Source organism: Methylobacterium thuringiense (assembly GCF_022179645.1).
GTDB lineage: Bacteria > Pseudomonadota > Alphaproteobacteria > Rhizobiales > Beijerinckiaceae > Methylobacterium > Methylobacterium thuringiense.
The window spans coordinates 1-56,611 of sequence record NZ_BPRA01000010.1 but is presented as its reverse complement, the minus strand read 5'-3'; the positions used below and the strand labels follow the sequence as shown (position 1 = coordinate 56,611).

Here is a 56,611-nt window from a genome sequence, read left to right as displayed (position 1 = left end):
CACGGATCGGCATTTCAGCCTCACCGTGCGGCCTCTCGGCCGGCGGGGCGTCCCGCACCCGCCTCGTAGTGGGCGGGTGGATCGAAGGCTCTCGGTGTGCCGCGAGGGTCCCGGGTCCGGCGATCAAAGTCGCGTACCCGTCCCACAGCACCTTGCGTCACAGGCTCTGCCCGAGGCGGTGGGGCATCCGGACCACCGACGCAGGCACCGTCTCGCATCCCCGCAGCGCTTCGGCCCGGTCCGCCGAAGCGCCTCCCTCCGTGGGGGCGAGCCAGGGGAAAGAACCATAGAATAGGAATTTTGTCAAGAACAAACCGCAAACAAATCGTCCGCACCCTCATGAATGGATCGGCGCGTCGTGCTTATGGAAGGCCTTGAGCCGGCGGTAGACCGGGGTGTCGTAGTTCGCCGGCGTCTCGGCCTCGCCGGTGATCCAACCGAGGAGGTCGCGGTCGGGCGCCTCGATCAGGGCCTCGAAGACCGTGAGTTCGTCGTCCGTGAGCGTACCGATCTCGGCGTCGGCGAAACGGCCCATGATCAGGTCCATCTCGCGCATGCCCCGGTGCCAGGCGCGAAACAGCGTGCGGCGGCGGCGCGGGTCGAGGTCGGCGCTGGTGCGGGTGGTGCCGGACATGACGGGACTCGGGGCTGAAGAGGCCGCTCGACGCGGCGTCGGGCCGGCCATCGGTGGATGGAGTCTAGCCCACCGCCGTGCGTTGCGCGAAGGGCCTCACATCAAACCCGCAAACGTCTCGTTCGACCACGCGGAGGACAAGACCGGATGGGCCGGTGCGGCCTGCCGCACGCCGCGGGACGGCTTGGCGGTGCGCTGGCCCTTCGTCGCCCGCGGCCCGCGCTCGGGCTTGGCGGGACCGCCGACGGCGTCGAACTCGAACAGGACGCGGCCACCCTGCGCATCGCAGATCCAGCCGTCCGCGAACCAGCCGATGAACGCGCCCGAATAGGCGAAGACGCCGTCCTCGTGGATGAAGGCGGCGGGCCGGCCGTCCCAGAGGAACAGCGAGCGCCCATCGTCGCAGAAGGCCACGGCCCGGCCCTCGCGGTCGAAGAATTCGATCATGGCAGCCCGTCCGTGTGTCCGCAGAAGGCGCAGCCTAGCACGGAACGGAATGAGGCGGATCAGGGGATCCTCGGATCTCGTGATCCTGCGATCCCCTGATCGGGGGACGCCGCGCCTGCCGCCGCGACGCGGCGGCGCTCACGCGATAGAAAGCCTGATCGTGGCAGAGAACGCAGCCCGCTCCCAAAAAGTCCCATGACCGACGCCCCCCGCCTGCGCCCGAGCCTCCTCGACGCCCTGTTCGCCCCGGCGCGCGGGCTGCCCGGCGTCGGGCCGAAGATGGCGCCGCTCATCGAGAAGCTGCTCGGCACCGAGGAGCGGCCGGCGCGCATCGTCGACCTGCTGTTCCACCTGCCCCAGCGCGGCATCGCGCGGCCGCTCTGCGGCGCGATTGCGGAGGCGCCGATCGGCGAGGCGGTGACGCTCGGCGTCACGGTGTCCGAGCATCGCCCGCCGACGGGGGGGCGCCGCGCCCACCGGGTGCTGGTCGAGGATGCCAGCGGCGACGTCAGCCTCGTGTTCTTCGGCATGCCCAAGGCGCGGGTGGAGAAGATGCTGCCGCTGGGCTCGCATCGCTACGTCTCGGGTCGGATCGAGCTGTGGGAGGGCTATCGGCAGATGGTGCATCCCTCCCGCGTCATCGACGAGGCCGGGTTTTCGGACCTGCCGGCCGTCGAGCCGGTCTACGGCGCCACCGAGGGGCTGACCTCGCGCGCCATCAGCCGGCTGGCGCACGCCGCCCTCGACAAGCTGCCGGTGCTGCCGGAATGGCAGGATCCAGCCTGGCTCAAGGCCAACGGGCTGATGCCCTTCGCGGACGCCCTGCGGGCCGAGCACCACCCGGAGGACGCGCCACCGCCCGTGGCCGAGGGCCAGGCTCCGCCACAGACCCCGGCCCGCCGCCGCCTCGCCTACGACGAGCTCTTGGCCTCGCAACTGGCGCTGGCGCTCATGAGGGCGCGGGCGCGAAAAAAGCCCGGGCGTGCCAATGCCGGCGACGGACACCTCAAGGAACGGATCGAGGCCGCCCTGCCCTTCGCGCTCACCGGGGCGCAGGCGCGGGCGGTGGAGGAGATCCGGGCCGACATGGCCTCGGACAAGCGCATGCTGCGCCTGCTCCAGGGCGATGTCGGCTCGGGCAAGACCGCCGTGGCGCTGCTCGCCATGGCCTCGGCCGTCGAGGTCGGGCGGCAGGCCGCGCTGATGGCGCCGACCGAGATTCTGGCGCGGCAGCATTTCGAGCGGCTGGGGCCGCTGATCGGAGCGCTGCGCATCCGGCTGCTGACCGGCCGCGACCGGGTGGCCGAGCGCCGGGCGACGCTCTCCGATCTCGCCGAGGGCAACATCGACATCGTGGTGGGCACCCATGCGCTGTTCCAGGACAGCGTGGTGTTTCGCGATCTCGGCGTCGCCGTGGTCGACGAGCAGCACCGCTTCGGCGTGCACCAACGCCTCGCCCTCGGCGCCAAAGGCGAGGCGGTGGACATTCTGGTGATGACCGCGACGCCGATCCCTCGCACCCTGGCGCTGACCTTCTTCGGCGACATGGACGTCTCGGTGCTCGACGAGAAGCCGGCCGGGCGCCAGCCGATCAAGACCATCACCATCCCCGTCGAACGCATGGAGGAGGTGGTGGCCGGCCTCCACCGGGCGCTGCACGCGGGCGACCGCGTCTACTGGATCTGCCCGCTGGTGGCCGAATCCGAGTTCATCGACCTCGCCGCCGCAGCCGAGCGTTTCGATGATCTCACCAAGGAATTCGGCACCACCGTCGGCCTGATCCACGGCAAGATGCCGGGGCCGGAGAAGGACGCGGCGATGGAGCGCTTCGCCTCGGGCGAGACCCGGGTGCTGGTCTCGACCACGGTGGTCGAGGTCGGCGTCGACGTGCCGGAGGCCACCATCATGGTGATCGAGCATGCCGAGCGCTTCGGCCTCGCCCAGCTCCACCAGCTGCGCGGGCGTGTCGGCCGCGGCGCCAAGCCGTCGTCCTGCCTGCTGCTCTATCGCGGGCCGCTCGGGCAGGTCGCCAAGGCGCGGCTCGAGATGATGCGCGAGACCGACGACGGCTTCCGGATCGCGGAGGAGGACCTGCGCCTGCGCGGCGAGGGCGAGGTGCTCGGCACCCGCCAATCCGGCCTCGCCGCCTTCCGCCTCGCCCGCCTGGAGAGCGATGGCGATCTTCTGGAGGTCGCCCGCGACGACGCGCGGCTGATCGTCGAACGGGATCCGGGTCTCAGGAGCGAGCGCGGCGAGGCCCTGCGGGTGCTGCTCTACCTGTTCGAGCGGGACGCGGCGATCCGGCTGCTCGGGGCGGGGTGAGCCGGCCGGCAGCCTGCAGAACGTTCAGATTCGCGGCGCCTTGCCCGTTCAGAAAGCACGAACCTGAACGGGCCTTTCCCCGATGCAGACTGCGCGTCCGCGCCGCACGCGACCGCTTCCGCAAGGCCCTCTTCGAGCGGATTTAGGCGTTCTGTATCAATGGTTTGAGAGGAATCATTGAAGCTTTGCGAGAGCTCCGTCGGATGCCCCAAGACGCTCGGAATAGCTGTCATGAACTTGAAATGAACGTATTCCCCGCTTAACTGGAGATGAACGAAAGGCCCGCCACACTGGGCTGCCACAGACGAATCGGGAGACCGACCATGTCGAACGGACTGTTCCAGAACCTGCCGGGTGCCCATGAAATGGGCTCCGCGAGCGCTCTGCCGAACGAGCCGTGGCTGCTTCCGATCAGCGACACGATCGCCGCCGCCCCCTCTTCGGACGACCTTATGGCCGGCGTGCGCCAGTCGGCCCGTCCTTTCCGGATCGCCGCGAACGCGCTCTGCGCCGTGCTGGCGCTGCTGCTGACGGCGCAGATGACCACGGGCTGGGTCGGTTCGCCCTCGCATCCCTCCACGGGCCAGATCGCCGACGCGACCCCGCCGACCATCGCCGTCGAGAAGGCCGCGCTGACCGTCAGTCACTGACGGGCCGGTCGCCCCCTCACCCTTCGCTGACTTACGCATTCTGGCGCGCCGGCTCCCGGCGCGCCTTTTCGTTGTCCGGCGCATCGACCTGACCCGGGCGCAGCGAGGCCGCCATGGCCTGGAGGCGGCCCTGCGGGTCCTCCGGCTGGATCACGCCGGCCGACATCACGAGCTTGGCCGCGTCGTCGACGCTGATGGGGAGTTCGATGATCTCGGAGCGCGGCAGGTAGAAGAAGAAGCCCGTGGTCGGGTTCGGGGCGCAGGGCAGGAACACGCCGACATAGTCGTGGCCGCCGGTGCCTTCCGCCGTGACCTCACCCTTCGGCAGCGCCGCCTGCACCTCGACGCCGGCTGGAGCCGACAAAAAAACCACCGACCACGTGCCCTTCACCGGAAACTCGACGAGCCCGACGGTGCGGAACGAGGTGCCGTTCGCCGAAAACAGCGTCTCGAAGATCTGGCGCAGGCCCCGGTAGAGGCCGGAGATCACCGGGGTTCGGGCGAGCAGCACCTCGCCGAACTCCACCACCGAGCGGCCGACGAGGTTGGCCGTCAGGAAGCCCAGCAGCGTCACCGCGACGAAGGCGATGACGAGGCCGAGGCCGGGAATCGAGAAGGGCAGGTAGTGGTCGGGCAGGTAGCTCGCCGGCACCAGCGGCTTCACCCAGCCGTCGATCAGCGCGATGATCCACCAGGTGATGTAGATCGTGATCGCCAGCGGGCCGGCGACGATGATGCCGGTGAGGAAATAGGTCCGCAGACGGCCCCGCGCACTCACCCGCTTCTTGGGCGAGAGGGGTTCGGGATCCGGGATCGGCGAGATGGTTGGCGCCACGGATGTACTCTGGACCACGGGGCTGTCGGACATGCGCCGTCAGGTCCCCCCTCCAGAGGTAGCCGGTCGCTCCCCGCGCCTCAAGAGCGCGGCCGTGCCCAATCCGCCGGAAGCCCTGTGCCGCCGGCCTTCGCCGTCGACGGCGAAGGCCGGCGCAGGACACGGCGGCGCAGCACGTAGAGCGTGAGGCCGGTGGCCGCGAAGAGCGGCATCGCCAGGGCGGCGAGGGCGAAGGCCAGGGCGAAGACGTCTCCGAAGAAGCGGCCGCGATGCACCTCCAGCATGTTGTCGGCGAGCCTCTGGCCGAGCGGCTTGTCGTCGTAGCGCTTGGATCCGAGCACCGCGCCCGTCGCCGGATCGAAGGTGGCCTCGTTGCGCGCCTTCGGGTGGTCGGCGTCCTTGGCCAGCCAGCGGATGCGGATCGCGGTGGCGTCCGGCCCCGGCAGGGTCAGGATGGCGAGCGCCGCCTGCCCGCCCTCGCCCTTTTGAAAGGTGCTCCAGGCTGCGTCGAGCGCCAGCGGCCCGTCCGGCCCCTTGCGGCCGAGCACGCGCCCGGCCTTCGCTTCCGGCGCCTTGCCGGTGAGCACCCAGGTCGCGCCGGTGCGGTACCAGTCGTAGGACCACCACAGCCCCGACAGGGCGATTACGAGGTAGACCGGCAGCAGCCAGGTGCCGGCGATGCTGTGCAGCGACCACCAGCGCGCCCGGCCCGGCCGTGCCAGGTTCGGCTTCAGCCAGATCCGCCAGCGATGGATTTTCGGCCAGCGCAGGTACAGCCCGGTGGCGAGGAACACGAGGAGCGCCAGCGCGCAGGCCCCGGTGATCTGCCGGCCCCAGCCCTTGCCTTCGCCGGGAATCAGCAGCCAGCGGTGCAGCTCGCGGATCGTCGCGAAGGTCGTCTCCCCGCGGGTCTCGCCGAGCAGCATGCCGTCATAGGGGTCGAGATAGACGGAGGGCGGCCGGGCGCCGGTCCTGGCGTCGTAGACGAAGCGGGCGCGGACCGCCCGTCCCGGCTCGCCGGAGAACGTCAGCGCGTTCACCTTCAGCGGCGGGCACGACGCCTCGAGCCCCGCCACCAGTGCCTGGGGCCCGAGGAGCGGGCGCTCGCTCACCGCGACCACGGCCCGGTCGGTGTTGAGGAGGTCGATGATCGCCTCCTCGTAGCTCATCAGCGCCCCGGTCACGCCCATCAGCGCGAGCACCAGCCCGGCGGTGAGGCCGAGCGCCCAGTGCAGGCGGAAGAGGATCTTTCGCAGAGTTAGCCCCATCCCCTCACCAGAAGACGCGGGCCGAGGCGATGGCCTGGAAGGGCTCGCCGACCTGGACGCCGAGATTCGTGCCGATGGAGGAGGTGTAATAGGTCGTGTCCGTCAGGTTGCGCAGGTTGAGCTGCAGCGTGGTCGGCTGGCCGTGCACCGTGGTGTCGTAGGCGATGAAGGCGTCGGCGACCGCGTAGTCCGGCATCCGGAAGGTGTTCGCGGCGCTGCCCGGCCGTGCGCCGACGTAGCGCCCGCCGATGCCCGCTCGCAAGCGCCCGTCGCCCAGCGCACCGAAATCGTGGGTCAGGAACACCGAGGCGGTGTGGGGCGCGACGTTGAGCAGTTCGTTGCCCTTCAGCGTCGGGTCGGCGGTCACCACCGCGTCGGTGTAGGCGTAGGTGGCGATGACGCTCCAGTCCGGCGCGATCTGGCCGGCGACGTCGAGCTCGAAGCCGCGCGAGTTCACCTTGCCGGCGGTACGGCTGAAGGAGATACCGCCGATCACCTCGGTGTAGAGCACGTTCGATTTGTCGATGTCGTAGAGCGCGGCGGTGGCGGTGATGCCGTCGAAGATCTCCGCCTTCAGGCCGACCTCGTAGGCCTCCCCCTCCTCCGGCGGCAGCGCGCCGATGGCGCTGGCGATGGACGAGTTCGGCCGGAAGGTCTGGCTGTAGGAGGAGTAGACCGACAGGCTCGGCGTCAGCAGGTAGACGAGGCCGAGGCGGGGCACCACGCGCCCGCCCGACACGTCGGTGTTGGTGCTGAACGGGCGGCCCTTGCCGGCGATCTGCGAGAAGTCCTGGTAACGCAGGCCGCCGACGAGCAGCAGCTGTTCGGTCAGCGCGATCGTGTCCTGCGCGTAGACCGAGGCCGTGGAGATGCGTTCGCGCTGGTCGCTGTCGACGGCCGAGATGGCGAAGCTCTGCGGCAGCAGCCCGTAGACCGGATTGAAGATGTTGAAGCGGGTGTTGTTCGGCCCCCGGATCAGGCGCGTGCGCAGCACGTCCGAGTAGTCGTAGGACGCGCCGACCAGCAGATCGTGCTCGAAGCCGAGGACGCTCTCCTTGCCGGTGAAGTCGAGCCGGCCCGAATGCACGGAAAAGTTCGAATCCTGGGTGGCGTCGGCCCGGCGCACCAGGGCGTTGGTGGCCGGGTTGTAGGAGACCACCCGGGCCTGGTTGTCCTGGTAGAAGTTGTTGCTGAAGGCGTAGTTCAGGTTCGCCTTCCAGGTCGAACCGAAATCGTGCTCGATGTTGAGGCCGGCGACGTGGTTCTCGCCTGCGGTGATGTTGTAGCGCTCGTCGAAGCGGCGATCGCGCGGCACGTTCACCGGCTTGCCGCTTCGCAGATCGAAGATCGTGCCGCGGTCGAACGGAAACTTGTAGTGCGACCACTCGTAGGAGACGGTCACGCGGGTGTCGTCGCCCTGCCAGGTCAGCGAGGGGGCGATCACCTGCTGGTTCTGGGAGCCGAAATTGCGCCAGTACTCGGCGTTGCGGTGCTGCGCGATGAAGCGGTAGGCGAGGTTGGTGCCCTCGATCGGCCCGGTGAAATCCGCCTCGACGCCGCCGCCGTTGAAGCTCGTGCCGAACACCTCGAGATAGCCGGCCTGAACGAAGCGTGGCTTCTTGGTGACGATGTTGATGAGGCCGCCCGGATCGAGGATGCCGTAGAGGGCCGAGGCCGGACCTTTCAGCACCTCGACGCGCTGCGTCGTCGGCATGAACGAACGCGGCAGCGCGGTCCTGAGGCCATCGCGAAGAATCGAGCCGTCGCGGTTGTCGCCGAAGCCGCGGCGGATGAAGGCGTCCTGCGTGCCGCCGAGCGTGTTGGTCTGTGTGATGCCCGAGACGTTGTAGAGCGCCTCGTCGAGGGTCCGCACCGCCTGGTCCTGGAGCGCCTGCTCGGTGACGACCGCCACCGCCTGCGGGATCCTGAGGATCGGCGTCTCGGTGCCGAGCGCGATCGAGGAGCGCACCGGCTGGTAGCCGCGCGAGACCGCCTTGCCGTCGCCGCTGACCGAGAGCTCGTCCAGCGCGATCACCGGATCGCTCGGCCCCTCCGCTCGGGCCGGCAGGGCCGGCATCAGGGCGGCGGCCAAAATCCCGGCGGCGATCGTCCTCGACATGGTGTGGTGTCCGTCCGGCGGATGCGTCGCGCGCCGGGCCGATCCCGATGCCGCCTGGACGCCTCCGTCGCCCTCTGCGGTAGGTCACGCCTTCTTGAGGGGTCAAATACATTTATAGTTGTGTTAACAGCTCGCCGGGATATTTATAATTATTCCAATGACAAAATCGAAGTCGTACTTGCAGTATTCGTGAGTTATTTACCGATTCGAACCGAACAGGCGTCGCATCGAACGGACGTTGCTTGCGTGTGCCCTCGATCCGGTGTCCAACCCGGCCGCCGGATTGCGTGACGGCTGTGGCCGCCGGGACACGGGGGGCGTCGTGAGACGTCCGCGGGCGTTTCTCCGTCGCAGCACGACGGCCGGACCGAGTCACCGCCGTATTCGTCGTGCAACCGCACCCGGCTCACGGTGCCGTGCGCGTCGCGGTTCTTTCGCTCGCCCCAGGAAGATCGGGCGTGGTGGAAGGCACGTCGCCCTCCTTGTCGCTCGCCGCGGGCTCCGCCTTCCCTGCAAGGACGCGCGCGGTCTCGGAATCCCGGTAGGGGCCGTGGGAATCTCAGAGACGAATCGGAATCAGCGTCCGCAGCCGCGCATCGCGCAGATAGAGGCCACCCCAGAGGAGTAGGCCGAGATAGAACCCGAACAGCAGGTGGCTGAACACCGGGCTGCCGACGCGCAGATGCGTGGCCATCGCCCCGCCGAAATAGCCGGTGAGCAGGATCGCCCCGAGCACCGCGGTGCGCGGCGTCGCGTAGAGCAGCGTGCAGACGAGCGTCAGCACACCGAGCCCGCGCGCCATCTCGATGCTTGCCGGCCAGCCGAGCGCCGTCAGTGTCTCGGTGACGGGGGCGATCGGCACGAGCTTGATGCCGGCGTCGAACAGCAGAAAGACGATGACGAGGCCGCTCATGCCGCGACCGGCGAGCGTCATGGCCCGCGTGTTTGTCTCGGGCTGCAGCATTGCCGACATGGTGGTGTCCCTCGGGCTCGGTGGCGGGATGATACCCGGAGGACGATCGAAGCGTTGCCGTTCCGACATCCGGTCTCGACAAGGCCTTCGGATTTCACCCGGCCACGCGTGCCCCGCCCTCCCCCAGCCCGTCGAGCTGCATCCGGATGAAAGCCGCCTCCGCCGCGGTGCCGGCGAGCGCGATCGCCCTGTCGAAGCTGACCCGCGCCTCCTCCCGCCGGCCGAGCTCGTTCAGGAACGCGCCGCGGGCGCCGTGGAAGTAGAAGTAGCCGGCGAGGTCCTTTTCCAGCGGCGCGATCAGCGCCAGGGCGTCGGCCGGCCCGCGCGCCTTGAACACGGCGACCGCGCGGTTGAGCGTCACCACGGGCGAGGGCTGCATCCGCTCGAGGCTGGCATAGAGGTGGTCGATCTGCGGCCAGTCGGTTTCGGCGGCCGTCGCGGCGCGGGCGTGGAGGGCGGCGACGGCTGCCTGGATCTGGTAGGGGCCGGGCCGGTTGTGGCGCATCGCCTTGTCGAGGAGCGCGAGCCCCTCCCCGATCATGCCGCGATCCCAGGCCGCGCGGTCCTGGTCCTCCAGCAGCACCACGGCGCCGTGCGCGTCGAAGCGGGCGGCGGTGCGCGCATGCTGCAGCAGCATCAGCGCGGCGAGACCCATGATCTCGGGCTCACCGGGAAAGATCTTCTGGAGCAGTCGGACGAGGCGGATGGCCTCGTCGCAGAGAGGCGCGCGGGCTGCGGTCTGGTCGTAGCCGGCGGAATAGCCCTCGTTGAAGACGAGGTAGAGCATCGCCGCCACCGCCGCGAGGCGCTCCGTGCGCTCAGCGGGACCCGGCGCCTCGAACGGCACCGCGGCCTTCGCCACCCGCCCCTTGGCGCGGGTGATGCGCTGCTCCATCGCGCTCTCGCCGACGAGAAACGCGTGGGCGATGCGCGCCACCGGCAGGCCGGACACGATGCGCAAGGCCAGCGCGATCTGCTGCGTCCGCGGCAGGTCGGGATGGCAGCAGATGAACAGCAGCCGCAGGATGTCGTCGCGATACTGAGATCCGTCGAGGCGCTCGGCGAGCGCGCTCTCGGCATCCTCCAGATCCGAGAGCCTTTCTTCGTCCGGCAGCGCCTCGAGGCGGCTGCGCTTGCGCGCGGCGTCGACCCCGGCGTTGCGCCCGACCAGGATCAGCCAGGCGGCGGTGTCGCGCGGCGGACCGTTCTTCGGCCAGGACGCCAGCGCCCGCAGGCAGGCTTCCTGAAACGCCTCCTCCGCCGTGTCGAGATTGCGAAAATAGCGCAGCAGGGCGGCGACCGCGACGGGCCGCGCCCCGGTCAGCGCCTGCTCGATCCAGTCGAGATCGCTCATGGTGCGGCGGCTTTCGCATCGAAGAAATTGGCGACGGGGCGCAGTTCGTAGCTTCCGCCGGGATTGGCCGCGCCGAGTTCCTTCGCGATGGCGAGCGCCTCCTCCAGCCCCGCGACCTCGACGAGGTAGAAGCCGAGCAGCTGCTCCTTGGTCTCGGCGAAGGGGCCGTCGACGACGAGCGGCGGCTCGCGGTCCTTGCGCAAAGTCGTGGCGGCGGTGGTCGGCATCAGCCGGGCGACCGGCCCGAGCCGGCCCTCCCGCGCCAGCCGCTCCTGAACGACCGCGAGCTTTTGCATCACCGCGTCGTCCTGCTCCCGGCTCCAGGCGCAGACGGCATGTTCGTCGTGATAGCAGAGGATGGCATAGAGCATCGGTCGGTCCCGCTTCGTCTCCGAGGACGGGCGAGATTAGCCGTTGCCGACAGGGTGGCGCAAAAACTTCGCCGTGCGTTCGACGACAAACTACGTGGGCAACTTTCCCACGAAATGCTGTAACAATCGGCCCTCAAACACGGTCCCTACCTGCAGGAGACCGATCGATACCCTCTCCCCGGCGGAGCGGCCTCCGCGTCCACGAATTCCTGACTCTTGCCTTCGGACTGGTCTGCGCCGGGGTGATCGTGGCGACCGAGGATGCGCCGCGGATCACGCCGCTGGTGGTGTCCTACGGCGCCTTCGGGGCTGCGAGCGAAGCCCCGGGCGGCCTCACCTCCGGTTGCCTCGGGATCGTGGGGCTGCTGCGGTGCCGATAGCGGCACGGCGCGTGATCCGGACTGGATGCCCGCCCCTGCTCACAGCCGCGGCCGCGTGGTAGGCGACGCGCGGGATCGGCCCTGACGGCATCGGCGTGTCCGGGCCTCGGCACGAGGAGACCCTGGATGAGCGACACGCAGACGATCGCCCTGGCCCTGCATGGCGGGGCGATCCCGAACCGCAGCCGCGACTATGCCCGTGATATCGAAAACATGCGCGGTCTCGTCGAGACGGCCCGGGACCGGCTGCGGGCCGGGACCTCGGCACTCGACGTCGCGGTGGAGACGATCGCGGCCCTGGAGGCCTCGGGTCTCTACGCCGCCGGTCGCGGTTCGTCCCCCAACAGCGCCGGGCATTACGAACTCGATGCGAGCCTCGTCGACGGCACGACGGGTGCGGCCGGCGCGGTGGCGGCGCTGCAGGGCTTTCGCAGTCCGATCCGGGCGGCCCGCGCCGTGATGGAGGCGACTCCGCACGTGCTGCTCGCCGGGGACGGCGCCGCGATCTTCGCCCGCGAACAGGGCCTCGACGCGATCGAGCCCGGACAAGACTGGTTTACCCATGCCGGGCTCGAGGGCGGCCTGCCGCCGCCGGGCGAACTCGCCCACGGCACCGTCGGCTGCGTCGTGCGCGATGCGCAAGGCCGGCTCGCCGGCGGCACCTCCACCGGCGGCGTCTTCGGCAAGCTGCCCGGCCGCGTCGGCGACACGCCGCTGGTCGGCGCCGGGGTCTGGGCCGACCGTGCCGTCGCGGTGTCGTGCACCGGCCAGGGCGAGTACTTCATCCGCGCGGCCGCCGCGGCGCAGGTGGCGATGCGGATGCGCTTCGGCCGGGCGAGCCTGGAGGACGCGACGCGGGGCGCGCTGGCCGACGTTGCGGCGCTGGGCGGCGAGGGCGGTCTGATCGCGATCGATGCCGAGGGCCGCGTCGTCATGCCGTTCAACGCCGCCGGCATGAAGCGCGCGGCGCTCCACCGCGACGGAACGATCGAGGCGGCGGCGTTCTGATTTTTTCCGAGTTATCTGTTCGGGTAGCGCGGTCTCTTTTCCCTCCCCCTTGTGGGGAGGGGCCAGGGGTGGGGGTGGCTCAGGATCGAGCGTTCCGGTGCCGTCTGCACCACCCCCACCTCCTCCCTCCTCCCCACAAGGAGGAGGAGAGTGCCAGCCTCGACCGGGTCGGTGAACGGCAGTCGCAAAGGGCCCTACTCCGCCGCCGCCATCCGTGATTCCTCGGACGGCACGTCGGGCGCGTTCGGATCGCCCGGCGCCGTCTCCCAGCCGAGCGCCGGGATCGCGACGGTTCTGAGGTTCCGAAACCCGGCGCGCACGGCGATGTGGCCCTTGCGCTCCAGGAACGAGATCATGCCGCGGGCGCGACCGGCCGAGCGGGTGCCGCAGATCCGGGCCACCGTGGCGTCGGGCGGGCATTCGGCCCGGCTCATCGCCGCGCGGGCGAACAGCAGGAACAGCGTGCGATCCTCGACCGGCACGTCCTCCGCGGCGGCGAGCGCCTGCTGCCAGCGCTCGTCCGAGGCGTCCATGGTGTCGGCCCCGGCCTTGGCGAAGGCGAGCAGCCGCCGGAACTCGTCGCGGTCGGCATGGCCGGGCAGGCGCTTGAAGCGGTGGGCGTAGGAGAACTCGTTGAAGAGCTTCTGCTCGTCCGCGAAGGCGTTGTCGGGGTTCGCGATGATCTCCTGCACGATCGCGCGCAGGATCGCCTCGCGCTCCTCGGCCGGCATCGCGGGGATCGGCGGGTGCTCCGCGTCGTCGGCCTCGCGCCGCTCGGCGATCCTGGCGAGCATGTCGTTGACGGAAGGAGGCGCGGGCACGGCCGCGCGGCGTTCCGCGACCGGGCGGGCCGCCGCCATCGGCACGGGGGCGAGCAGGGCTTCCCGCTCCTCCAGCGTGACCTCGCTCGGCGGTGGCGTCAGCCGCGGCGCGCTGCCCAGCGCGCTGGCCGTGACGGAGGCGACCGTCACATGGGTCGGGCGCCGGTAGAGCGCCGGCCCGAGCGCCATGAAGTGCCCGCGGCCGAGATCGCGGAACATGTCGGTCGAGCGCCGGTCCATGCCCAGGAGATCGCCGGCCCGGGCCATGTCGATGTCGAGGAAGGTGCGCCCCATCAGGAAGTTGGAGGCTTCCGCCGCGACGTTCTTGGCGACCTTGGCGAGCCGCTGGGTCGCGATGATGCCGGCGAGCCCGCGCTTGCGGCCGCGGCACATCAGGTTCGTCATCGCTCCGAGCGAGATCCGGCGCGATTCCTCGGAGAATTCGCCCTTCTCGACGGGAGCGAAGAGCTGCGCCTCGTCGACCACGACGAGCGCCGGATGCCAGTGCTCCCGGTCGGCGTCGAACAGGGCGTTGAGGAAGATGCCGGTGGCCCGCATCTGGCCCTCGACCTCGAGATTCTGCAGGTCGAGCACGGCCGAGACGCGCGACTGGCGGATGCGCAGGCCGATCGTCTCCAGCTCGACGTCGCTGCGGCGCGCATCGATCACGACATGCCCGTAGCGCTGGCTCAGCGAGACGAAATCCCCTTCCGGGTCGACGACGATCTGCTGAACCGTGCCGGCGCTCTGCTCCAGGATGCGCATCAGCAAATGCGACTTGCCCGAGCCGGAATTGCCCTGGACCAGCAGCCGCGTCGCCAGCAATTCCTCGATGTCCATGACGGCCGGCTCGGCCTGGGCCCCCTTCGTCACGACGTCGCCGAGGACGATCTCGATCTTCATACGGTGTTCCGCTCGGGGCCCGCGCGGCCCCTTCGTTTGCTCGATCAAAGCCCGGTTTCGCGGGCGATGTCCACCGAGCCGGGGGCACACTCAGCGCAGGCCGCGCAGGGCCATCTCTTCCGGCGCCTGCCCGGCGGCGTCCTGGCGCGCGAGAACCTCCGCGAGGTCGAGGGGCCGATAATCGCAGGCGTCCGCGCCGACGTCGCAGGAGCGGCTGGTGTCGGGCAGGCAGGCATGGGTGTGCCCATAGAGGTGACGCGTCCCGCGCCAGAAACCGGCCCAGCTGCGATGCGGGTAGTGCGACAGGAACAGCCGCCAGGGCTGCCCGGCGGCGTCCGCGACCGTGATGCGGGCGCTCTCCACCGGAGGCGCGTGCCACGGCAGTTCGAGCACTCGGTTGGTGTCGTGGTTGCCGCGCACCAGCCGCTTGATGCCGTTGAGGCGGCCGAACACCGCCGCGCAATGCGCCCGGCTGGCATCGGCCGCGAAGTCGCCGAGGTGCCAGACCTCGTCGTCCTCCGCGACCACGGCGTTCCAGCGCGCGATCAGGGCTTCGTCGTGGCCCTCGACCGAGCCGAACCGGCCGCGGCGGCGCTGGACGAGGGCCGCGTCGCCGAAATGCGTGTCTGCCGTGAAGAAGGTCGCCATGGAGTCCGCGGAGGAAGGGCGCCTGCCGAGCCGGCGGCGCGAGCGTCGTCGACCCGCGAGGTGGCGCAGACGGGATGCGCCGCAAGCCGCTGCGGCGCGCGGTCGCCATGCGGCGTCATGAACCGGGTGGCACCGGATATCGCGGGCCGGCGCGGCGTTGCCGTCGTTCTTCAACCCAAGGATCTATCGATGACCCGGTTCACCCTCGCTCTTGCGGGCGCCATGGCGCTCGCCTCGCCCGCTTTGGCCCAGACCGCAGCAGCTCCCGCCGCCCCGACGGGCGCGCCGGCCACCACCGGTGCCGTCATCGGCGGACAGAACAACACCGGCGGCGGGACGGACGTCACGGTTCCGCGCGGCGCGACCGGGGCCGATACCTACCAGTCGAACTCGGCCGCAGCCGGCAATGCCAGCCAGCCCGAGCGCGCCGTACCGCAGGGCAGCGGCGGGGCCGGCGGCAGCGGCAACGCGAACTGAGAGCGTCGCGCCCGCACCGTTGCAAGAACCGCCCGGCGCAGGCCGGGCGGTCGCTGCCCTACTCCGCAGCGCCGATCTCGAATTCCATGCCGCGGCCCGGCCCCTGGTCGGCGTATCCGACGAGCGTGTAGCCGCGATCGGCAAGGGCCGCTTCGAGGTCGTCGCGGTGGCGACGGAACATCTGGCCGATGGCGAGCGGCGTCAGCCGTGGATTGCCCTGCCGGAGCGCGTCGACCCCGATGGCGAGCGGTGCGCCGTCCCGGTCGACGATGCGAACGATCGCCGCGGCCAGTTCGGCCGCCTTGCTCTCGGATGCCGATTTCGCCTTGAACGCCATTCCGCTCCTCAAGCTTGCCGAGGCATGTCCGTAGCGCATTTCGAGAGCGAAATGGCTGTGGCCGCTACTCCACCGTGACCGACTTCGCGAGGTTGCGCGGCTGGTCGACGTCTTTCCCCATGAACACTGCCGTGTGGTAGGCGAGAAGCTGGATCGGCACTGCATAGACGATCGGGGCCACCACCGGGTCGACGGCCGGCATGGTGAGCGTCGCCAGCGTGTCGAGGCCGTGATCCGCCGCGCCCTTGGCGTCGCCGATCAGCACGATCCGGCCGCCGCGCGCGGCGACCTCCTGCATGTTCGAGACGGTTTTTTCGAAGATCGCGTCGTGCGGCGCGATCACGATCACCGGGACGTTCTCGTCGATCAGCGCGATCGGGCCGTGCTTGAGCTCGCCGGCGGCGTAGCCTTCGGCGTGGATGTAGCTGATTTCCTTGAGCTTCAGCGCGCCTTCGAGCGCCATCGGGTAGCTCGTGCCGCGGCCGAGATAGAGCACGTCGCGGGCCTTGGCGATCTCGCGGGCGAGCACCTCGATCTCGGGCTCCAGCGCCACCGATTCCGCCATCAGGCCGGGCACGGTGATCAGGGCGTCGACGAGCGCGCGCTCGCGGGCGGCGTCGATGGTGCCGCGCGCGCGGCCGGCCGCGATGGCGAGGCAGAGCAGCACGGTGAGCTGGCAGGAAAACGCCTTGGTGGAGGCGACGCCGATTTCGGGGCCGGCCAGCGTCGGCATCACCACGGAGGATTCCCGCGCGATCGTCGAGGTGGGTACGTTGACCACCGCGAGCGAGTGCTGCCCTTGCGACTTCGCATAGCGCAGCGAGGCCAGCGTGTCGGCGGTCTCGCCCGATTGCGAGATCACGAGCGTCAGCCCGTCCCGGTCGAGCGGCGGCTCGCGGTAGCGGGTCTCGGAGGCGACGTCGATCTCGACGGGCAGCCGCGCGATGCTCTCGAACCAGTATTTCGCGACGAGGCCGGCGTAATAGGCCGTGCCGCAGGCGGTGATCGAGAGCCGGCTCAATTTCGCGAAGTCGAAGGGCAGCGCCTCGGGCAGGGCTATGCGGCCGCCTGCGAGATCGACGTAATGGGCGAGCGTGCGGCCGACCACCTCCGGCTGCTCGTGGATCTCCTTCGCCATGAAGTGGCGGTGGTTGCCCTTGTCGACCAGGAAGGCCTGGCTGACGATCTTTTGGCGCGGCCTCGCGACGATCTGATTGGCGATGTCGCGGATCTCGGCGCCGTCGCGGGTCAGGATCGCCCAGTCGCCCTCGTCGAGATAGGTGATCTCGTCCGTGAACGGGGCGAGCGCCAGGGCGTCCGAGCCGAGATAGGTCTCGCCGTCGCCGAAGCCGATGGCCAGCGGCGCGCCGTGGCGAGCGCCGATCAGGAAGTCTTCTTCGCCCGAGAAGAGGAAGCCCAGCGCGAAGGCCCCGCGCAGGCGCGGGAGGGCGGCCTCGACTGCGGCGACCGGGCCGAGGCCCTGGTCCATCAGGTGGCTGACGAGTTGGGCCACCACCTCCGTGTCCGTCTCGGTCTCGAAGCGGGCGCCGGCAGTCTCCAGCTCCTTCTTCAGCTCGCGAAAATTCTCGATGATGCCGTTATGGACTACCGCCAGCCGTGCGGTGGCATGCGGGTGGGCGTTGGTCTCGTTCGGCCGGCCATGCGTCGCCCAGCGGGTGTGGCCGATGCCGATGGCGCCGGTGAGCGGCGACTGCACCAGCTTGAGCTGCAGGTTCGAGAGCTTTCCCTCGGCGCGGCGGCGTTCCAGGCGGCCGTGCTCCAGGGTGGCGATGCCGGCGGAATCGTAGCCGCGGTATTCGAGCCGGCGCAGCGCCTCGATCACCTGCCCCGCCACCGCTTCGCGCCCGACGATGCCTACGATTCCGCACATGTGCCGTCTCTCGAGCTTTTTTGCGCCACCGCGCCGTCCCGGGCTGAGACGAGGCGGTTCCATCGGACCGGTCCCGCGCAAGGCCCGGGCCTCTCGCGCGACGCGACAGCGGTGCTTCTAGCGGATCGAAACGGCACAGGGCCAGCCGCCCCGCGCCGCCGCCTCAGCCCTTGGACTTGGCCGCTTTCGCCGCCCGCATGGCCGCGCGCTTCGTCGCGACGAAGCCCTCGATCATCTGCTGGCGTCCGCGCGCCACGGCCAGCGCATCGGCCGGCACGTCGCGCACGATCACCGACCCGGCCCCCACCAGCGCCCCCGCCCCGATCGTGACCGGCGCGACCAGCGCCGAGTTCGACCCGATGAAGGCCCCCGCCCCGATGGTGGTGCGGTGCTTGTTCACGCCGTCGTAATTGCAGGTGATGGTGCCGGCGCCGATATTGGCGCCCGCGCCCACCTCGGCATCGCCGAGATAGGCGAGGTGCGAGGCCTTGGCGCCGGCATGGAGCACAGCGTTCTTGATCTCGACGAAGTTGCCGAGATGCACGCCCTCCTCCAGCACCGCGCCGCCGCGCAGGCGCACATGCGGGCCGATATCGACGTTCGTCATGAGGCGCGCATCGCGCAGGTGCGAGAAGGCGCGGATGGTGCAACGGTCGCCGATCACCACGCCCGGACCGAAGACCACGTGCGGCTCGATCAGGACGTCGCGGCCGACGACCGTGTCGGCGCTGAAGAAGACGGTCTCAGGCGCGAGCAGCGTGGCGCCGCCGAGCTGCGCGGCGCGGCGCAGGCGGCCCTGGATCGCGGCTTCGGCCACCGAGAGCTGGACCCGGTCGTTGACGCCCTGCGCCTCCGCCTCGTCGATCGACACGACCGCGACTCGAAGGCCCTCGGCCACGGCGAGCGCCACGGCGTCGGTGAGGTAGTATTCGCCGCTGGCATTGTCGTTGCCGATGCGGGTCAGCAGCCGCAGGGCGTGGGCGCCCGAGAGCGCCATCAGCCCGGCATTCCCGAGGTTAACCCGGCGCTCCTCCTCCGACGCGTCCTTCTCCTCGCGGATCGCGACGACCTGGCCGCCCTCCGTGAGCACCCGGCCGTAGCCCTTCGGATCCGCCGCCTCGAAGGCGAGCACGGCGACCGCCGCACCGCCGCCGAGGGCGGAGCTGAGCCGGCGAAACGTCTGCGCGGTGACGAGCGGCGTGTCGCCGAAGGCGATGATGACGTCGCAGCTGGTCTCCAATGCCTCGCGCGCCTGAAGCGCGGCATGGGCGGTGCCGAGCCGCTCGACCTGGGGGTGCACCCGCGCGCCCGGCGCCAGGGCCTCGACCTCGGCGGCGACGTCGGCGCGCTCCGGCTCGATCACCACGCTGATGCCCGTGGCGCCGGCCTCCTGCACGGCGGCGAGGACGTGGCCGAGCATGCTGCGCCCGGCGATGGCGTGCAGTACCTTCGGCAGGTCGGAGCGCATCCGCGTGCCCTTGCCCGCCGCGAGCACGATCGCAGTGAAACTGCGCGGGCTCGCCGGGTGGCTTTCGTCTGCTGACATCATCCGCCGTTCCGCTCCCATCGTCGCCGCCGCGGATGTAACCGATCACGCGGCCTGGACAAAACAGCACGCTGCCCGTCACAAGCAGGCAACCTTAACCCCGGGTTCAGGCGTTGCTCCCTATCCGGGCAGAATTCCCTTTCCACCACCGACGCTTGCATCGACGAGGGCATGACGCATTCCACCACCGGCAACCCCGAACACGTGCCGTTCGGCCTTTCAGGTGGAGACCCGTCGCGGGCGTCCGAGGGGGCGCGGGGCGAAGCGGGCGTCGTTTCCCGCAGCCGCCGCGACCTCCTGCGCGGCGTCGCAGCCGGAGCGCTTGCCGGCGCCGTGCTCGGCACCGATGCGGTCTTCGCTCAAGGTGCCCCTGCCCTGCCGGCCGCCGGCACGCCGTTCACGGCCTCGACCGTGCCCGATCTCGCCCGCGCGCTCGCCCGCCAACCCTACGTCGCTCCCCGCACGGACGACCTGCCCGAGGCCCTGAGAAACCTCTCGCGCGAACAATACGCCGCGATCCGCACGGCGCCGGGCGCCGCGATCTGGGGCGATGCCGGGCTCGATTTCGCGGTCGAACCGCTCCATCGCGGCTCGGTCTATGCCGACCGCGTCTCGCTGTTGCTCGTCGAGGACGGCACGGTCCGCCCCGTCCCCTATGCCCGCGACCGCTTCACGGCGGACGGCATCGCTCTGCCCGATCCGGGCCAGGGCGATCCGGGCTTTTCGGGGTTCCGGCTGCGGGCGCGCTTCGCCGGGGCGGAGCTCTCCGACTTCGCGGTGTTCCAGGGCGTCTCGTTCTTCCGGCTGATCGCCCGCGGCCAGGGTTTCGGGCTCACCGCCCGCGCCCTGATGCTGCGCCCGGCTGATAGCCGCGGCGAGGATTTCTCGCGCTGGAAGGCGTTCTTCATCGAGCGGCCGGGCAAGGACGGCGGCCCCCTCGTGCTCCACGCCCTGCTCGATGCGGAATCCTGCTCGGCGGCCTTGCGGATGACGCTGAAGCCCGGCGACGCCTCGGTGGTCGAGGTCGAGGGCACCCTGTTCACCCGCACGGGAATCGACCATCTCGGGCTCGGCGGAGCACAGTCGAGCTACCTGTTCGGGCCGAACGGCCGCCGGGGTCTCGACGACGCCCGCGCCGCCGCCTACGCCTCCGGCGGCCTCCAGATCCGCAACGGCGGCGGCGAGGCGATCTGGCGTCCCGTGAACAATCCGCAGACCCTGCAGATCTCCTCCTTCCTCGACGACGGCCCCAAGGGCTTCGGCCTGATGCAGCGGGCCCGCGACTACGCCGCCTTCCAGGACGACGTGCAGCACTGGGAGTGGCGGCCCTCGCTCTGGATCGAGCCGATGGAGGCGGACGGCCCCGACGGACCCGGCAAGGCGCTCTGGGGGGCTGGTGCCGTGACGCTTCTCGAAATCCCGAGCGATTCCGAGGTCAACGAGAACGTCATCGCCTATTGGCGCCCGAAGGCGGCGATCCCCGAGAAGAGCGAGGCGCGTTTTCGCTACCGCCAGACCTGGTGCTGGCAGCCGCCGGAAGCGTCGCCCGACCAGCCGGCGCTGGCAGGCGTCTCGACCAGCCGCAGCGGGCGCGGCTCCGCCAACGGCCGCCGGCTGTTCCTCGTCGATTTCACCGGCGACATCCTGTTCGCCGGCCAGGACGGCGCGGTGCCGGAGCTGCGCACCGTCCTGATCGCCAATCCAGGCACGATCACCCGTCAGGTGCTCTACCCCTACCCCGAGCGCCGGACCGTGCGTGTCGCCTTCGAACTCGATTCCGGCGGCCAGCCGGCCAGCGAATTGCGTCTCGCCCTCAAGTCCGGTGAGCGCCAGGTGAGCGAGACCTGGCTCTATCGCTGGACCGGTTGATGCCAGAACCCGTGATCGCCTCCCCGATACGCCGATGACGGACGCCATGACCCTCGACGACGTGCTGGAGCCCACCCTCCCCTTAGCCCTGCCGCCGGACGAACGGCCGCGCAACGGGTTCCGGCCGGCGATGCCGCCGGAGGCGCCGCTGGCCATGCCGGTGCAGGACCTCGCCCGCTGGGACGGCGCGGCGCGGCGCAGGCCTTCGAAACCCGAGAAGCGGCCCTGGGCGGCCCGCGCCTTCGTCTTCGGCGGGGCGGTGGCGCTCACGACCTACGGCACGCTGCAGATGTACGAGGTCATCTCGGTCTCGGGCGGCGCCACGGCGCTGCAATACGTGCTGCTCGTGCTGTTCACGCTCACCTTCTCCTGGATCGCGCTGGCCTTCACCGCCGCCATCCTCGGCTTCTTCGCGCTCCTCCGGTCCCGCTCGGACGCGACGCCGGCTCCCACCAAATTGTCGACGCGCACGGCCGTGGTGATGCCGGTCTACAACGAGGCCACCGCCCGCACCTTCGCCGCCGTCCAGGCCATGCGCGAGGAAGTCGAGGCGACGGGGCTTGGGCAGCATTTCGACTGGTTCGTGCTCTCGGACACGACGCAGGCCGATGCCTGGATCGCCGAGGAACGCGCCTTCCTGAAGCTCCGCGAAGAGCTCGGCCCCGAGGCCCGGCTTTACTACCGCCACCGGCCCAAGAACCATCACCGCAAGGCCGGCAATATCGGCGATTTCGTCAGCCGCTGGGGGGCCGCCTACGACCACATGCTGGTCCTCGACGCCGACAGCCTGCTGTCCGGCGGCTGCATCACCGGGCTGACCGCCGCGATGGAAGCCGACCCGGACGCCGGCATCGTCCAGAGTCTGCCGCTGATCATCAACCGCAACACGCTGTTTGCCCGCGTCCAGCAATTCGCCGCCCGCATCTACGGGCCGGTGATCGCCACCGGCCTGACGATCTGGTCCGGCCGCGACGGCAATTACTGGGGCCACAACGCGATCATCCGCACGAAAGCCTTCGCCGAGGCCTGCGGCCTGCCCGACCTCAAGGGCAATCCGCCCTTCGGCGGCCATATCCTCAGCCACGATTTCGTCGAGGCGGCGCTGATCCGCCGCGCCGGCTGGGGCGTGACCATGCTGCCGCGCCTCGAAGGGTCCTACGAAGAAAGCCCGCCGACCCTGATCGATCTCGCCGTACGCGACCGGCGCTGGGCCCAGGGCAACCTCCAGCACGCGCGGGTGATCGGATCGGCTGGCCTCGCCCTGCCCTCCCGCCAGCACTTCGCCACCGGCATCATGGGCTATCTCGCCTCGCCGCTCTGGCTCGCCCAGCTCGTCATCGGTGTCGCCCTCGTGCTGCAGACGGCCTGGGTGCGGCCCGAATACTTTTCCGCCGAGTTCGGGCTGACGCCGGTCTGGCCGCGCTTCGATCCCGTGCGCGCGCTCCAGCTCTTCGGCTTGACCATGGGCATCCTGCTCGCGCCCAAGTTCCTGGGGCTGTTCCTTGCCCTGATCGACGGCGCGGTGCGACGGGCCTCGGGCGGCGGCATCCGGCTGATACTATCCTTCCTGATCGAGATCCTGCTCTCGGCGCTGATCGCGCCGATCGCCATGCTGATCCAGTCCGGTTCGGTCTTCCAGATCCTGGCCGGCCGCGACACCGGCTGGAACCCGCAGCGGCGCGACGACGGCTCGATTCCGTTTTCCGACATCGTGCGCCGCCACCGCTGGCACAGCTTCCTCGGCCTGCTCACGGGCGTAGCCGCCTTCGCCATCGCCACCTCGTTGTTCCTCTGGATGTCGCCGACGATCCTCGGCCTCGTGCTCGCGATCCCGATCTCCTGGGCCAGCGGACAGCTCGCCTGGGGCCTCGCCCTCAAGCGCTTCGGCCTGCTCGGCACCCCCGAAGAGCACACTCCGCCCCCGGTGGCTCTGCGCGCCGGCGCACTCGCCGCCCGCAATGCGCGGCACGGCTTCGACGACGCGGACGCGCTCGGTGTCCTGCACGCCGACCCGGCCCTCGCCCAGGACCATGCCGCGATGCTGCCCCGGGGCGCCAGCCGCCCCCGCGGCAGCATCGACGCCGACCGGACGCTGGCCCAGGCCAAGATCGTCGAGGCCGACACGCTGGCCGAGGCGAGCGCCTGGCTCCAGCCCAAGGAGCGCATGGCCCTCCTCCACGACCGCGCCCTCCTCGACCGGCTCGCACGCCTGCGCACGGCCTGACGAAAATCTCGCGGGTTTCGGTTTCCGGCCGACCCCGTTGTCCGCTACAAGCACCCGGCTCGCCCGGGCTCGGAGGGCGGGCCGGCTTGTGGCCGGGACGGAAGGGTGGCCGAGTGGTTTAAGGCAGCGGTCTTGAAAACCGCCGTGGGGGCAACTCCACCGTGGGTTCGAATCCCACCCCTTCCGCCAGGATACGTTGATTGCAGAGGGAAATTCGGCGTCCGATAAGCCGATCCCCATCAACTACCCCTCCGCCGAAAAATCTGACCGGCCTTCGCGGATTGCTCACGAACTGGATCGGCTGTTCACGCGCCGGCCCAGCCATTCGGGCCGCGCGGTCATGCCTTCGACCAGGGCCGTGTCCTGCAGGCGATTGCCGACGGCCGGATCCCGATCCGCCTTCGTCGGCTCCCTGCTCTCGACGAAAGCGGCGCAGACGACCTCGAACAGCGCGCCAACGTCCGCGAGAGCTGCGATCACCTCGTTCTGAAATTCACCGCGCGGTCAGCCGGCCGACGCGATGTCCCGCTGCATCGCCTGGTGCGACGACGACGGGGCCCTGAACCGGCACGGGATCGACGTCATGGGCCTTGCGCTGGCTGCGTCCGGTGGACGAAACATCGGGGAGCAGGGCGACGACACCCACCACCGCTACGGCATCGCCCGCATGGGCGACCACCCGAAAACCCCGGTGGTGGACGGCGATTGCCGCTCCTGGGATAGTCCGAACCTCTGGGTCTGCGACGGCTCGGTTGTCCTCATCACCGGAGGCGTCAATCCCTCGCTCACGATCCAGGCCATCGCGCTGCGCACGGCCGACCGCATCACGGCGATGGTGCAGGGCCGAGATCCTCCACGGGGCTGACCGGATCGCGACGCCGTTCGCCGACACGGCTCCGTCCGGCCCGCATCGCATGGTCGCGCGGATGCTCGCCGCCGGAACGCTGCTGCCGCTCGGCGGCTGCGGCGTGCTCGATCATGGCTTTCTCAACGCCGCCGGTCCGGTCGCCGACGAGACCCGCAGCCTGTTCCTGCTCGTCTGTTTCATCCTGATCTTCGTCGCCGGGCCGGTCCTGGTGCTGACGCCGATTTTCGCCTGGCATTACCGTCTCGCGAACACGAAGAGCGCATACCGCCCGCAATGGGGTTTCAACTGGCCGCTCGAGGGGCTGATCTGGATCCCGCCCGCTCTGATCGTCGTCGTGCTGGCCGTGCTCCTCTGGCGCGATACGCACCGGCTCGATCCCTACAGACCTCTCGCCTCCGCCCAGGCTCCGGTCGAGGTGCAGGCGGTCGCGCTCGATTGGAAGTGGCTGTTCATCTACCCCGACGAGGGCGTCGCCAGCGTCGACGAACTCGTTTTCCCCGCCGAGCGCCCGGTCCATCTGAGCCTGACCAGCGGCACGGTCATGCAGTCCTTCTTCGTGCCCCGGCTCGGCGGCCAGATCTATGCGATGGCCGGCATGACCACGCAGCTCAACCTCGCCGCGAGCGAGCCGGGCCGCTTTCTCGGCGAGAACACGCAGTTCAACGGGATCGGCTTCCAGAACCAGAAATTCGCGGTGCTGGCGCAAACAGCCGACGGCTACGCGGCGTGGCTGGCGCAGGCGCGCGCGAGCGGCAAGACCCTCGACAGGCACGCCTTCAAGACATTGTCGGCTCGCTCGACCCTGGCCGAGCCGATCCGATTCGGTTCGGTCGCGCCGGGCCTGTTCCCCGCCATTCTCACCCTCGACAATCCCGGCCCGCATGCCGGCCACGCACAGGGCCATCGATGAGCGCCGAGATCTGGTACGCCCTGCTCGGCCGGATCGACGCGAAGGCATTTCCGTTCGTGCGGGCCTGGGACAATCCAACCGTCAGCGAACTGATCGGGGCCTTCGCCGGCGCCCTCGTCGTGATCGGTGCGCTCGCGCTCGCGGCTCTCCTGACCTGGAAGCGCTGGTGGCGCCCGCTCTTCCGCGACTGGCTGACGAGCCTCGATCACAAGAAGATCGGCATCATGTACATCGTGCTGGCCGGCGTCATGCTGTCCCGCGCGCTGGTCGAAGCGGTTCTGATGCGCGCGCAGCAATCGCTCGCGGTGAATGCGCCGGGCATCGTCGCGCCGGAGCACTTCGCGCAGCTCTTCAGCACCCACGGCACGATCATGATCTTCTTCATGGCGATGCCGTTCCTGACGGGCCTGATCAACTATGTGGTGCCGCTGCAGATCGGCGCCCGCGACGTCGCCTTCCCGCTGCTCAACTCGATCAGCCTGATGCTGACGGCGGGCGGGGCCGGGCTCGTGATGATCTCGCTCGCCGTCGGCGAATTCTCGACCGGAGGCTGGTCGGGATACCCGCCCTTCACGGAGACCGCCTTCCAGCCCGGCGTCGGCCCCGATTACTGGATCTGGGCGATCACGCTGTCCTCGCTCGGTACGACCCTCTCGGGCCTGAACTTCGCGGCGACGATCTACAAGAAGCGCTGCCCCGGCATGCATCTCATGCGGATGCCGCTGTTCAGCTGGACGGCGCTCTGCACCGCGATCCTGATGATCTTCGCGATGCCGCCGCTGACGCTCGCCACCGCGCTCCTCGCCCTCGATCGCTACCTCGGTTTCCACTTCTTCACGAACGACCTCGGCGGCAACGTGATGAACTACGTGAACCTCTTCTGGCTGTTCGGCCACCCGGAGGTCTACATCCTGATCCTGCCCGCCTTCGGCGTCTACTCGGAGGTGATCTCGGCCTTTTCGTCGAAGGAACTCTACGGCTACACCTCGCTCGTCGTGGCGACCATGGTGATCGGCGTGCTCTCCTTCACCGTCTGGCTGCACCACTTCTTCACGATGGGCCAGAGCGCCGACGTCAACGCCGCCTTCGGCATCGCCACCATGACGATCGCGGTGCCCACAGGGGTCAAGATCTACGACTGGATCTGGACGATGTTTCGCGGCGAGGTCCGCTTCACCGCGCCGATGCTGTTTTCGCTCGCCTTCATTCTGACCTTCGTGCTCGGGGGCCTGAGCGGAATCCTGCTCGCGATCCCGCCGATCGACTACATGGTCCACAACACCGTGTTCCTGGTCGCCCACTTCCACAACATGCTCATCCCCGGCCTGCTCTACGGCATGATCGCGGGTTACATGTTCTGGTTTCCGAAGGCCTTCGGCTTCCGGCTGTCCGAACGCTGGGGCAAGATCGCCTTCGTGTGCTGGGTCGCGGGGTTCTACCTCGCCTTCATGCCGCTCTACGTGCTCGGCCTCGCCGGCATGACGCGGCGCAGCCAGGCCTTGTTCGAGCCCGACTTCCGGCCCTGGCTCCTCGCCGCCATCGTCGGCGCGCTTCTCCTGCTCGGCGGTCTCGTCAGCCTGTTCGTGCAGCTCTGGGTCAGCGTGCGGGATCGCGCGGAGAACCGCGTGCCGATCGGCGACCCTTGGGATGCCCGCAGCCTCGAATGGTCGGTTCCAGCGCCGCCGCCCGAATACAATTTTGCGCTGATTCCGCAGGTCGACCGGCTGGATGCATTCTATTGGCTGAAGGAGCGCGAACAGGCCTACGCACCCGCCGGCCCCTACCGCGACATCAGGGTGCCGAGGAACAGCTGGGTCGGCCCGCTCGTCGGCCTGACCGGGACGGCCTGCGCCTTCGGCCTCGTCTGGCACATCTGGTGGCTGGCGATCCTCGGCTTCGCCGGCCTGTGGGCCGTCGTGATCGCGCGCAGCTTCGTGCGCGACACCCACCGCATCATCCCGGCCGCCGAGGTTGCGGCTGCCGACCGTCGCTGGCGCGACGCTGCCTGGGCGACCGGCGCGGTGCCGCGGCAGCTCGAAGTCACGACGGCCAATCGCGGTCTGGCAAAAATCTTCCCGTCGGAGGTGCCGGCATGAGCGGCCCGCAACTCCGGCATGTCGGGCTGAACCTCAGCGACTCCGACGACCTCGAGCCCGGCGAGGCCGAGACCGGCCTCTACGGCTTCTGGATCTTCCTGATGAGCGACGCGATCCTGTTCGCGCTGCTGTTCGCGATCTACGGAACTCAGCTCGCCGCGACGGCCGGCGCTCCGGGACCGGCGGCCGAGTTCAAGATCGGCGGTGCTTTCGTCGAGACCCTGATTCTGCTCACGAGCAGCCTGACGTTCGGGCTCGCGTCGATCGCTATGAAGTACGACCGCGGCCGAACCGGTCTCGTCACGATGCTCTGCCTCACCCTCGGCCTCGGCATCGCCTTCCTCGGCTTCGAACTCAGCGATTTCGCGACGATGGTGTCCGACGGTGCCACACTGGACCGCAGCGGCTTTCTCTCGGCCTTCTTCGCCCTCGTGCCGACGCACGGACTGCACGTGACCGCCGGCTGCGTCTGGATCGTGGTGATGCTCGCGCAGATCGCAGCGTTCGGGATCGATGCCCGGGTCAAGCTCAACCTGCTGAAGCTCGGCCTGTTCTGGCATTTCCTCGACATCATCTGGATCGCGATCTTCTCCGTCGTCTACCTGCAGGGAACGCTCGGATGACCACGGACCGCCCTTCCAAGGCGATGACCCTGCTGAAGCTTGCAGGCGCCGCCGCCGTGCTCGGCGCCTCGAAGGTGCTCTTTCGCGAAGACAAGGCGGCAACGTCTGGATCCGTGGGTGACTCGCCGGTCGAGGACCGGTCGCAGTCCCGGCAAAGCGACCTGATCACCTACGGCGTCGGCTATGGTCTCGCCCTGCTGCTGACCTGCCTCGCCTTCGCGCTGGTGTATTGGCGCTGGGCGAGCGGGGCGACGGCGCTCGGCCTCGTCTACGCCTTGGCCCTCGTTCAGGCGATCGTGCATGTCCGCTGCTTCCTGCACATCGATCTGAAGCGCTCGGCTCGCGACGATCTCCAGTTGATCCTGTTCTCGACCCTCATCGTGCTGTTGATGGTGGGCGGCACGCTCGTGGTGCTGTTCAACCTTCGCATGCGCATGATGTAGCCGAACCGCCGCCGCCGCGAACACGACGCCGACGCGGATCCTGGCGGGGGTTCTGTTCGCGCCCGACATCCGGACGGCCGTCCCGGCGCCTCAGGACTCCGCCGATCCCTGCGGCCAGGAGAAGCGGATGTTTTGGTCGCGCAGGCCGGCAAGCACCACCTCGACGCCGCCGGATTTCACCATCCATTCCAGGCGGTGATCGCGGTACTCGCGGCGCCGGCCGCCCGTCGTGTAGAGGTCCGACGCCGCAGTCATCTCGGCCGCGGCCGCGTCGAATTCGGCGAAGGTGGCGGCGATCGCGGGACGCCGGCACAGCCTCGCATGCCAAAGCGCCAGGGCGGAGCCCGGCCGTGGTCCCATGCCGTAATGGACGGATCGGTTGACCATCGGCGCGACGGCCGCATCCGCCCAGCCGAAGCGGTCGCCGCCGAACCACGCGGCCGTGCCGAGGCGCTCGGCGAGCCAATCCTGCAGCACGCGCGTCTGACGGGCGGCCTGATCGCGCAGATGCCCGGCGAGCGCGCCGGTGGCGCGTCGGAACCAGAGAATCTCGCCGTAGCCCCAGTTCACGGCCTCGTACTGCGTGTCGCAGACGTCCTCCGTCATCCTGGCCAAGGCGCGTGCGGCAGCGTCCTTGGTCAGCAGAGCCGGCTCGGGAAAACGGTCCTCGAGATATTCCAGGATCACCGTCGAGTCGAAGACCCTCGTCTCGCCGTCGATCAGGACCGGGACCTCGGTCCGGGGATTGGCCGTCGCGAAGGGGCCATCCGTCCGTCCGGTCCCGAAGTCGTCGGGAAGCTGCGCGGTGAACGGGACGCCCTTTTCGCGCAGGGCGATCTTGACCTTCTGGGCATAGGACGAGAGCGGGTGATCGTAGAGCAGCATCGCGGTCTTCACGTCTTGGAACGGCGTCTTCGCCGTGGATCGGGACACACCCTGAGTCGGAGCCGGCCTGCCGGAAGAAGTCGTCTGTGAACGACATCAGTCATCGCCGTGGAACGGTTCCGACGCGATCCGTGGTTTCCATCCCGCCGACCCGGCACGTGCATCATATGCACGGCTCTTGCGACGCGCCGAAGGCCCCGGCGCAAAGCGAACCCGCTCCTCGGGGAAAACCTCGTTGCAGGTCGACGCCTATACCGGTGCCATGCTCGGAAACGCACAGCGGGCGATCAGCCACGTCGCCCTCACCCATGCGGCCATGGCTATCGCGCAGGACGGATGACGGGGTCGTCCTGCCGCGGAAAAGGGAGGTGCTGGCGCAGCACCTCCTCTCACGGCGATCCGGTAGACGGCTCGCTCAGCGCTTTCCGGCGTGGTCGCCGTCCCGGACCTGTCCGGTCGGTTCTTGGACGTGCGCTTCCAGGAACCAGAGCTGCTTGTCGACGCCGCGGGAGACCTCGGTGAAGAGATCCGCCGTACCGGCATCGCCTGCCTCGTCGGTGTCGTCGATGTTCTGACGCACCGCGTTCGCGTAGACCCCATAGCGATCGATCAGCGCTGCGAGATGATCGGCGATCGCGTAGGCATCGAGCGGGTACGGGGCGAGCTGCGATGCGGCCGCCACCGCGGTCGCCGTGCCGCTCGCCGTGCCGCCCAGCTGGGTGATGCGCTCGGCAACCTTGTCGTTGTAGTCGTCGAGTTCGTCGCGGAATCCATCGAGCATCAGGTGGATGCCGATGAACTGCGGGCCCTTCAGGTTCCAGTGGGCCTGCTTGACCGCCAAGGCCAAGTCGATCCCATCCGCGAGCCGGGCGTTGAGCGCCTCGGTCGAGACCTTCTTGGCGTTGGACTTCGTGTCGTTCTGCGTCACGTGCAGCCGCTGGCCTGCCGTCGTGTTGGTGTTCGCCATGATGGATCCTGTGATGCCGGATTGAACTGATCGATCCCCCGGCTCCGCAAAGGAGCGCCCGAGGGACCTTCCGCGCAACGCGCTTATGCCGCGTCAAGCCCAGGGACGGCTGCTGGTTCCTCGATCCGCGCAGCGAGGGGCCAGGCATGCGAACCGCGCGGAGCGATCGAAAGGACAGGCCTGGTTCGTTCGGAAGCGCGGATCGGCAGGGCAGCCGAGTGCGGAGGTTCTGCCGCGGAGCGCGTCGATCGGGATCGCTCCGACGAAGCCATCATGCTTCGCCCCGGATCTCGCGGACGCGTTGGACGGCGGGGCGTGCCGTCATGCGCTCGAAGTGACGGCCGACGTTCGGCGGAAGCGTCACGCCGACCTGTCCGCGCGCCTGCCCGGCTACGCGTCCGCGCCACATGGGAGGGTGCGCCCTGTCCGGGCCGGACGTCTCTGCCCCGAACGGTTCCTTCCAGCGACGCCCGTCAGCGCACCGGCGGTTCCCAGATCGGGGCCGTCGTGGTGTCGACGGCGCGGGGGAGCAGGCCCTCGGCGCGAAACGCGTCGGCAATCTTCTGCTGCTCGGAGAGTCCGTCGCGGGTGATCGGCTCGACCTTGTAGCTGCGGCGTTCGTTGGCCTGCCGGATCACGGCTGGCTCGATCTTCCAGAGGGTGGCGAGCCGGGTCGCGGCCTCGTCCGGATGGGCCTTGACCCAGTCGCCGGTCTCGCGGAGCTTGGCGAAGAGTACGCCGAGCGCGGCGGGCTGCCTCGTCACGGTGGCGTCGGCGGCGAGGTAGTAGCGCTTGTAGAGCGAGAGGCCGGTGCCGTCCTTGAGGATGCGCGCGCCGGCTTGATCCTGCGCCGCCGACAGGAACGGATCCCAGGCGACCCAGGCGTCGACGCTGCCGCCGGCCAGCGCGCTGCGGCCGTCGGCAGGGGTGAGATAGGCCGGCGTGATGCTCTTGAAGGTCAGGCCCTCGGCGGCGAGCGCGGCGAGCAGCAGGTAGTGGCTGCCGGCGCCCTTGGTCACCGCGACCTTGCGGCCCTTGAGGTCGGCGACGCTTTTCAGCGGCGAGTCCTTCGCCACGACGATCGCCTGGGCGGTGGGCGATGCCGCCTCCTGCGCGACGTAGGTGATTTTTGCGCCCGCCGCCTGCGCGAAGACCGGCACGGTGTCGGCGACGTCCGCCGAGACGTCGATCTGGCCGACGTTCAGCGCCTCCATGATCGGCAGGCCGCTGGTGAATTCGTGCCAGGATACCGTGACCTTGAGCGGTGCCAGCGCCTTCTCCAGCCCTTCGTCTTGCCGCAGCAGCGCGACCAGCGTCGAGGAGCGCTGGTAGCCGATGCGCAGCACCCCGCCCTCCTCCGCGCGCAGCGGCGCGGTGGTGGCGAGGAGCGCGAGCGACAGAGCCGCGAGGCGGCCGAGGTGACGGCGGTTCATGAGGGTCTCTGTTGTGCAAGTGACCTTCGACCGTGACCGGTCGAAGGCGTCCGCCGCATCGGCGGCGGCGCGCGTTCGCGCTTGCCGTCGACAGACCGTCGAAGGATCGACGTCCTGTCGACGGTATCAACTGCCGGGCTTGCGTACGGCCTCGGAAATGTTGGGCGCCTTCGGCACGAGGCCGAGGCCGTGGAAGGTGTCGGCGATGCGCTGCTGCTCGGCGATCACCGGCTCGTCGAGGGGACGGATGCCGTAGCTCTGGCGCTTGAGCGCTACCGCCAGGATCGGGGCCGGAATGCCGACGGAGGGGGCGAGTTCGCGGGCGACCGCATCCGTATTGTCCTTGGCCCAGGCGTCGACCTCGCCGATCGCCGCGATCACGGCGTCCAGCGCAGGGCCGTTCTTGGCGGCGAAGTCGCGCGAGGCGAGGTAGAACTGGTGGTTCGGTACGAGGCCGGTGCCGTCGCTGAGCGTGCGGGCGCTGGTCGAGACTTCGGCGGCGGCGAGATAGGGGTCCCAGATCACCCAGGCGTCCACCGCCCCGCGCTCGAAGGCGGCGCGTGCGTCGGCCGGGGCGACATAGGTCGGCGTGATGTCCTTGAGCGACAGCCCGGCCTTCTCCAGGGCGCGCACGAGCAGGTAGTGCACGTTCGAGCCCTTGTTCAGCGCGACCTTCTTTCCGCGCAGGTCGGCGACCGTCTGCAGCGGGCTCCCTTTCGGCACCAGGATCGCCTCGCCGCGCGGTGCGGCAGGCTCGTGGGCGACGTAGGTGAGCACGTCGCTCGCGGCCTGGGCGAAGATCGGCGGCGTCTCGCCGGCCGTGCCGAAATCGATCGCGCCGGCATTGAGCGCTTCCAGCAGCGGCGGGCCGGAGGGGAACTCGGACCACGTCACGCCGTAGCCGAGCGCCTTCAACTTCGGCTCCAGGCTGGCCCGGCCCTTCAGCAGCACCAGCGTGCCGTATTTCTGGTAGCCGATGCGGATCGTCTTTTCGTCGGCCCGCGCCGGGACGAGCAGGAGGGCCGCGAGGACGAGCGCGGAAAGCGCGAGCGCCTGGATCTTGGCGAGAGCTGGCATGGGCGGTCTCGACGTGAGGAGAGTGAAGTCGGTTTCGGTCGTCTCGCCGTCCTGGCGAGCGCAGCGAAGCCATCCAGGGCCGCACACGCCGACGTCAGTGCGTAGGCCCTGGATTGCTTCGGCTTCGCCTCGCAATGACGGAGGTGGTCAGTGCGCGCTGATGCGGCGCGTCGGGACGATGTCGTTGGCGATGACCTCACCGAACGGGCCGTTGTTCGGCGCGCCCGAGCGCGGCGCTCCGGTCGTGGTGCGCAGCGGCAGCTTCGGAAACACCAGTTCGGCGAAGCGGTAGGCCTCTTCGAGGTGCGGGTAGCCGGAGAGGATGAAGCGGTCGATGCCGAGATCGATGTACTCCTTCATCCGGTCGGCGACTTGGGTCGCCGAGCCGACCAAAGCCGTGCCCGCGCCGCCCCGGACGAGGCCGACGCCGGCCCAGAGGTTCGGCGAGACGACGAGCTTGCTCTTGTCGCCGCCGTGCAGCGCCATCATCCGGCTCTGGCCGACGGAATCCTGGCGCTTCAGCGTCTCCTGCGCCTTGGCGATGGTGGCGTCGTCGAGCCGCGAGATCAGCTTTTCGGCCTCCGCCCAGGCCTCGCTCTCGGTCTCGCGCACGATGACGTGCAGCCGGATCCCGTACGAGAATGTCTTGCCGCGGCGCTCTGCGGCCTCGCGGGCCTTGGCGATCTTCTCCGCCACGCCGGCCGGGGGCTCGCCCCAGGTCAGGTAGACCTCGCAATGGTCGGCCGCGACCTCGATGCCGGCGGGGGACGAGCCGCCGAAATACAGCGGCGGATACGGATCCTGCACAGGCCGGAAGATCACGCGGCCGTTTTCGCATTTGAGGTGCTTGCCCTCGTAGCTGACCGTCTCGCCGGCCATCAGGCCCCGCCAGATTGTCAGGAACTCGTCGGTCACCGCGTAGCGCTCGTCATGGGCGAGAAACACGCCGTCGCCCTTGAGCTCGACCGGGTCGCCGCCGGTGACGACGTTGATGAGCAGCCGGCCGTCCGAGATCCGGTCCAGCGTCGCGGCCATACGCGCGGCGACGGACGGCTCCTGCAGGCCGGGGCGCACGGCGACGAGGAAGCGCAGGCGCTTGGTCAGCGGGGCGAGCGCCGAGGCGATCACCCAGGAATCCTCGCAGGAGCGGCCGGTTGGCAGCAGCACGCCGTAATAGCCGAGATCGTCCGAGGCCTGTGCGATCTGCCGGAGGTAGTCGAGGGAGACGTCGCGGGCGCCTTCCGAGGCGCCGAGATAGCGGCCGTCGCCATGGGTCGGCAGGAACCAGAGGACGTCGGTCTTTCCGTCGGTGCTTGCGGTCATCGGTGTCTCCGAGATTTTTGGGAGCGGCGCGCTTGGAGCCCTGTCAGACGAAGTGGATTCCGGTTCGTCGTCAGACAGTGCGACCCAACTCAAGTGCGCGCGAGAAGCTGATCGAGGATGCGGCCTTCGAGTGCCGCGAGGTCGGGGTCGCCGCGCCGGCGCGGACGGGGGGCGTCCACGTCGACGTCGAGCGCCACCGCGCCGTCCTCGATCACCAGGATGCGGTCGGCGAGCGCCACGGCCTCGCCGACGTCGTGGGTCACCAGGATCGCGGTAAAACCCTGTTCGATGCGGATGCGCTCGATCATCGCCTGCATGTCGATGCGGGTGAGGGCGTCCAGCGCCCCAAGGGGCTCGTCGAGGGCCAGCAGCGCCGGCCGGCTGACGAGAGCGCGGGCGAGGGCCACACGCTGGCGCTGGCCGCCCGAGAGGGTCGCGGGCCACTCGTCGGCCTTGGCCGTGAGCCCGACCTCTTCCAGCGCCGCGCGGGCGCGCTCGCGCCGCTCGGCCCGGCTGCCCTCGCGGCCGAGCCCGACCGCGACGTTGTCGACGACCCGCGCCCAGGGTAGCAGCCGCGGCTCCTGGAACATGATGCGTTTCGAGGCGCGCGTGTCGCTGCCGTTCAGCGAGACGAGGCCGGAGGTCGGCTCCTCGAGGCCGAGGATCAGCCGCAGCACGGTGCTCTTGCCGCAGCCGGAGCGGCCGACGATGGCGACGAACTGGCCGGCTGGGATGTGCAGGTCGAGCCCGCGGATCACCGGCTCGCCGCCGTCGAACGCCTTGGTCAGGCGCCGCAGGGTGACGGAGAGCGCGTGGCCGGTGGCCGGACGGCGCGCCGTGCGGGCGGTCTCGGTGGCGGTCTCGAAGCTCAGGGCGGGGCTCGCGGTCATGGTGGCTTCAGGTTGGAGGAGCGGTTCAGCCGTTGCGGTAGGCCGGGTTCCAGGCGAGGCAGGTGCGCTCGAAGAGCCGGGTCAGGCTGTCGGCGACCTTGCCGAGAGCTGCGTAGATCAGGATCGCCAGCACCACGACGTCGACGAGCATGAACTCGCGGGCCTGCATCGCCATGTAGCCGAGCCCGGAATTGGCCGAGATCGTCTCGGCGACGATCAGCGTCAGCCACATGATGCCGAGCCCGTAGCGCAGGCCGACGAAGATCGAGGGCAGCGCGCCGGGCAGAACCACGCGCCAGAAGAGCTCGCGGCGGTTCATGCCGTAGACCCGGCCCATCTCGATGAGCTGCGGATCGACCGAGCGGATGCCGTGAAGCGTGTTGGCGTAGATCGGGAAGAATACGCCGAGCGCGACGAGGAACAGCTTCGCGCCTTCGTCGATGCCGAACCAGAGGATCACCAGCGGGATCAGCGACAGGTGGGGCACGTTGCGCACCATCTGCAGTGTCGTGTCGGTGAGTTGCTCGGAGAGCTTCGAGAGCCCGTTGGCCAGACCGAACGCCAGCCCGATGCCGCCTCCGACCACGAACCCGGCGAGCGCGCGCAAGAAACTGACCCAGAGGTTGACCCAGAGCTCGCCGGTCTGCGCCGCCTGCCACCCGGCACGGAGGACGTCGAGGGGTGCTGGCATGAACCGGGTCGAGACGAGGCCGGTGGAGCCCGCCACCTGCCAGCCCAGGATGATCGCCGCCGGGACGAGCCAGGGGATCAGCCGGCTCGGGTTCAGCCAGGACGGCGTGCGGGCGGCCGGGCGCGCGGGCCGGGCGGCGGCGCTGCGGGCGAGGGCGGGAAGGGCGGAATCGGCCATGCGGCTACCCGTTGCTGCGCGGGACGCCCGGCGGCGTCCAGACGATGTCGGCGACGCGGATCGCCCGCGGAATGATTTTCAGGCCGTGAAAGCGGTCGGCGATGCGCTGCTGCTCGGCGGTGAGTGCTGCATCCATCGGCGCGATCACGTACTTGATGCGCGCGACGGTGCGCTCGGTCGCCGGCAGCGGCACGCCGGTGATGCGCGACAGGCTTCTGGCGACCTCGGCACGGTTCGCCTCGCACCACGAAGCGACGCCGCCGAGGGCTTCGATCGCGGCGGTGAAGCGCTCGGGACTGGCCTCGATCGCCGTGCGGTTCGCCAGGAAGAAGTTGTTGGTCGGCGTGATCTCGGAGGCCTGCGCCAGGATGCGCACCCCCTCCCCCGTCTCGGCGATGGCGAAGTACGGATCCCAGACCGTCCAGGCATCGACCGCGCCGCGGGCGAAGGCGGCGGCCGCATCGGCCGGGGCCAGCGTCACCGGTACGATGTCGCCGTAGCCGAGACCGGCCTTTTCCAGCGCGGCGATGGTCAGGTTGTGAGCGCTCGAACCCTTGGCGAAGGCGACGCGCTTGCCCCTGAGGTCCGCAAGCGTCTGAATTTTTGAGCCTTTCGGCAGCAGGATCGCCGAGCCCGAGCCGCCGTTCGGCTGGGCCGCCGCATAGACGAGATCGGCCTTCGCGGCCTGCGCGAAGATCGGCGGGGCGTCGCCGACCTGCCCGAAATCGATGCTGCCGAGGCTTAGCGCCTCCAGCAGCGGCGGCCCGTAGGAGAACTCGACCCAGGTCACGCCGACGCCGAGCGACCGCAACCGCGTCTCGATCGCGCCCTGCTCCTTGGCCACCGCCAGGATCCCGTTCTTCTGGTAGCCGACGTGCAGCAACCCGCCCTCCCCCGCCCGCGCAGGGCGCGACGGGACGGACAAGGCGGTCGCGAGCACTCCTGCGAGGGCGAGACGTCGGGTGATCATGCAGCGTGAGACCTCAGCGCGCGGCGGCGATCCGCCGATCGCTCTGCCGGAGGTCGAGATCGAGCAGCACGTCGAGTTCGGCCGCGGCTCGGGCGACGCGCTCCAGCACGAGGTCGTCGGCGACGCGGCCGTCCACGATCTCGGTATCGCCGGCATAGACGGAGGTCGGCACGGTCTGGGCCGAGAAGAAGCCGAAGAGCGGCCGCAGGGCATGCTCGACGACCAGCGCGTGGCGCGGCCCGCCGCCGGTGGCGGCGAGCACCACGGGCTTGCCGACCAGCGCGTCGGGATGGACGAAGTCGATGAGGTGCTTGAACAATCCGCTATAGGCGCCCTTGTAGACCGGCGAGCCGACGATGAGCGCGTCGGCCCCCTCGATCGCCTCGACGATGCGCGCGGCCGGCAACGGCAGGGCGTCGCGGCTCGCCACCGCGATGCCGGTACCGGCATCGACGAGGTCGAAGATCTTGAGATCGACGTTGCGCAGGCGCGCGACCTCGGCGGCGACGGCCTCGACCAGGGTGCGGGTGCGCGAGGGGCGATGGGTGTTGCCGGAGAAGGCGACGATGCGGACGGCCATCAGCGGGCTCCTGCGGGAGCAAAGGAAGGAGACGTCATCGGGCACGACCTGCATGTGGAGGGGCGGACGCTCCGCCGGCGCGCCGATCGGGGATGTCGTCACGACATATCCACGATCGGCGGCACGACATCGCGTTTTCGAGAAAGCAGAGAGAGCGTTGTTCGTTCCGGACGACCGCTCAATTCACGCGATAGTATTGCCGCAAGACTTGCGCGGTCAATGAATTGATCTTGCGTTATAGGCTGGCTCTCAGCGAAGACTTTTCCGCCGAGGCGGCCCGGGGGAGAATTTTCTCGCCCTTCCCTCCGGGGGCGGGCACGCCGCCGGGTCTGTTGCAGAACCATCACGTATCCAGAATTCAACGTGCACGGGCGTTGCCGAAGCATTACCTCAGGATTAACGTCGATCCGACAAAAGCTGAAGCAAATCAGCATCTTATCATCATTCTAAACAAGCGGCGGACGTGCTGTGGCGCGCGTCCGAACGGGGGCGTTTGCGCCCTTCGATGGGGGCTCTCATGCGTACGAATTCTGTCATCTCCACCGCCGGTCCGGTGCGCCGCCGCAAGGTGGCGGGGCTCGTCCTGTTGCTGGCCGGGGTGAGCACCGCGGCGATCACAGCGGCCAGCGCCCAGACGGCCTCGGGCAGTACGGCCCGGCTCGACGAGATCGCGGTCGAAGGTCAGGCCAACGGCGTGAGGCCGGTCGACAGCAGCGGCGTCGGCCGCACCGCCGGCACCGTGAGCCGGCCCGGCGCCGACGGCCGGATTCCGCGCGAGGATCCGAAGGGGCCGATCGACGGCTACGTCGCGACCCGCTCGGCCACCGCCACCAAGACCGACACGCCGCTGATCGAGACCCCCCAATCGATCTCGGTGATCGGCCGCGAGCAGATCCAGGCGCAGGGCGCGACGACGCTGACCCAGGCGACCCAGTACACGGCCGGCATCTATTCCGGCGTCACCGGCGTGGACGAGCGCGTCGACTTCTTCAACCTGCGCGGCTTCCGGGCGAGCGACTACGGCATCTACAAGGACGGCCTGCAGCTTCTCAATTACGGCTTCGGCACCCTCAAGACCGAGATCTTCGGCCTGGAGCGCATCGAGGTGCTGCGCGGGCCGTCCGCAGTGCTGTTCGGCGCCGGCAATCCGGGCGGTCTCGTCAACCAGGTCACCAAGCGGCCGACGACGGTGCCGTTCGGTTACGTCGAGGTTGGCGGAGGCTCGTTCGGCCAAGTCTACGGCGCCTTCGACTTCGGCGGCCCCGCCGACGATTCCGGACACTGGTTCTATCGGCTCACCGGCATCGGCCGGACCGGTGGAACCCAGGTCGACGGTGCCGATTCCGACCGCTACTACATCGCCCCGGCGATCACGTATAAGCCGGACGGCGCGACCTCGTTCACCCTGCTGACGAGCTATCAGCGCGACTCGAGCGCGGTGACCTCGAACTTCCTGCCCTATTCCGGCACCGTGCGTCCGAACGCGAGCGGCTTGCGCATCGACCGCTCGCTGAACGTCGGCGATCCGACCTTCAACAACTTCCAGCGCGAGCAGCTCTTCGCCGGCTACGAGTTCGAGCACGCCGTCGACGAGACCTGGACCGTGCGGCAGAACCTCCGCTACTCGTTCAGCGACGGCTACCAGAACTCCTATGTCGGCCAGCTCGGCTACACCGATGCCGCACAGACGCAGCTCGGGCGCTACCAGTTCGGCTTCACCGACAAGGTCAGCCTGTTCCAGGTCGACAACCAGGCCGAGGCGCGCTTCACGGACGGGCTGTTTCAGCACGACCTGATCTTCGGCGTCGACTACAAGAACTACACCCTGTACGACAACCAGCAGGTTCTGTTTCCAGGGCCGTCGCTCAATCTCCTCGCTCCGACCTTCGGTCCGGCGCAGGACCGGGCGCCGGTCAATCTCGTCGACGTGCCGCGCTTCACGCAGCTCGGTCTCTACGCCCAGGACCAGATCAAGCTCACCAACAACCTGAGCCTCGTCGGCGGCCTGCGCCAGGACTTCGCGACGAGCGACGTGAAGGTGAAGTTCAGCCGTTTCGGCGACCCGAGCACGAGCCGGGACGACCAGGCCCTCACCGGGCGCATCGCGCTCATCTACAACTTCGATTTCGGTCTGGCGCCCTACGTCGCCTACTCGACCTCGTTCCAGCCGCAGATCGGCCGGGACTCGATCACGAACACCGCGCTAGTGCCGGACCGGGGCGAGCAGGTCGAGGTCGGCGTGAAGTTCCAGCCGATCGGCGCGGGCTACTTCCTGACGGTGGCGGCGTTCGACCTCGTCCGCGACAACCCGCCGATCCCCTCGGCCTTCGCCAACGGCAGCAGCACCACGCAGCAGGGCAGCGTCCGCTCGCGCGGCATCGAGGCGCAGTTCGTCGCCAACCTCTTCGACGGCCTGAACGTCGTCGCGGCCGTGACCCACTACGACCTGGAATACATCAAGAGCCAGCAGACGGCGCTCCTCGGCCTGACGCCGATCGGCACGCCGGAGACCTTCGCCTCGGCTTTCCTGGATTACACGATCCCCGTGGGCGAGTTCCGCGGCTTCGGTCTCGGCGGCGGCGTGCGCTACATCGGCCGGTCCTTCGCCGACGGCCTGAACACGCTGACGGTGCCGGAATACGTACTGTTCGATGCGACGGTGCATTACACCTGGGACCGCTGGCGCGCGGCGATCACGGCCGCCAATCTCGGCGACCGCCGCTTCGTGACCTCCTGCACGGACACGAGCAACTGCTTCTACGGCGAAGCCCGCCGCGTGATGGGAAGCCTCGCCTACAAGTGGTGAATCGAGCGGCCCCGCCCGGCATGGGCGGGGCTACGCTCCGCATGACGTCGTGCTTGCTGTGGCGCAAACGCGACGGCGCTGGGCTATTCGCGTCACGGCGTTGACGGCGTTGCAACCAGAGCGCTAGCTCGGACGTGACGGTTCCCCTCGGGGATCAAAAGGGAACGCGGTGAGAGGTCTTTGGACCCCGAGGCCGCGGCTGCCCCCGCAACTGTAAGCGGCGAGCCTTCCACCACCGATGTCACTGGGTTCCTCGACCCGGGAAGACGGATGGACGGCGACGACCCGTGAGCCAGGAGACCTGCCGTCAGTCGTGGTCACACGCGAAACGCGTCGGGCGGGGTGCTCCGGCGGGTGTCGAGGCACGCGGCCGACGTCGTGTGGCGAGACCTGTTCGCGGTGACGTGCCACTGCCGTCGCCCGAGGTTCTCTTGTCGGTTTTCCGTTCCGTCCCAACGCTGCCCCGCGCGGCGCGTTTCGTCCTGCCCGCCCTCGGCCTGCTGGCCTGCGCCGCGCCGGCCGCGGCCGAGGATGCCCGCCTCGACGAGATCGCCGTCGCCGGCGAAGGCGCGCCCGGCCCAGTCCCCGCTTCGTCCGGCGGCCCGGCCGCGAGCGCCGGCTATGTCGGCGGCGTCTCCGGGATCGGCGGCGCGCTGCGCACCGTCGATTCCGCCAGCGCCGACACCATCTCGGGTGCGGCGCTGAACAGCCGGCCGGTCACCCGGCCCGGCGAGGTGCTGGAATCGGTGCCCGGACTCATCGTCACCCAGCATTCCGGCGAGGGCAAAGCCAACCAGTTCTTCCTCCGCGGCTTCAACCTCGATCACGGCACCGACATCGCCATCAATGTCGACGGCATGCCGGTGAACATGCGCACCAACGCCCACGCCCAGGGCTATGCCGACATCAATTTCCTGATCCCCGAACTCGTCGCCGGCGTCGAATTCCACAAGGGCCCCTACTTCGCCCGCGACGGCGACTTCGCCTCCGCCGGCTCGGTCCGCATCGACTACCTCGACACCGTCGAGAAGAACCTCGCGCTGACCTCCATCGGCAGCTTCGGCTACAAGCGCGCCCTCACCATCGCCTCGGCGCCCTTGGGCGAAGGCCACCTGCTCGTGGCCGGCGAGGCCCAGGTCTATGACGGCCCCTGGGAGGTGCCGGATGCGTTGCGCAAGGTGAACGGCGTCGTCCGCTACAGCCAGGGCACTCAGCTCGACGGCTTTTCCGTCACCGGCATGGCCTATGCCAGCCGCTGGACCGCCACCAACCAGATCCCTGCCCGCGCCGTCTCCGAGGGGCTGATCGGCCGCTTCGGCACGCTGAACCCCACCGACGGCGGCGATGCTTCGCGCTTTTCGTTGTCCGGCCGCTGGAGCGGGACGGACGACACCGGCGTGACGCGGGCTTCGGCCTACGTCATCCGCCAGCAGATGAACCTGTTCAACGACTTCACCTATTTCCTCAACGATCCGGCCAACGGCGACCAGTTCCACCAGCTCGACCAGCGCATCCTCGGCGGCGGCGAGGTGGCCCACATCTTCCAGGGCGACCTGTTCGGTCGGCCGATGGAGAACGAGATCGGCGTGCAGACCCGCACCGACTCGATCCGCGTCGGCCTGTTCAACACCACGAACCGCCGGTTTCGCTCCGGGATCCTCGACGACCGGATCTTCGAATCGAGCGGCGCCTTCTACTTCGACAATCGCGTGAAATGGACCGACTGGCTGCGCACCAGCATCGGCTTCCGCGCCGACGGCTACTACGCCGACGTGGTCTCCGACACGCCCGCCAATTCCGGCAAGGCGCGCGACGGCATCGTCAATCCGAAGCTCGGGCTGGTGCTCGGACCCTGGTTCGACACCGAGCTGTTCGTGAACTACGGCGGCGGCTTCCACTCGAACGACGCCCGCGGCGTCACCGCGACGGTCGACCCGTCGAGCCCCCTGTTCAACTTGCAGCGCTCGCCCTTCCTGGTGCCCTCCACCGGCTCCGAGATCGGCATCCGCAATGCCTCGCTGCCGGGGCTGGTGACGACGGTCACGCTGTTCCAGCTCGATTTCGCCTCGGAAAACCTGTTCCAGGGCGACAGCGGCACCACCGAGCCGAGCCGCCCGACCCGCCGCTACGGCGTCGAATGGACCAACCGCTACGCCGTGACCTCCTGGCTCTCGCTGGAGGGCGACCTCACCGTGACCCATGCCCGCTTCACCGAGTTCGATCCCGCTGGCAGCCGCATCCCGGAGGCGCCCACCACCATCGCCTCGGCCGGTGTCACCTTCGGCGAGCCACTCGGCTGGTTCGGCGCCATGCGCTTCCGCTATTTCGGCCCGCGCCCCCTGATCGAGGACAATTCCGTGCGCTCGAAGCCGACCGCGCTCCTCAACGGCCGCATCGGCTACAATTTCGACAACGGCATGAGCCTGGCGCTGGACGTCCTCAACCTGACCAACGCCCGGGCCGACCAGATCACGTATTTCTACGAGTCGCGGCTGCCGGGCGAGGCGGCGGAGGGCGTCGCCGACCGGCACTTCCACCCGGTCGAGCCGACGGCCGTGCGGCTGACGCTGGCCGGACGGTTCTGAGACCGGCGGCCCCGTCGGCCGTCGAGACGCGGTGCTTCACGGAAACGCCCGCGGCACCGTCGCAGCCAGTGGGAGCGCTCAATCCCGCGGCGGCCGCACGTCCTCGGCCTGCAGCTCCTTGAGCGGCGCGACGATGGCGCAGACGACGCCCTCGGCGGGGTAGCCGAGGGTCACCGCGCCGCCAAAATCGCCGGCGAGGCCGCGCGCGATCAGGCGGGTGCCGAAGCCTGTGCGGGTCGGCACCACCACCGGCGGGCCGCCGGTCTCGCTCCAGAGCAGGTGGACCTGCGGGCCGGTCGCGGTGTCCCGGAGGGTCCAGGCGAGCGTCACCCGGCCCGCGGCCCGCGACAGCGCCCCGTATTTCGCGGCGTTGGTGGCGAGTTCGTGCAGGATCAGCGCCAGCGACATCGCCGCCTTGGCCCCGACGTTCACCGCCGGCCCCGAGACGACGAAGCGGTCCGGCCCGTCGCGATGGGGCTCCAGGGCGCTCTCGGCGAGGGTGTCGAGGGGCGTCGAGCCGAGCGAGCCGCCGAGCAGCAGGTCGTGCGACTTGCCAAGCGCGATCAGGCGTCCGGCGAGCACGCTCTTGGCCACGTCGAGGTCGGCGGCGTTGCGCATGGTCTGCGTGGCGATCGACTGCACCATCGCGAGCATGTTCTTCATGCGGTGGCTGAGTTCGAGGTTGAGGACCTGCTGCTGCTCCTCGGCCTCGACCCGCGCGATCGCCGCCCGCGTCCGGTCGGCGACGTTGCGCAGGAAGCCGACCTCATCCGGCGTCCAGTCGTGCGGCACCCGCTTCAGGATGTAGAACATCGCCACGAAGCGGCCGTGCTCCATCACCGGCAGGTTCACGAGGGCCCGCACGTCGATCGCCTCGAGGCCCTCGACCTGGCTGGCGGAGCGCGGATCGCGGGCGGTGTCGGCGATGAGCACGGTCTCGCCCGCCTTGAGGTCGGCGATGTAGGAGCCGTATTCGCGGAACTGGTGCAGCCCGGCGAGGCTCGTCAGCCCCGGTGCGCTCCAGCATTGCGAGATCAGGATGGTCTCGCCCTCGTGGTCGACCGCCCCGTAGCCGGCATGGGAGAGGTCGAGCATGCGCCCCATGATCGCGGCGGCGATGGCGGCGATCTCGCCCTTGTCGCCGAGGTCGCGCACGCGGTCGCCGAGTTCGATCAGCGCGGCCCGGCGGCGCTCGGTGCGCTTGCGCTCGCTGATCTCGAGGAACAGGGCCGCGAAGCGCTGGCCGCCTTCCTTGAAGGCCCGCACCTCGAAGGTGCGCCCCAGCGCCGGCACGTCGATCTCGAACAGCTCCGGTACGCCGGTGTCGACCACGCGGGCATAGGTATCGATCAGGCTTTGCGCGATATCGGGCACCGCCTCGCGTATCGTGCTGCCGGCGATGCCGGCCGGGAGACCCGACTGGGCAGTGAAGGCGGGGTTGACCGCAAGAAACCGGAAATCCGTCGCGTGCCCCTCCGGGTCGCGGATGAGCTCGGCCGTGAGGAAGCCTTCCTGCATGCCGGTGAACAGGCCGCGCCAGCGCGCCTCGCTGGCGCTGATCTGGCGCTCGGCATCCTTCTGGACGGTGATGTCGCGCGAGACCACCAGAAGCTTCTCCGGCCGGCCGTCCTCGTCCGGAATCGGCGTGACCTGCACGTCCCACCAGCGCGGGTTGCCGGCCATGGTCGGGGTCGAACCCTGGAAATGCCCGGTCCCGCCGGCCCGTGCCGTCGCGATGGCCGCGAGCGCGTCCGCATTGCCCTGGCCCTGCCAGAAATCCGGCCAGGGACAGCCCTTGATTGCGTTGAAGTCGCTGACCTCCATCACCCGCATGCCGCCCTCGCTCATGAAGGTGAGGCGGGTGTCGAGATCGAGCACCTTGATGCAGTCGGCCGAGGCCGCGAGCACGCTGCGCATGAACTCGGCGTCGGCGCGCTGGCGCCCGGCGGCAAGGCGCTGCTCGGTGCGGTCGCGCAGGATCTTGATGAAGCCCTCCGGCGTGCCCTGCTCGTCGCGCAGCGGCATCATCTCGCCGTTGGCCCAGAACAGGCTGCCGTCCTTCTTGCGATGCCAGCGCTCGTCGCTGCCGCGCCCGTGCAGCAGGGCGCTGCCCATCTCCTTCTCGGCGATCCGGTCCTGCTCGTCCTGGTCGGTGAAGAAGACGTGGGCGTGCCGCCCCAGCATCTCGGCCTCGCTCCAGCCGAGGATCCGCTCCGCGCCAGAGTTCCAGCTCGTGACGAGCCCCTCCAAATCCATCGAGATGATGCCGTAATCGACGGCGCTCTCGAGGATGGCCGCGTTGCGGCGGTCGCTCTCCCGGCGCTCGCGCAGGGCCCGGCGCAACTCCAGCGTCGTCATGACCTGGCGCGCCAGCGTGCGCAGGATCAGCCGCTGCGCCGCGCTCAGGTCGTTCGGCTTGGTGTCGATGACGCAGAGCGCGCCGAGCGCCACGCCCTCCGGCGTCGCGAGCGGCATCCCGGCATAGAACCGGATCTTCGGGTCGCCGGTCACCAGCGGGTTGTCGGCGGTGCGCGGATCCCGGGTCGTGTCGGGGATCACGAAGACGTCGTCCTGGCTCGCCGCATGCGCGCAGATCGAGAACCGGACCGGCGTCTCGGTGGACGCGAGGCCGACTCGCGCCTTGAACCATTGCCGGTCGCCGTCGATGAGCGAGATCAGCGAGACCGGCATGCCGCAGGCGGCCGAGGCCGCCGAGACGATGTCGTCGAAATCCGCCTCGGCCTCGGTATCGAGAACCGCGTAGCGCGCCAGGGCAGCCCTGCGCTCGGCCTCGTTCGACGCGCTGAGCGCGGCTGGCACCATAGATTGTCCCTGAGTCCGCTTCGATCGCATTCGGACGGGAGGCCGAACCTTGATCGGGTGATGCGCCGAAACGCCGGATCCGACAAGGATCACTCACGGGGCCGGGCGTATCCGGCCGGATCGTCCCCGCGACCGAAGCGCCGGGGATCCCGAGATGGTGTGTCCGAGACCCGGCATCGGGGCCGTCGATACCTGAGGTTAAGACCGGCCCGGCTGAACCTGACCTGACCGGCCCTCGTGTTGCGCCGCGGCGGCAATCTCCGTAAGCCGTCCGCATTCGCCTGGACCCGGTGCAAGCCCGGGTGGCTCTTCCGGCCGCCGATCCGCCGGATCACGCATTCGAGACCTTTTCCGGAGCGCGCCGACACGGCGCGGCCGCCGGTCTCCTGCGGATTTCCCTCATGACATCGTTCCAAACATACGCCCGCGCGTGGGTCTCGAACTTGCGCGGGGACACCCTGTCCGGCCTCGTCGTCGCCCTGGCGCTGATCCCCGAGGCCATCGGCTTCTCGGTGATCGCCGGCGTGGATCCGAAGGTCGGGCTCTACGCCTCCGTGGTGATCGCGATCGTCATCGCCTTCGCCGGCGGGCGCCCGGCCATGATCTCGGCCGCCACCGCGGCCACCGCCGTGGTGATGGTCGATCTCGTGCGCGACCACGGCGTCCAATACCTCTTCGCCGCCACGATCCTGATGGGGCTGATCCAGATCCTCGCCGGCCTGCTCAAGCTCGGCCGGCTGATGCGCTTCGTCTCGCAATCGGTGATGACGGGCTTCGTCAACGCCCTGGCGATCCTGATTTTTTTGGCGCAGTTGCCTGAGCTGATCGGCGTGCCGACGGCGACATACGGGCTAATCGCGCTCGGCCTCGCCATCATCTACGGCTTGCCGCGCCTCACCCGCGCCGTGCCCTCGCCCCTCGTCGCCATCGCGGTGCTGACGGCGGTCACCGCCGCGTTCCACCTCGACGTGCGCACCGTCGCGCATCTCGGCGCCCTGCCCTCGACCCTGCCGAGCCTCAGTCTGCCGCAGGTGCCGCTCACCTTCGAGACGCTGCACATCCTCCTGCCCTACGCCGCGACGCTCGCCGCCGTCGGCCTGTTGGAGAGCCTGCTCACCGCGCAGATCGTCGACGACATGACCGACACCGGCAGTTCCAAGAACCGCGAATGCGCCGGCCAGGGCGTCGCCAACATCGCCTCGGCCCTGTTCGGCGGCATGGGCGGCTGCGCCATGATCGGCCAGTCCGTGATCAACGTCTCCTCGGGCGCCCGCGGCCGGCTCTCGACGCTGGTGGCGGGCAGCTTCCTGCTGGTGCTGCTCGTGGCGCTGCAGGACCTGCTCGCCGTGGTGCCGGTGGCGGCGCTGACGGCGGTGATGATCATGGTCTCGCTCAACACCTTCTCCTGGCGCTCGCTCGCGGCGCTCCGCACCAACCCCCTGCCCTCGTCCGCCGTGATGCTCGCCACCGTGGCGATGGTCGTCGCCACCCGCGACCTGGCGCTGGGCGTGCTCGTCGGCGTGCTGCTCTCGGGGGTGTTCTTTGCCGGCAAGGTCTCGCGCCTGAACCGGGTGACGTCCGATCTCTCGCCGGACGGGCGTGTGCGGACCTACCGGGTCACCGGACAGGTCTTCTTCGCCTCCGCCCGCACCTTCGCCGACGCCGTCGACGTGCTGGAGCCGGTGGAGCGCCTCGTCATCGACGTGCACGCCGCGCATTTCTGGGACATCTCGGCCGTCGCCGCCCTCGACAGCGTCGTCCTCAAGGCCCGCGCCCGCGGGCACGAGGTGGAGGTCGTCGGCCTCAACGCGGCCAGCGCGACGCTGGTCGAGCGCCACGGCACGCACGACAAGCCGGGGGCATCGCTCGCGGTGCATTGAGTGCCGCGGGCATGTGGAGGACGCGCCTCAGCGTCGGACAGGCGCCCCGGTCAGTGCTCGCACAACAGGTCTTCCCAGCCCTTGCCGGCCGAGAGCCGGGCGGCCAGCGTCTCCCAATCCGCGATCGGCTCCGACGGCGTGCCGTCCTGTTCGATGAGCCGGATGCTGGAGAACAGCACACGGAGATCGTGGAAATAGGCGTCCGCGGGCTCGCCGAAATACCGCGTCGCGCAGCCGGGATTGTATTCCGTGATCAGGATCGGCCGGAACCAGTCGAGCGTGCGGCGCGCGCCCCTCAGAACGCGGCGCTCGGAGCCTTCGACGTCGAGCTTGATCAGGTCGAGGCGGCGGACCGGATGCACGTCGAGCCAGTCGTCGAGCCGCATGGCCTCGACCGCGTCGAGGGTCAGGTTCAGTTCGCGCTCGGCCACGGACGGGATGTTGGCACGCAGCCGCGTCAGGCTGTCGGCCGCGTCCCCGCTCGCCACGAAAGTGCAGCCCTCGACCTCCTCGGCCGCGGCCATGCTCAGCCATGCCGGCGCGTCCCATAGGGCGAGGTTGGCGACCTTGACGCGGCCGGCATCGGCGGAGCGATCGACGTTGAACCGCAGATGCGCGGCATTGCGGTCGGCCGCCTCGAAGGCGATCACCGAACCGGCCAGCGAGGCGAGGCCGAGGGTGTGCGCGCCGATATTCGCGCCGATGTCGAGGCAGGTCCAATCGCGCCGCACCAGCCGGGCGAAGCAGGCGCGCAGATGAGGCTCCCAGTCGCCGTCGAGCACCTTCAGCGGACCGAACACACTGAGATCGCTCGACGTGCCGGCGACGAGGACGCGTTCGCCGTTCGGGAGCCGGAGCGGCGCCTCGCCGCTGTCGGCGGGGGCTCGATGGTCGGTTGTCATGGCGCTGCACGCTTGCTGATCGGTTCGGGCAGGGCGGGACATGGCGGCACGCGCCGACCCAAAATGGGGCGGCGGCTCGGTAAACACTTTTCCGGCTCGATGCGTATCCGATCCGATCGCATCGGTCCGGCGGTTCCCGGGCTGCCGGGCCGTCCTTCGACGAACCGGCAGCGTTTCGCCGGAAAGCGCTCCGGCACGCCCCGCCGGCATTTTCGGGCTATGGCACCCCCGGGCAGTCCCGCCGCGCGCGAAGCAACGAACCATCCGATGACCGATGCCCTGATGCGCAAGGTGTCCTGGCGGCTGCTGCCGTTCCTGATGCTCTGCTACTTCGTCGCCTATCTCGACCGGGTGAACGTGGGCTTCGCGGCGCTCACCATGAACCGCGACCTCGGCCTATCGCCGACGGTGTACGGGTTCGGGGCCGGCGTGTTCTTCCTCGGCTATTTCCTGTTCGAGGTGCCGAGCAACGTGGTCCTCGAAAAGGTCGGCGCCCGGGCCTGGATCGCGCGGATCATGATCTCGTGGTCGCTGGTCTCGGCCTCCACCGCCTTCGTCGTGGGCGAGCGCTCGTTCTTCCTGGTGCGGTTCCTGCTGGGGCTGGCCGAGGCCGGGTTCTTTCCCGGCATCATCCTGTACCTGACCTACTGGTACCCCTCCGAGCGCCGCGCCGGCATCGTCGGCACCTTCATGATGGCGGTGCCGGTCTCGGCGGCGATCGGCTCGCCGCTCTCGGCCTGGATCATGGCCGCCGCCGATGGGGCGCACGGTCTCGCCGGCTGGCAATGGCTCTACCTGCTGGAGGCGGCCCCGAGCCTGCTCCTCGGGATCGCAGTGCTCTTCGTCCTCACCGACCGGCCAGAGGCGGCGGCGTGGCTGACACCCGCCGAGCGCGACGAACTCGCCCGGGAGATCGAACGCGACCGGAAGGCGACGGCGCGCGAAAAAATCGGGCTGAGGCAGGCGCTGGTGCATCCCCAGGTGCTGGGGCTCGCCCTGGTCTATCTCGGGCTCAGCGCCGGCCTCTACGGCATCGGCCTGTGGCTGCCGCAGATCGTGAAGGGGTTTGGGCTGACCACGCTCCAGACCGGCTTCGTCGCGGCGGTTCCCTACGTGGTCGCGGCCGCCGGCATGATCGCCTGGACGCGCCGCTCCGACCGGCGGCAGGAGCGTATTGGGCACGTCGCGATCCCGGCGATCCTCGGCGGGCTGGCGCTGGCCCTGTCCGGACAGACCGATGCGCCGGTCGCGGCGATGGCGCTGCTGAGCCTTGCGACGCTCGGCGTCTTCTGCGCGCTTCCGACCTTCTGGACCCTGCCCACCGCGCTCCTCACCGGCAGCGCCGCCGCCGGGGGTATCGCGCTGATCAACGCCGTCGGCGGGCTCGGCGGCTTCATCGGTCCCTACCTCATCGGCTGGATCAAGAACGCCACCGGCCGCTTCGATCTCGCGCTCGCGGCCATCGCCGCGATCATGATCGCGGCCGGCCTCCTGACGCTGCTGCTCGGCCGGGCGATGCGGCGCGCGTAACCGGCCGATCCGGCAGGGCGAAGATTTCGCAGCGGCTGCGATGCGGCCGCCTGCGATGGGAGCTCTGCGATGCTGAAGGGATCGATTCTGCTGGCGGGGTTCCTGGCCGGCACGGGGACGGCGTTCGCCTCCCTCTCGGGTCTCGTCGGCGCCTGGGGCCATGATTTTGCGGTGACGCCGTTCGCGCCGAAGGAACTCATGGTCGCGGTCGCCACCGACAAGGCCACGGGGAAGCAGTTCAACGTCGTGAAGATGAGCGACGGCCACCTCATGGCCGTGGTCCCCTTCGACGCGATGAAGGAGCCGCCCGGCGTCCCGCCCAAGGACCTGATGTAGTTTCGTGCGGCACCGCACACACGAGCGGCGCACGGGGTAACCCTCAGGTTGCGGGACACGATCTCCAGGGTAACGCCCCGCCGCAGCCCAAGGACAAGCGCGATGAAGGTCCTGATCGCCGCCACGCCCCTCATGGGGCACATCAACCCGCTCCTCGCCATCGGCCGCCTGCTGGCCGAGCGCGGCGACGACGTTCTCGTCACGACCTCCGCCGCCTTCGCGATGAAGGTGGAGGGCGCGGGCCTGCGCTTCGCGTCCTATCCCGACGATGGCGCTTCGGAATTCCGTGAGACGAGCCTGCCCGCCGGGCCCGAGCGCTACCGCCGCGAGTTCGAGCGACGCTTCATCGATCCGATGCCGGTGCAGGCCGAAGCCCTGCGCGCGCTGATCGCCCGCGAACGCCCGGACGTCGTCGTCGCCGGCAGCATGTTCCTCGGCGTGCTGCCGCTGCTGGTCGATGCCGAGCGCCCGCGCCCGCCGATCGTCACCGTCAACGTGAGTTTCCTGTTCCTCGACCGGCCCGACAGGGCGCCCGTCGGCATGGGCCTGCCGCCGGCGAAGACGGAGGCCGAGCGCGCGCATTACGCCGTCCTCGGCGCCGGCATGGACGCCGCCTTCGTGAACCCGGTGCGCGCCTACACCGACGCCGTTCTCGCCCGCATGGGCCTGCCGCCGCTGCCGGCCTCCCTGCCCCACTCCATCGCCGTGCTGCCGGACGCCTTCCTGCAGCCGACCGTGCCGGAATTCGAGTACGACTACGGCACCTTGCCGCCGGGCCTCCGCTTCGTCGGGATGCTGTCGAGCGCCCCTCCGTCCGGCCAACCCCGCCCCGACTGGTGGCCCGAGCTCGACGGCGGCAGGCGGGTGGTGCTGGTGACGCAGGGGACGCTCGCCAACCACGACCTTTCGGAGCTGCTGGAGCCGGCGCTCCAGGCGCTCGCCGAGCGTGACGACCTTCTGGTGATCGCCACCACGGGAGGGCGGCCGGTGGAGGAGATCGGGGTGCCGATCCCGGCCAACGCCCGGGTCGCGCCCTTCCTGCCCTTCGACGCGCTGCTGCCGAAGGTCGACCTGTTCGTCACCAATGGCGGCTATGGCAGCGTCTCGATGGCCCTGGCGGCCGGCGTGCCGATCGTCTCGGCCGGCCTCACCGAGGACAAGGCCGAGATCAACGCCCGCGTCGGCTGGTCCGGCGCCGGCCTGAACCTCGCGACCAACACGCCGAGCGCGGCTGCCCTGCGCGGGGCGACCGGAACCGTGCTCGCCGATCCCCGGTTCAGGAAGCGTGCCGCAATGCTGTCGGACGCCCTCGCGGGCCGCGACGCACGGCACGAAATCCTGTCCGCACTGGACGATCTCACCCGGGCCGGGCCGCGCTCCGACAGGAGCCGTCCCGCTCCATCCGCACCGTTGCGCGCGGTACCATCCAACGATGCCGGCTCGCCGGCACGGCACAGGAGAGCGTCATGACCTCGATCCCGATCCGCATCGCGTCTCCCGCCAGCGTCCCGGCCCGCCTGGTCTCCGGCGCCGCGGCCCTTGTGCTGTCGCTCGCCACTGGCACACCGCTGCGCTCGATCCCGCACCTCATGCCGCATCCCGGCGAGCAGGGCGGCCCTTATCTGGGCCTGTGATCCTCTGTCCGTCCCGTCCCGATCCAGGCCTTCGATGACCGAACCTCACGAGACCGGAGCCCGCCCCCTGCGGGTCGTGGTCGATCTCAACCGCTGCCAGGGCTACGCCCAGTGCTGCTACGCCGCGCCCGAGCAGTTCGAGATGCGCGGCCACGAGATCCTGTTCTACGACCCCACCCCGCCCTCCGAAAAGCAGGCCGAGATCGCGCGGGCGGCCCAGGCCTGCCCGGTCCGGGCGATCAGCTTCGATACGGGAGCGAAGGCGTGAGCGCGGATCGCGGCGTCGTCGTGGTCGGCGCCTCGCTCGCGGGACTGCGCGGGGCGGAAGCCCTGCGGCGCGGCGGCTATGCCGGCCCGCTCACCCTCGTCGGCGACGAGCCCTACCAGCCCTACGACCGGCCACCGCTTTCCAAGCACGTGCTCGCCGGTGAGCTGCGCCCCGACGCCACCGCCTTGCCCCACCTCGTCGATCTCGACGCGACCTGGCGGCTCGGCCAGCCGGCGGTCGGACTCGACCGGGCCGCACGCATGCTGCGCCTCGCGGATGGCAGCGCGCTGCCCTACGAAAAACTGCTGATCGCCACCGGCGCCCGGGCGCGGTCCTGGCCGGTCACGGAAAAGACCGGCCCGCTGCCCTCCGGCATCCACACCCTGCGCAGCCGGGACGACGCCGCGGCCCTGCGCGCCGCCCTCGCCGCCGGGCCGAAGCGCGTGCTCATCGTCGGCGCCGGCCTGATCGGCTGCGAGGCGGCCTCTTGCTGCCGCGATCTCGGCCTCGCCGTCACCCTCGCCGATCCGAACCCGACACCGCTCGCGCGCATCCTCGGCAGCCGGATCGGGGGCGTCATCGTCTCCTGCCTCGACACGGCCGGCGTCGACTTCCGGCCCGGCACCCATGTCGACGCGTTCGAGGCCGATGCCGCCGGCCGGGTCTGCCGGGCGCGGCTGAAGCAAGGCGCGGCGATCGAGACGGATTGCGTGATCGTGGCACTCGGCGCGACCCGCGACACCGGCTGGCTGGCCGAGGCCGGCCTGATGGCGGACGAAGGCGGCCTGACCTGCGACGTCGCCTGCCGGGCGCTCGACGCGGACGGGCAGCCTGCCCCCGGCATCTACGCGGCCGGCGACGTCGCGCGCACCCCGAACCCGCTCCATGTCGGCCGGCTCGCGGCCTTCGAGCACTGGGGCAACGCCGTCGCGCAGGCGGGCCACGCCGCCCGCAACATGCTGGCGGCCGAGGACGACCAGCAGGAATACCGGCACCTGCCCGCCTTCTGGTCGAGCCAGTTCGGCATCAACATCAAGGGCGTCGGCCTCGCGGACGGTGCCGACACGGTGGCCGTGATGCAGGGCTCGCGGGCCTCGCGCCGCTTCCTCGCCGTCTACGGGCGCGAGGGGCGTACGATCGCCGCGATCTCCTTCGACCAGGCCCGCTGGCTGCCGGCCTATGCCGAGCGCATCGAGGCCGGCGTCGCCTTCCCGCCGATCCTCGGCGCCACCGACCAGTCGATCAAGGATTTCGGGGTTCCGGATTTTCCCCAGCCCCGTTCGCGTTGAGACACCCCGCCATGTCGCACGACACGCTCTTCGCCGAGGTCACGGACCCGGCCAACCGGGCAGACCCCTACCCGCTCTATGCGCGCCTCCGGGAGACGCCCGTGTCGCGCCAGGGCGACGGCAGCTACGTGGTGAGCACCCACGCGGCGATCCGGGGCCTGATCTTCGATCCGCGCCTGAGCTCGGAAGACCTGCCGCCCTCGCAGCGGCCGCCCACCGGCAACCCGTTCAAGGACTGGATCGTCAACCCGATCAAGAACCGCGTCGTCAACGCGCACCGGCCGCTGATTTTTCGCGATCCACCGGATCACGATACGCTTCGCGCCATCGTCATGGAGCAGTTCACGATCCCCCGAGTCCGCGGCGTCCACCGCGAGGTCGAAGGAATCGTCGAGGACCTGATCGACAAGCTTCAGGGCCGTGACGAGATCTGCCTCGTCGAGGACTTTTCCTATCCGCTCCCGGTGATGGTGATCTGCCGGCTGCTTGGCGTGCCGGAGGAGGACGAGGAGCAGTTCCAGAAATGGGCGACGGTGCTCGCCACGGCCCTGGAGCCGGATTCCCGCGGCGACGAGGAGGCGCGCCACGCCACCGCCACCGCCTTCGACGCGATCTCCGACTACATGCGCGGCCTGATCAAGGAGAAACGCAAGAACCCCGCCGACGACATGCTCAGCGGCCTCGCCAACCCCGAGCCCGGCAAGCCCGCCATGGGCGATTTCGATCTGATCGCCTCGGCGATCCTGCTCCTGGTCGCCGGCCACGAGACCACGGTGAACCTCATCACCAACGGCATGCTGACGCTGATCCGGCATCCCGAGGAGCTGGACAGGCTGCGCCGGGATCCCGAGCGCGCCCCGCGTCTCATCGAGGAGCTGCTGCGCTACGAGCCGCCTGTGCATTTCCGGACCCGCAAGGCGCTCGGCGACATCGACATCGCCGGCACCACCATACCGGCGGGAGCTCCCGTCATCCTGCTCTTCGCCGCCGGCAACCGCGACCCGGCCCGCTTCGCCGATCCGGACCGCTTCGACCCCGATCGCGAGGACAACCAGCATTTCGGCTTCGGCGGCGGCCTGCATTACTGCCTCGGCGCGCCGCTCGCCCGGATCGAGACCGAGATCGCGCTGAACGCCCTCGTGCGCCGCTTCGTCGCCCCGCGCCTGCTGCAAGACCCGCCGCCCTATCGGCCGGGCGCCTCCCTGCGTGGCCCGGAAAAGCTCGGGATCGGGCTCGAGCGCATCGCCTGATTCGACGGCCGGTCCGCCGAACCTCCAGCGCGGCGCCGGCCCCTCCCGCCCTTGCCCCAGTCCTCGTGTGCCGCGCCCGCGACGACGGGAGCGGGCGATCCGGCCGTCCACCCTGTGGACAACGCGCACGGACAAGCTTTCGCCCGGTTTGGGGCGCGCCATGCCGCCTCGCAGCCAACCACAGGAGGCTGATGTGGTGATCCTGAATCCGCTCACGGGCGAACTCGTCGAGCTTCCCGCCCCGCCGCCGAAGCCGCCCTCGCACCGGGTGGTTTGACCCGTCGAGACCGGAACGGGCCGGTTCGCACGGCTCGTTCCGGTTCGCGGCCCCTCACGGGCCGTCGGAGATCCCTTGCCGCAGCCGTTCCGCCACGTCCGCGGCGTAGTCGTCCCAGGTCCGCAGCGGGCGTGCGACCGCTTCCGCCGTGAGGCGTTCGAGCATGGCCGGTTCGGTGGCCAGCCGTATCAGGCCCGCGGCGACGCCGTCGTCGCCGTCCATGTCCGTCATGAGCGTGCCGCCGCCCGGCGCCACCTCCGCCATCGCCGAGCCCGCATGGCAGAGGCAGGGCCGCCCCAGCCAGAGGCTTTCCAGGACGGGCATCCCGAACCCCTCTTCGCAGGACGGGTACACGCTCGCGTGGTGGGCATCATACAGCCCGGCCAGCCGGCCATCCCCGATGCGGCCTTGTGCCGTGGCTCCCGGCGTGACGGCGAGCAGCGCTTCGATCTCGGCGTCGTGGTCGGCGTATCCGGTGCGGCGTCCGATCAGGGTCAGGTGAATCGCCTGCCCGCTCCGGTCCTGTGCCAGCCGCACCGCGCGCAGCAGCCGCGGCAGGTTCTTGCGCGGTTCCCAGGTCGCGACGGTCAGCAGCCGAAGCGGCTCGTCCGGCCGACGCGGCGGGGAGATTTCCCGCACCCGCGGCCGATCCGCGAACTGGCCCGGCAGCGGCACCACCGCGATCGGCGGAACCCTCAGGCCCTCCGCCTCCAGATATGCGCGCAGGTGCCCGGCCACGAGACCGGTCGTCGCGAAGACAAGGTCGGCGCCGGCGAACATGCGGAAGTAGCGCCGGTACACGGCCCGTTCGAGCGGCCCGTAGAGCTGCGCCAGCCGGATGGGGATGAGGTCATGAACGATCGCGGCAGCACGCAGCCCGTGCGCGTGGGCGAGCTGGATCGGATCCGGTCCCTCGCCCAGCATCGACATCGGGATCTCGGGGAGCAGCAGCCATTCCGCTCCCGGGCCTGCCGCGGTCTCGCATACGCGCAACAGCCGGCGCACCGGATCCCAGCCTGTCGCCGCCAGGTCGAAGCCGCGCCGGACGAGCCCGTCGGCGAGACGGCGGGTGACGCGCTGGATGCCGGTCTCGAACGGCTGCGCGTCCGTCGTCTCGCGCCAGTACAGTACCTTCGGTACGGGGCGCGCCTTGTCCTGGCCGATTGGGACGGGGCTACCTTGGAGCATCGCTCGTCTCATGCCGGTGACCGTACCACGCGGCGCCGCCCCCGAGGCGTCGGCCTCGAGGGCGGCCGCCATTAGGCGGCGACCAGGCTCAGGAGCGGAGCGCCACGCATGGTCTCGACGGCGACGGCCGCCTCGGGCGCGACCCAGCGCGGCAAGGCATGGCGCACGAGTTCGATGCGCAGGAACACCGTGCCACGGCAGCCGTCGAACAGGGCCGCCGGAAGCCGGGACCGCCCCGCCGTCCAGCGCCGCACGCCCTCCTCGCAGTCGTGGAAGCCGAGGCAGAGCAGGGGATCGTCGAGTGCGACGGAACGCTTCTCGCCGACGCCGTCGTCGATCGTGATGCCCTGGATGCAGAGGCCCAGACGGCGCGGATCCGGATTGCTCGAGACTTCGCACGGCACGCTGGTCTGCGAGATCAGCCAGACGTTCCTCGCCGAGGCCGGCAGCACGAAGCGGGCGCCGAGGCCGTGCGTGTCGGCGTCGATCCGTTCGCCGTCCACCATCAGGTGCATGTCCGCCCACGGGGCGTCGTCGTGCCGCCAGCCGAGACGTTCGGCGCGAGCCTGGACCTGTCCGCGCACGGCGTCGACCAGCGCGCCTCCGGCGTGGAACGGGCGGCAGAAATCGGCATGCGTGCGTGCGGCGGCGTCGGCATCGGGCGTCGCGTCGAGTGCGACCACGTCGCCGTCCGCGAAGAAGGAGCGGTTGCCCATGTCGAGATAGCTCTCGGCCGGCTGGCCGTTGGCGATCAGGATGTCGTGGCTGTCGAGCTGGACGTGCCAGTAGGTCACCGTCTCGACGTCCTGATGTGTGTAGGGCGGTGACAAAAC

48 protein-coding genes, 1 tRNA gene, 1 riboswitch and 1 other annotated feature are annotated in these 56,611 nt (G+C 69.8%); of the genes, 22 read left to right on the top strand and 27 right to left on the bottom strand.

Annotated elements, in window-relative coordinates; all coding sequences use genetic code 11:
• Positions 1-337: 337 nt before the first annotated feature.
• Both MFF07_RS11885 and MFF07_RS11880 read right to left on the bottom strand, forming a co-directional pair.
• On the bottom strand, positions 338-634 hold the full coding sequence (locus MFF07_RS11885; protein WP_147820377.1) for an FAD assembly factor SdhE: 297 nt from the start codon (positions 632-634) through the stop codon (positions 338-340).
• Positions 635-730: 96 nt separating this feature from the next.
• Positions 731-1,081 (bottom strand): 4-fold beta flower protein, encoded by a 351-nt coding sequence (locus tag MFF07_RS11880; protein ID WP_147820379.1) that lies wholly within the window; start codon positions 1,079-1,081, stop codon positions 731-733.
• 195 nt (positions 1,082-1,276) lie between these two features.
• Here MFF07_RS11880 and recG point away from each other — a divergent pair, with 195 nt between their 5' ends.
• A complete protein-coding gene (gene recG / locus MFF07_RS11875) occupies positions 1,277-3,403 on the top strand; it encodes an ATP-dependent DNA helicase RecG (RefSeq protein ID WP_147820381.1) in 2,127 nt (708 codons plus the stop codon).
• Between the two features lie 323 nt (positions 3,404-3,726).
• Positions 3,727-4,053, top strand: a complete 327-nt coding sequence (locus MFF07_RS11870; protein ID WP_147820383.1) for a hypothetical protein — start codon at positions 3,727-3,729, stop codon at positions 4,051-4,053.
• A gap of 31 nt (positions 4,054-4,084) precedes the next feature.
• Here the strand turns inward: MFF07_RS11870 and MFF07_RS11865 are convergent, their stop codons facing one another.
• The 6 genes from MFF07_RS11865 to MFF07_RS11840 form a co-directional block, all read right to left on the bottom strand.
• Complete coding sequence (locus MFF07_RS11865) at positions 4,085-4,921, bottom strand: DUF502 domain-containing protein (protein ID WP_147820385.1); 837 nt, start codon at positions 4,919-4,921, stop codon at positions 4,085-4,087.
• Positions 4,922-4,968: 47 nt separating this feature from the next.
• Positions 4,969-6,156, bottom strand: coding sequence for a PepSY-associated TM helix domain-containing protein (locus MFF07_RS11860; RefSeq protein WP_238232023.1), 1,188 nt, complete (start codon positions 6,154-6,156; stop codon positions 4,969-4,971).
• Between the two features lie 4 nt (positions 6,157-6,160).
• Entirely contained in the window at positions 6,161-8,275 is a 2,115-nt protein-coding gene (locus tag MFF07_RS11855; protein WP_147820389.1) for a TonB-dependent siderophore receptor, read from the bottom strand.
• A 559-nt stretch (positions 8,276-8,834) separates the two neighbouring features.
• Positions 8,835-9,248 (bottom strand): DoxX family protein, encoded by a 414-nt coding sequence (locus tag MFF07_RS11850; RefSeq protein ID WP_147820391.1) that lies wholly within the window; start codon positions 9,246-9,248, stop codon positions 8,835-8,837.
• Positions 9,249-9,342: 94 nt separating this feature from the next.
• Positions 9,343-10,602, bottom strand: coding sequence for an RNA polymerase sigma factor (locus MFF07_RS11845; protein ID WP_238232020.1), 1,260 nt, complete (start codon positions 10,600-10,602; stop codon positions 9,343-9,345).
• Positions 10,599-10,973, bottom strand: coding sequence for a YciI family protein (locus MFF07_RS11840; RefSeq protein ID WP_147821777.1), 375 nt, complete (start codon positions 10,971-10,973; stop codon positions 10,599-10,601). Before MFF07_RS11840 ends, MFF07_RS11845 begins: the two co-directional genes overlap by 4 nt.
• Before the next feature lie 506 nt (positions 10,974-11,479).
• Here MFF07_RS11840 and MFF07_RS11835 point away from each other — a divergent pair.
• On the top strand, positions 11,480-12,361 hold the full coding sequence (locus MFF07_RS11835; protein ID WP_238232018.1) for an isoaspartyl peptidase/L-asparaginase family protein: 882 nt from the start codon (positions 11,480-11,482) through the stop codon (positions 12,359-12,361).
• A gap of 194 nt (positions 12,362-12,555) precedes the next feature.
• On the opposite strand, the gene MFF07_RS11830 is transcribed toward MFF07_RS11835, so the two are convergent.
• Together MFF07_RS11830 and MFF07_RS11825 are read right to left on the bottom strand one after the other, a co-directional pair.
• Positions 12,556-14,085 carry an ATP-binding protein gene (locus MFF07_RS11830; protein WP_238232016.1) on the bottom strand — a complete coding sequence of 510 codons (1,530 nt, stop codon included), beginning with the start codon at positions 14,083-14,085 and terminating at the stop codon, positions 12,556-12,558.
• A gap of 90 nt (positions 14,086-14,175) precedes the next feature.
• Positions 14,176-14,733, bottom strand: coding sequence for a metallophosphoesterase (locus MFF07_RS11825; RefSeq protein ID WP_147818331.1), 558 nt, complete (start codon positions 14,731-14,733; stop codon positions 14,176-14,178).
• Between the two features lie 189 nt (positions 14,734-14,922).
• Here MFF07_RS11825 and MFF07_RS11820 point away from each other — a divergent pair, with 189 nt between their 5' ends.
• Positions 14,923-15,210 (top strand): hypothetical protein, encoded by a 288-nt coding sequence (locus tag MFF07_RS11820; RefSeq protein ID WP_147818330.1) that lies wholly within the window; start codon positions 14,923-14,925, stop codon positions 15,208-15,210.
• A 58-nt stretch (positions 15,211-15,268) separates the two neighbouring features.
• On the opposite strand, the gene MFF07_RS11815 is transcribed toward MFF07_RS11820, so the two are convergent.
• From MFF07_RS11815 to glmU, 3 genes are all read right to left on the bottom strand, one after another.
• Entirely contained in the window at positions 15,269-15,547 is a 279-nt protein-coding gene (locus MFF07_RS11815) for an adenylosuccinate synthase (RefSeq protein WP_147818329.1), read from the bottom strand.
• Positions 15,548-15,611: 64 nt separating this feature from the next.
• Positions 15,612-17,438, bottom strand: a complete 1,827-nt coding sequence (glmS, locus tag MFF07_RS11810; protein WP_147818328.1) for a glutamine--fructose-6-phosphate transaminase (isomerizing) — start codon at positions 17,436-17,438, stop codon at positions 15,612-15,614.
• 163 nt (positions 17,439-17,601) lie between these two features.
• Complete coding sequence (glmU, locus tag MFF07_RS11805; RefSeq protein WP_238232014.1) at positions 17,602-18,987, bottom strand: bifunctional UDP-N-acetylglucosamine diphosphorylase/glucosamine-1-phosphate N-acetyltransferase GlmU; 1,386 nt, start codon at positions 18,985-18,987, stop codon at positions 17,602-17,604.
• A 168-nt stretch (positions 18,988-19,155) separates the two neighbouring features.
• On the opposite strand from glmU, the gene MFF07_RS11800 reads away from it, so the two are divergent.
• The 3 genes from MFF07_RS11800 (at position 19,156) to MFF07_RS11790 (ending at position 23,266) form a co-directional block, all read left to right on the top strand.
• On the top strand, positions 19,156-20,853 hold the full coding sequence (locus tag MFF07_RS11800) for an OpgD/OpgG family glucan biosynthesis protein (RefSeq protein ID WP_147818327.1): 1,698 nt from the start codon (positions 19,156-19,158) through the stop codon (positions 20,851-20,853).
• A gap of 130 nt (positions 20,854-20,983) precedes the next feature.
• On the top strand, positions 20,984-23,077 hold the full coding sequence (gene mdoH / locus MFF07_RS11795) for a glucans biosynthesis glucosyltransferase MdoH (protein ID WP_238232116.1): 2,094 nt from the start codon (positions 20,984-20,986) through the stop codon (positions 23,075-23,077).
• A gap of 99 nt (positions 23,078-23,176) precedes the next feature.
• Positions 23,177-23,266: transfer RNA gene (locus MFF07_RS11790), tRNA-Ser, on the top strand.
• 96 nt (positions 23,267-23,362) lie between these two features.
• Here MFF07_RS11790 and MFF07_RS11785 read toward each other — a convergent pair.
• The gene (locus MFF07_RS11785) at positions 23,363-23,557 is read right to left on the bottom strand and encodes a hypothetical protein (RefSeq protein WP_147819043.1); all 195 of its coding nucleotides are present in this window, start codon (positions 23,555-23,557) and stop codon (positions 23,363-23,365) included.
• Positions 23,558-23,597: 40 nt separating this feature from the next.
• On the opposite strand from MFF07_RS11785, the gene MFF07_RS11780 reads away from it, so the two are divergent.
• The 5 genes from MFF07_RS11780 to MFF07_RS11760 are packed head-to-tail and all read left to right on the top strand — an operon-like array spanning position 23,598 to position 28,017.
• Positions 23,598-23,942 (top strand): GMC family oxidoreductase, encoded by a 345-nt coding sequence (locus tag MFF07_RS11780; RefSeq protein WP_147819045.1) that lies wholly within the window; start codon positions 23,598-23,600, stop codon positions 23,940-23,942.
• A gap of 49 nt (positions 23,943-23,991) precedes the next feature.
• Complete coding sequence (locus tag MFF07_RS11775) at positions 23,992-24,855, top strand: COX aromatic rich motif-containing protein (protein ID WP_147819047.1); 864 nt, start codon at positions 23,992-23,994, stop codon at positions 24,853-24,855.
• The gene (locus MFF07_RS11770; protein WP_147819049.1) at positions 24,852-26,951 is read left to right on the top strand and encodes a cbb3-type cytochrome c oxidase subunit I; all 2,100 of its coding nucleotides are present in this window, start codon (positions 24,852-24,854) and stop codon (positions 26,949-26,951) included. Before MFF07_RS11775 ends, MFF07_RS11770 begins: the two co-directional genes overlap by 4 nt.
• The gene (locus MFF07_RS11765; RefSeq protein WP_238232011.1) at positions 26,948-27,574 is read left to right on the top strand and encodes a cytochrome c oxidase subunit 3; all 627 of its coding nucleotides are present in this window, start codon (positions 26,948-26,950) and stop codon (positions 27,572-27,574) included. The genes MFF07_RS11770 and MFF07_RS11765 overlap by 4 nt, the downstream gene beginning before the upstream one ends.
• Positions 27,571-28,017: a cytochrome o ubiquinol oxidase subunit IV gene (locus MFF07_RS11760; protein ID WP_210245155.1), complete on the top strand. Its 447-nt coding sequence runs from the start codon at positions 27,571-27,573 to the stop codon at positions 28,015-28,017. The genes MFF07_RS11765 and MFF07_RS11760 overlap by 4 nt, the downstream gene beginning before the upstream one ends.
• A 90-nt stretch (positions 28,018-28,107) precedes the next feature.
• Here MFF07_RS11760 and MFF07_RS11755 read toward each other — a convergent pair whose 3' ends face one another.
• The 9 genes from MFF07_RS11755 to msuE form a co-directional block, all read right to left on the bottom strand.
• Complete coding sequence (locus MFF07_RS11755) at positions 28,108-28,950, bottom strand: glutathione S-transferase family protein (protein ID WP_238232010.1); 843 nt, start codon at positions 28,948-28,950, stop codon at positions 28,108-28,110.
• 367 nt (positions 28,951-29,317) lie between these two features.
• Positions 29,318-29,869 carry a DNA starvation/stationary phase protection protein Dps gene (gene dps / locus MFF07_RS11750; RefSeq protein WP_147819053.1) on the bottom strand — a complete coding sequence of 184 codons (552 nt, stop codon included), beginning with the start codon at positions 29,867-29,869 and terminating at the stop codon, positions 29,318-29,320.
• Positions 29,870-30,342: 473 nt separating this feature from the next.
• Positions 30,343-31,302, bottom strand: a complete 960-nt coding sequence (locus tag MFF07_RS11745; protein WP_147819055.1) for an aliphatic sulfonate ABC transporter substrate-binding protein — start codon at positions 31,300-31,302, stop codon at positions 30,343-30,345.
• Positions 31,303-31,428: 126 nt separating this feature from the next.
• On the bottom strand, positions 31,429-32,379 hold the full coding sequence (locus MFF07_RS11740) for a sulfonate ABC transporter substrate-binding protein (protein WP_147819057.1): 951 nt from the start codon (positions 32,377-32,379) through the stop codon (positions 31,429-31,431).
• 147 nt (positions 32,380-32,526) lie between these two features.
• On the bottom strand, positions 32,527-33,702 hold the full coding sequence (gene ssuD, locus MFF07_RS11735; protein ID WP_147819059.1) for an FMNH2-dependent alkanesulfonate monooxygenase: 1,176 nt from the start codon (positions 33,700-33,702) through the stop codon (positions 32,527-32,529).
• An 89-nt stretch (positions 33,703-33,791) separates the two neighbouring features.
• On the bottom strand, positions 33,792-34,592 hold the full coding sequence (locus tag MFF07_RS11730; protein WP_238232007.1) for an ATP-binding cassette domain-containing protein: 801 nt from the start codon (positions 34,590-34,592) through the stop codon (positions 33,792-33,794).
• 25 nt (positions 34,593-34,617) lie between these two features.
• Positions 34,618-35,460, bottom strand: a complete 843-nt coding sequence (locus MFF07_RS11725) for an ABC transporter permease subunit (RefSeq protein WP_238232005.1) — start codon at positions 35,458-35,460, stop codon at positions 34,618-34,620.
• Between the two features lie 4 nt (positions 35,461-35,464).
• Positions 35,465-36,430: an aliphatic sulfonate ABC transporter substrate-binding protein gene (locus MFF07_RS11720; RefSeq protein WP_147818352.1), complete on the bottom strand. Its 966-nt coding sequence runs from the start codon at positions 36,428-36,430 to the stop codon at positions 35,465-35,467.
• A gap of 13 nt (positions 36,431-36,443) precedes the next feature.
• Complete coding sequence (msuE, locus tag MFF07_RS11715) at positions 36,444-37,010, bottom strand: FMN reductase (protein WP_238232114.1); 567 nt, start codon at positions 37,008-37,010, stop codon at positions 36,444-36,446.
• Positions 37,011-37,527: 517 nt separating this feature from the next.
• Here msuE and MFF07_RS11710 point away from each other — a divergent pair.
• Positions 37,528-39,816 (top strand): TonB-dependent siderophore receptor, encoded by a 2,289-nt coding sequence (locus tag MFF07_RS11710; RefSeq protein ID WP_147818353.1) that lies wholly within the window; start codon positions 37,528-37,530, stop codon positions 39,814-39,816.
• Positions 39,817-39,937: 121 nt separating this feature from the next.
• A riboswitch (cobalamin riboswitch) is annotated at positions 39,938-40,139 on the top strand.
• A 225-nt stretch (positions 40,140-40,364) separates the two neighbouring features.
• Positions 40,365-42,401: a TonB-dependent receptor gene (locus MFF07_RS11705; RefSeq protein WP_238232112.1), complete on the top strand. Its 2,037-nt coding sequence runs from the start codon at positions 40,365-40,367 to the stop codon at positions 42,399-42,401.
• Positions 42,402-42,479: 78 nt separating this feature from the next.
• Here the strand turns inward: MFF07_RS11705 and MFF07_RS11700 are convergent, their stop codons facing one another.
• On the bottom strand, positions 42,480-45,224 hold the full coding sequence (locus tag MFF07_RS11700) for a PAS domain-containing protein (protein WP_238232003.1): 2,745 nt from the start codon (positions 45,222-45,224) through the stop codon (positions 42,480-42,482).
• Between the two features lie 280 nt (positions 45,225-45,504).
• Positions 45,505-45,560 (top strand) — a sequence feature (sul1 is cis-regulatory element that is thought to sense ions involved in sulfur or methionine metabolism; They are found in Alphaproteobacteria).
• Positions 45,561-45,625: 65 nt separating this feature from the next.
• Between MFF07_RS11700 and MFF07_RS11695 the strand changes: the two genes are divergently transcribed.
• A complete protein-coding gene (locus MFF07_RS11695; RefSeq protein WP_147818355.1) occupies positions 45,626-47,104 on the top strand; it encodes a SulP family inorganic anion transporter in 1,479 nt (492 codons plus the stop codon).
• Positions 47,105-47,154: 50 nt separating this feature from the next.
• Here the strand turns inward: MFF07_RS11695 and MFF07_RS11690 are convergent, their stop codons facing one another.
• Complete coding sequence (locus MFF07_RS11690) at positions 47,155-48,006, bottom strand: FkbM family methyltransferase (RefSeq protein WP_238232001.1); 852 nt, start codon at positions 48,004-48,006, stop codon at positions 47,155-47,157.
• Between the two features lie 267 nt (positions 48,007-48,273).
• Here MFF07_RS11690 and MFF07_RS11685 point away from each other — a divergent pair, with 267 nt between their 5' ends.
• The 7 genes from MFF07_RS11685 (at position 48,274) to MFF07_RS11655 (ending at position 54,313) form a co-directional block, all read left to right on the top strand.
• Positions 48,274-49,536 (top strand): MFS transporter, encoded by a 1,263-nt coding sequence (locus MFF07_RS11685; protein ID WP_238231999.1) that lies wholly within the window; start codon positions 48,274-48,276, stop codon positions 49,534-49,536.
• 69 nt (positions 49,537-49,605) lie between these two features.
• Positions 49,606-49,872 (top strand): hypothetical protein, encoded by a 267-nt coding sequence (locus MFF07_RS11680; protein WP_147818358.1) that lies wholly within the window; start codon positions 49,606-49,608, stop codon positions 49,870-49,872.
• Positions 49,873-49,974: 102 nt separating this feature from the next.
• Entirely contained in the window at positions 49,975-51,342 is a 1,368-nt protein-coding gene (locus tag MFF07_RS11675; RefSeq protein ID WP_238231998.1) for a glycosyltransferase, read from the top strand.
• Positions 51,339-51,506, top strand: a complete 168-nt coding sequence (locus MFF07_RS11670; RefSeq protein WP_187272610.1) for a hypothetical protein — start codon at positions 51,339-51,341, stop codon at positions 51,504-51,506. Before MFF07_RS11675 ends, MFF07_RS11670 begins: the two co-directional genes overlap by 4 nt.
• A 34-nt stretch (positions 51,507-51,540) precedes the next feature.
• A complete protein-coding gene (locus MFF07_RS11665; protein ID WP_373322324.1) occupies positions 51,541-51,774 on the top strand; it encodes a ferredoxin in 234 nt (77 codons plus the stop codon).
• Complete coding sequence (locus MFF07_RS11660) at positions 51,771-53,063, top strand: NAD(P)/FAD-dependent oxidoreductase (protein ID WP_238231996.1); 1,293 nt, start codon at positions 51,771-51,773, stop codon at positions 53,061-53,063. Before MFF07_RS11665 ends, MFF07_RS11660 begins: the two co-directional genes overlap by 4 nt.
• A gap of 11 nt (positions 53,064-53,074) precedes the next feature.
• Positions 53,075-54,313: a cytochrome P450 gene (locus MFF07_RS11655; protein ID WP_238231994.1), complete on the top strand. Its 1,239-nt coding sequence runs from the start codon at positions 53,075-53,077 to the stop codon at positions 54,311-54,313.
• A gap of 331 nt (positions 54,314-54,644) precedes the next feature.
• On the opposite strand, the gene MFF07_RS11650 is transcribed toward MFF07_RS11655, so the two are convergent.
• Positions 54,645-55,850 carry a glycosyltransferase gene (locus MFF07_RS11650; protein ID WP_238231993.1) on the bottom strand — a complete coding sequence of 402 codons (1,206 nt, stop codon included), beginning with the start codon at positions 55,848-55,850 and terminating at the stop codon, positions 54,645-54,647.
• The coding region (locus tag MFF07_RS11645) for a Hint domain-containing protein (RefSeq protein ID WP_238231990.1) at positions 55,850-56,611 on the bottom strand (762 nt) is incomplete at its 5' end. The genes MFF07_RS11645 and MFF07_RS11650, both read right to left, overlap by 1 nt.

Coding starts and splice junctions, on each gene's coding strand:
- MFF07_RS11885 (WP_147820377.1), bottom strand. CDS start 634: ATGTCCGGCACCACCCGCACCAGCGCCGACCTCGACCCGCGCCGCCGC.
- MFF07_RS11880 (WP_147820379.1), bottom strand. CDS start 1,081: ATGATCGAATTCTTCGACCGCGAGGGCCGGGCCGTGGCCTTCTGCGAC.
- recG (WP_147820381.1), top strand. CDS start 1,277: ATGACCGACGCCCCCCGCCTGCGCCCGAGCCTCCTCGACGCCCTGTTC.
- MFF07_RS11870 (WP_147820383.1), top strand. CDS start 3,727: ATGTCGAACGGACTGTTCCAGAACCTGCCGGGTGCCCATGAAATGGGC.
- MFF07_RS11865 (WP_147820385.1), bottom strand. CDS start 4,921: ATGTCCGACAGCCCCGTGGTCCAGAGTACATCCGTGGCGCCAACCATC.
- MFF07_RS11860 (WP_238232023.1), bottom strand. CDS start 6,156: ATGGGGCTAACTCTGCGAAAGATCCTCTTCCGCCTGCACTGGGCGCTC.
- MFF07_RS11855 (WP_147820389.1), bottom strand. CDS start 8,275: ATGTCGAGGACGATCGCCGCCGGGATTTTGGCCGCCGCCCTGATGCCG.
- MFF07_RS11850 (WP_147820391.1), bottom strand. CDS start 9,248: ATGTCGGCAATGCTGCAGCCCGAGACAAACACGCGGGCCATGACGCTC.
- MFF07_RS11845 (WP_238232020.1), bottom strand. CDS start 10,602: ATGAGCGATCTCGACTGGATCGAGCAGGCGCTGACCGGGGCGCGGCCC.
- MFF07_RS11840 (WP_147821777.1), bottom strand. CDS start 10,973: ATGCTCTATGCCATCCTCTGCTATCACGACGAACATGCCGTCTGCGCC.
- MFF07_RS11835 (WP_238232018.1), top strand. CDS start 11,480: ATGAGCGACACGCAGACGATCGCCCTGGCCCTGCATGGCGGGGCGATC.
- MFF07_RS11830 (WP_238232016.1), bottom strand. CDS start 14,085: ATGAAGATCGAGATCGTCCTCGGCGACGTCGTGACGAAGGGGGCCCAG.
- MFF07_RS11825 (WP_147818331.1), bottom strand. CDS start 14,733: ATGGCGACCTTCTTCACGGCAGACACGCATTTCGGCGACGCGGCCCTC.
- MFF07_RS11820 (WP_147818330.1), top strand. CDS start 14,923: ATGACCCGGTTCACCCTCGCTCTTGCGGGCGCCATGGCGCTCGCCTCG.
- MFF07_RS11815 (WP_147818329.1), bottom strand. CDS start 15,547: ATGGCGTTCAAGGCGAAATCGGCATCCGAGAGCAAGGCGGCCGAACTG.
- glmS (WP_147818328.1), bottom strand. CDS start 17,438: ATGTGCGGAATCGTAGGCATCGTCGGGCGCGAAGCGGTGGCGGGGCAG.
- glmU (WP_238232014.1), bottom strand. CDS start 18,987: ATGATGTCAGCAGACGAAAGCCACCCGGCGAGCCCGCGCAGTTTCACT.
- MFF07_RS11800 (WP_147818327.1), top strand. CDS start 19,156: ATGACGCATTCCACCACCGGCAACCCCGAACACGTGCCGTTCGGCCTT.
- mdoH (WP_238232116.1), top strand. CDS start 20,984: ATGCCGCCGGAGGCGCCGCTGGCCATGCCGGTGCAGGACCTCGCCCGC.
- MFF07_RS11780 (WP_147819045.1), top strand. CDS start 23,598: ATGTCCCGCTGCATCGCCTGGTGCGACGACGACGGGGCCCTGAACCGG.
- MFF07_RS11775 (WP_147819047.1), top strand. CDS start 23,992: ATGGTCGCGCGGATGCTCGCCGCCGGAACGCTGCTGCCGCTCGGCGGC.
- MFF07_RS11770 (WP_147819049.1), top strand. CDS start 24,852: ATGAGCGCCGAGATCTGGTACGCCCTGCTCGGCCGGATCGACGCGAAG.
- MFF07_RS11765 (WP_238232011.1), top strand. CDS start 26,948: ATGAGCGGCCCGCAACTCCGGCATGTCGGGCTGAACCTCAGCGACTCC.
- MFF07_RS11760 (WP_210245155.1), top strand. CDS start 27,571: ATGACCACGGACCGCCCTTCCAAGGCGATGACCCTGCTGAAGCTTGCA.
- dps (WP_147819053.1), bottom strand. CDS start 29,869: ATGGCGAACACCAACACGACGGCAGGCCAGCGGCTGCACGTGACGCAG.
- MFF07_RS11745 (WP_147819055.1), bottom strand. CDS start 31,302: ATGAACCGCCGTCACCTCGGCCGCCTCGCGGCTCTGTCGCTCGCGCTC.
- MFF07_RS11740 (WP_147819057.1), bottom strand. CDS start 32,379: ATGCCAGCTCTCGCCAAGATCCAGGCGCTCGCGCTTTCCGCGCTCGTC.
- ssuD (WP_147819059.1), bottom strand. CDS start 33,702: ATGACCGCAAGCACCGACGGAAAGACCGACGTCCTCTGGTTCCTGCCG.
- MFF07_RS11730 (WP_238232007.1), bottom strand. CDS start 34,592: ATGACCGCGAGCCCCGCCCTGAGCTTCGAGACCGCCACCGAGACCGCC.
- MFF07_RS11725 (WP_238232005.1), bottom strand. CDS start 35,460: ATGGCCGATTCCGCCCTTCCCGCCCTCGCCCGCAGCGCCGCCGCCCGG.
- MFF07_RS11720 (WP_147818352.1), bottom strand. CDS start 36,430: ATGATCACCCGACGTCTCGCCCTCGCAGGAGTGCTCGCGACCGCCTTG.
- msuE (WP_238232114.1), bottom strand. CDS start 37,010: ATGGCCGTCCGCATCGTCGCCTTCTCCGGCAACACCCATCGCCCCTCG.
- MFF07_RS11710 (WP_147818353.1), top strand. CDS start 37,528: ATGCGTACGAATTCTGTCATCTCCACCGCCGGTCCGGTGCGCCGCCGC.
- MFF07_RS11700 (WP_238232003.1), bottom strand. CDS start 45,224: ATGGTGCCAGCCGCGCTCAGCGCGTCGAACGAGGCCGAGCGCAGGGCT.
- MFF07_RS11695 (WP_147818355.1), top strand. CDS start 45,626: ATGACATCGTTCCAAACATACGCCCGCGCGTGGGTCTCGAACTTGCGC.
- MFF07_RS11690 (WP_238232001.1), bottom strand. CDS start 48,006: ATGACAACCGACCATCGAGCCCCCGCCGACAGCGGCGAGGCGCCGCTC.
- MFF07_RS11685 (WP_238231999.1), top strand. CDS start 48,274: ATGACCGATGCCCTGATGCGCAAGGTGTCCTGGCGGCTGCTGCCGTTC.
- MFF07_RS11680 (WP_147818358.1), top strand. CDS start 49,606: ATGCTGAAGGGATCGATTCTGCTGGCGGGGTTCCTGGCCGGCACGGGG.
- MFF07_RS11675 (WP_238231998.1), top strand. CDS start 49,975: ATGAAGGTCCTGATCGCCGCCACGCCCCTCATGGGGCACATCAACCCG.
- MFF07_RS11670 (WP_187272610.1), top strand. CDS start 51,339: ATGACCTCGATCCCGATCCGCATCGCGTCTCCCGCCAGCGTCCCGGCC.
- MFF07_RS11665 (WP_373322324.1), top strand. CDS start 51,541: ATGACCGAACCTCACGAGACCGGAGCCCGCCCCCTGCGGGTCGTGGTC.
- MFF07_RS11655 (WP_238231994.1), top strand. CDS start 53,075: ATGTCGCACGACACGCTCTTCGCCGAGGTCACGGACCCGGCCAACCGG.
- MFF07_RS11650 (WP_238231993.1), bottom strand. CDS start 55,850: ATGGCGGCCGCCCTCGAGGCCGACGCCTCGGGGGCGGCGCCGCGTGGT.